Raw genomic sequence first — 57,671 nt, forward strand, 5'->3', positions numbered from 1 at the left:
CCATCCGTGTAGTCGATCTGCGCAGCCGCCGGACGCTGTTAAGCCACGCCATTCCAACCGACGAATGGCCGGAAGTCATTTTCTCGCCGGACGGGCGACTTCTGCTGGTGAGCTATCGGAAGACCCGACGCTCGGAACTGTTTGATGTCGATCGAGCAGTGAAGCTCGCGGAGCTGCCAGGCACGTTCAAATATGTGGGGTTCATCGGCAAATATGTCGTGACCGTGGTCGAATCTCCGTCAATCGACGAAAGCGACGTCTTGACCGTTTCTGACATGACCGGGCGTGTTCTTGCGCAGCAGCAGGTCGCTACATTGTTGTCGGTTGGGGCAATGCCGGGAGCGGAAGACCGCTTGTTGATCAATAATTACCGCTCGCTACGTGAATACGACGTCACAAATCGTCGATGGGTCCGCAGCTTCCTCCCCAGCGCAGAAGGCAGCTTTTCCATCGTGCGCCTGACCGACAGCAGCGTAGCGACGTACAAGGGCTCCAACTGGCACCACTGGGATCCGCAGAACGGGCGACGGATTGGCCCTGCCAAGAGCACCCCCGATGGGGCAACGATCGACAAGATCTGGGCTGGGCCGGACGGGATGCTGCTGCTGTGGCTCAGAGGGCCCGATCGCTTGCTGCTGGTGAACCCTGCCAACGGTCAGATACGCATTTTGGCGGACTCGATCGGTAGTTCAAATGGGCGCGTGCTCGCTGTGTCGGCCGATGGCCGCAAGGTGGCGATCACTGTTCACTATGCGGTGCACATTCTTTCGATCCAGCCCGATCGCGTCGACAAGCGGTGTTTCGATCCGCCAGGAGAAACCGAGCGGTGCGTGATCGCCGAGAAATTTGTCGACTATGCACGTTCCGACAGTCCTGACGCGGCGCGTACACGCGGCCTGATCGCGGTGCTCCAGCGCCAGGATACGCGTCGCTGGGAGGTCGAGTATGCTGACGGTTACTATTATCTGCAGGCTGCTCGCCGGCTCGCCGAGCTTGGTCTGGAGGATGAGGCCGCCGATGCTTATCGGTGGATCCTCGGAGCTCCAGGCAAGGGAATGATACCGGGAGCAATTCTGGCCTTTAGCGATCTGCTGATCGCTGGAAAGCGCTTCCAAGAAGCACGTACCCTGCTTGAGCCCCTCGTCGTCGAGGTGAGTACGCGTCCGCGATCGAGCCGGCTAACGGACTCGTTTCACAGCAAAGTGATGTCAGCGCTCAGCGAAGCCTATTTTGCTCTCGGAGAAACTGAAAAGGCAGTCGCAGCGGCCAAGAAGGCCTATTCGCTTTTTGGCAAGACAGCCAGCTTCTCAGGAAAATATGTGGGTCGTGCGATGCTCATCGAAGCGAAGGGACTCGCCCTGCTCGGGCGCGACGCCGAAGCGCGAGCAATCCGGGCGGACCTGCTCAAGCAGCTGATCAAGCGCGACGATGCCGACTTGCTCGCCGTTGAGACCCGCGTTGCCCTAGCCGAAGACTATGCAAAGCAGGACGACATAGATCAGGCCGAAGCGTTGCTGAGTGAAGCCCTTGCCATCGCAGGGCGAACTCTTGAAGCGGGCAATCCGACAATGATCGACCTTCGCACACGATTGGGCGACTTGCGGATCAAGGCCAAGCGCCCACTCGCCGCGCTTGCCACGATGCGTCCAGCGGCGGCCGAATTGCGTAAGGGTCAGACTACATATATCCACCGCTTCCACACACTTTATCGGCTTCAAGTTACCGCAGCTTGGTCCGCCCTTTTGGACCAGCGGCGAGCGCAGCGTCGCTCGGCAGGACCGACCCGTGCGGCGGCGGTCACGTTGCCGGGGGTCAGTCAGCACGAGAAGCAAGTCACGGCCGCAGCGGTCTCTGAGGATGGCCGATTGGTCGTCACTGGCGGCCTCGACGCGACAATTCGCATCTGGGACGGTTCAAGCGGCGTACAGCGCTTCCTTATCGGCACCATCGGCACGCCGACCCACGTCGAGTTGATTGACGCAACTCATGCGCTGATCGTTGCTGGCCGCGTGATCATCGTCGACCTCGTTCGAGGTGAGATCGTACGCGAGGTGAGCAACAAGAGTTATTCCGGCGACGCCGCGCGAGCCGCAGACGGCACCTGGGCGATAAAATATGAACATGCTGTAGAGGTTATCCGACCCGATGGTACGCGACTGCGACTCACTGACGACCTCGAGCCAATCAAGCAATTCGCGTTATCGCACGATGGGACTCGCGTGGCCGGTGTACTTGCAACGACAGGCCGCACTGTGCTGTGGGACGCAAATACGGGGCGTCAGATCGCGCGGCTGGAGATTAGTGAGAAAGCACCAGCGTTCGCACATTCCAAACTGTTCATCCTGCCGAAAAATGATCCTGAGAAGCTGTTGAGCTTCGACGCGCGAGACGGTTCAAGCGTAAGATCGGTGGCCGTTGGCCAATGTGGAAAATCTACGATCATGGTCGCGTCAGGGCAGTTAGTAACGCGCGGTGGGGCAGTCTGCATATGGGATAACTTGCTGAACTCACTTAGGCTCATTTACGGTGCCTCGCCCGCTGAGCAACTAACCGTAGTAACGCTCAGCCGTGATGGTCAGATTGCAGCGATTGGGCTGAAGGATGGCTGCATCCACCTGGTCGATGTGGCCAAAGGCAAAGTTCGCGCCACGCTGCAAGGGCATAGCGGCAGCGTCACCGCATTGAGTTTCAGCGACAATGCTCGCCTGCTCATTTCCGGGAGCGCGGATAACACTGGTCGTGTCTGGAATACAAAATCCCGTCGGATGGTGAGCATACTCGGCCGCTAGTCCGCCAGGTTCAGCGTGGGCAGTAGAAAGCGTCTGCTGCAATGGCCGCACCTTCATCACCTCCAGGCTCACCTAGCGCGAAGGGCAACGGCGTCGGATTTCCAAGCTGTATCACTTGGGCAATGGAGCCGAACCTGCATCGCCATCGCATCTGAGCGCCCAGCTGCACCCGATCGACCAATGACCGCTTTCGGGTCTACATTGAACTGGGTCGGGCGTCTGTACTTGGGGCGCGAAGCCGTCGCCATCTGCGCTGAACGCTAGATTTTCAAACTCTGGCGGTTCCCGTAGTCCGTCCTGCTGCGCTAGTGTCGGGATCGCCTGATAATCGCTTGCCAACTCCCGCCCCTACCGATTACGGCACGTTATACCATTACATAAGTCGTCGGTGGGGGATTTGATGTTTTCGAAGTCACTGCGCGCGGGCGTCGCGTTGGGTTTGCCATTCCTGGCTGTCCCCGCTCAAGCGGACGACCAAGCCGACGATCGTCGCCAGCGCGAGATCGTCATCATCGGCATTTCCGAAGATGACGGCTATGCACCCCAGCAGGCTGCTGTAGCTGGCAAAAGCGCCGCGCCGCTCCTCGAAATTCCGCAATCGGTCAGCGTCGTTACGCGCGAGCAGATCGAAGATCGCAACCTCTTCACGATCGGCGAAGCGATGCAGACCGTCGCTGGCGTCACGGTGATGCCTTTCGACGGCACCAACCCCGATTATCGTGCGCGCGGGTTCGTGCTCGACTATGCCTATGATGGCGTTCCCTCGACCTTCTCCTCGGGCGTCCCTGAGTTCGATCTGGTGATCTATGAGCGGGTCGAAGTGCAGCGCGGTCCGACCGGCCTGTTCCGCGGATCGGGTTCGCCTGGCGGCACGATCAACCTGATTCGCAAGCGTGGCCAGGATCGATTCACCGTGTCGGGCGCGCTGTCGACAGGGTCATGGAAAAATTTTCGTGGCGAGTTCGACATTGGCGGTCCGGTCGATGCCGAAGGTCGGCTGCGCGTCCGCGCGGTCGCCGCGCTGCACGATCGCGACTTCTTTCAGTCTAAGTCGCATACGCGCAAGCTGACCTCCTATGTCGCGGCGGATTTCGACCTCACCCCCACGACGACAATCGGCGCGTCGGTCAGCTATCAGGATACCAAGGCCGACACGCCGATGAACGGCCAGCCGGCCTTCACCAATCAGCAATTCCTGAACTTCCCGCGCGACTTCCAGCACCTCCCCAACTGGAACCAGTTCACCGAGACCACGACCGAATATGCCGGGGAGGTCAAGCAACAGGTCGGCGACTGGTCGCTGGTGGTACGCGGCCTGTACCGCGACATTCCGCGCGCTTGGGAAGACGCGTTCATCCGCCCCGGCACCGGGGTCGATCCGGCCACGCTGACTGCCGAATATGTGAACCGGCGCAGCCGGGGCGTGAACGGCAAAACCGCGGTCGATACCTATGCCACCGGTCCGTTCAGCCTGTTCGGGCGCGAACATGAACTCGCGGTCGGCTACAGCTTCGACAAGCGGACGACGTCGTTCCTCAACCGCACCCAGACATCGGTAGGCCGCTATTCAATCTACAGTGCCGATGCGATCCCGCTGCCCTCTGGCGCATTCACCAGCGGCAGCGAGACCGACCTGCGCCAGAGCGGCTTCCACGCCCAGGCCCGCCTGCGCCCGTTCGACGGGTTTACGGTCGTCGCCGGCGGTCGCCTCAGCGACTACACCAACCGCACCCGCAACGTCGCCCCGTCGACGCCAACCAATTGGGTCACCAACCAGAATTCCCGCATTCGCGGCAAGTTCACACCCAGCGTCGGTGCGGTGCTGAACCTGGCGCGCGCTATCACGCTCTACGGCAGCTATTCGGACATCTTCAACCCGCAGACCCAAGTGCGCAGCGACGGGACCCCGCTCGATCCGCGTGTCGGCGAGCAATATGAGGTCGGAGTCAAGGGCAGGTTCCTCGGCGGCAAGCTGAACGCCAGCGCCGCCGCATTTCGCAGCAAGGACAAGAACCGCGCGCTGTCCGACACCGTCAACCCCGGCTTCTTCGTTCAGGCGGGTGTCGTGAAGATCGAAGGGTTCGAGTTCGAGGTAAGCGGCACGCCGCTCCCCGGGCTCGATCTCACCGCCAGCTACACCAATGTGAAGACCGAATATGAAGTCGGCACCGCCGCACAGACCGGCGCGATCTTCGACATCTTCACCCCGCGCCACCAGTATAAAGTCTATGCCCGCTACGAGCCGGCTGCGCTCGGCGGTGCGTTCGCCTCGGTCAGCGTCAACGGCCAGAGCGGCGTGGTCGGCGGCGGCGTCGAAGGGATCCGCGAGCAAGATGCGTTCGCGATCGTCGGGGCGCAGCTCGGCTGGCGGTTCAACGACAATCTGCGCGCGTTCGTGTCGGTCAACAACCTGCTCGACAAGACCTATTACCAGCGCGTCGGCTCGATCAACACGTACAACTTCTACGGCGAGCCGCGTAACTTCCCTGCTGACGCTGCGCGCGAGCTACTGAGGTGGCGCGCGCGCTCGCCCCGGTCATCGCGCGCCAGCAATGGCGGCGGCTGGTGCGCGACCGGCGGCTCGGCGTCCTCGCGCTGGCGATGCTGCTGGTGCTCTGCACGGCAGCGCTCGCCGGGGCGGCGCTGCATCAGGTGCAGGAGCGCGAACGCGCCGCCGCGCAGATCGAGGAAGCACGCGTCTGGGCGATGCAGGGGCCAGCCAATCCGCATGGCGCCGCGCATTTCGGACGCTATCTGTTCAAACCGGTGTCGCCGCTCGCGGTGATCGATCCGGGCCTGCTCCCACAACTCGGCACGTCGCTGAAGCTGGAGGCGCATTCGAACAACCCGGCGCGCAACCGGGGAATCGACGGCGGCACCACGCTCGACCGCTTCGGCGGGCTGAGCCCGGCGGCGCTGTTGCAGGTGCTGGCACCCTTGCTCATCATCCTGTCGGGCTTCGCCGCCTTTTCGGGTGAGCGGGCACGCGGGCTGTTGCGACAGGAGCTGGCGGCGGGAGCGTCGCCGCGGACGCTAATGGCGGGACGACTTGCCGGTCTCGGTCTGATCGTCCTGCTCATGCTGACGGTCGCGCTCGTGGCAAGCGCGGTCGCACTGTGGCTGGCGGGCGGGACTGCGGCGCATCTTGTGCCCCTGCTCGGGATGACCGCCGGTTATGCTTTGTATCTATTCGCCTTTGCCGCACTGACGCTGGCAGCATCGGCAGCCTTTGCCTCGGCGCGCACCGCACTCGTCATCCTGCTCGCTTTCTGGGCCATGGCGACATTGTTCGTGCCCCGCCTCGCGCCGACGATTGCTGAAGCCGCCGCGCCGACGCTGTCGAGTCCGGCATTTGAGGCGGCGGTGACGAAGGAAGTGATGGAAGGGCCGAGCGGCCACGACCCACGAGATGCCCGGCTCGAGCGCCTGCGCCAGGACACGATGCGGCGCTATGGCGTGTCGAAGATCGAGGATCTGCCGATCGACTTCAACGGCGTCGCTTTCTTTCATGGCGAGGCACTGTCGACCGCCATCTATCGCCGCCATTTCGCCGCGCTGTATGATGGCTATGACCGGCAGTCGGGCATTCAGCGCGCGCTGGCCCTTGTCTCGCCCGTTCAGGCGATCCGCCCCTGGTCGGCGGCGATGGCGCAGAGCGATCAGCACGCGCACCGGCGCTTCCTCGAACAGGCCGACGGGTTCCGCTACGATCTGGTGCAGCGACTGAACCGCGCGATTATCCACCGGCCCAAGGGTGGCGACGGGCCGTACATGACCGATGTCGCCGCGATCACGCGCGACGCCAAATTCGTCGCAACACCCACACCGCTGCGCGAGGCGCTGTCGCGTCACTGGATCGATCTGGCGATCCTCGCCGGTTGGGCGGCGCTCGCCTTGTTGCTCGCCCTTGCCGCGACACGAAGTCTAGGGAAAGCAAGCGCATGACGGCCCGTTCCGAAGTGACGCGGCTGGAGGCCGTGCGCGCCTGGCGCGATCCGGTGATGCGCGTGATGCTCGTCCTGTTCGCGATTGCGGCCGGTTATGCGGCCCTAACCGGTGGGCACTGGGCGCAAGCGCGGCAGGAAGCGGTCAACATCGCGGTGGCCGAGGCAGACACGATCATGGCGGATCGACGCAAAGCCTTTGTCGAAACGCTCGCCAAGGGTGAGAAACCCAATTTCGGCCTGATCTACGCGACCGCGCTCCCGTTCCGCGCGGGCCTGCCCAACGCCCCGCTCGCCGCGCTGTCGACGGGGCAGGCCGAGGGCTATCCGGCGGCGGCGAGCATCGCCCCCTTTGTCGATCCCTGGACGATCTTCGACGCGCATGCGACCGGCCTCGAAAGCCCGGCGGTGCTAGCCGCCGGACGTTTCGACCTGGCGTTCGTCATCGTGGTGCTGTTGCCACTGCTGCTGATCGCGGCAACGTATGACTTCTGGTCGCGCGACGTCGAGAATGGCAGCGCGCGGTTCCAGCTGGCCCAGCCGGTGCGCCCGGCCCACCTGATCCTGACCCGGGCGGCGGTGCGGGGCGGCGGTCTGCTTGTCGCGGCTATTGTAATTGCGATCGGCTGGCTGGTTGCGGCAGGGGCTCGCGACATCGGCAGTCTCGCACTGGCCGCTTTGGTCATGCTCGCCTATGGCGGGGTCTGGATCGCGCTCAGCATTGTCATCAACCTGCTGGTTCGCGCATCGACCACCGCCGCGCTGGCGGGCAGGACGGCATGGCTTGCGCTCGTCGTCCTGATCCCGGCAGCTTGTGCCGCGCTCGCCGATCTCGCAGCGCCGCCGCCATCGGCGATGGCCTATACCAACGCCATCCGCACCGCTGGGCTGGACGTGCGCGCCGCGAACCGCGATGCGGCCCGCGCCGCTGCCACGGCGGACTCGGGGCGCGCCTACCCCGCCTCGCTCTGGCACAGCCGCAACGAGATCCAGCAGCGCGACGCGCGGCTCGGCCCGATCCATCGCGCTTATGCCGATGGCTGGGCGCGTCACCGCGCGCTTGAAGGCACGCTATCGCTCCTATCCCCCGCAGTGATCGCGCAGGGCGCGCTCGACCGGATCGCCGGGACCGGCTCGGATCGCGCGCTGGCCTTTCAGCACCAAGCCCGCGCCTTTGCCGGCGACGTTCGCCGACTTGCCTTTGGCTGGATGGACGAGGAGCGGCTGATGACACTTGCCGATTATGATCGCCCATTGCCGCGCTTCGCCTTTGTCGAGCCGGGACCTGCGGGGCCGCTGACCCGCGATATCCTGATCCTGCTCGGATTTGCTTCGCTGTTGCTGGCGCTGGCCGCCCTTCGCCTGCGCCGCGGCGCCGCCCAATTGCTCTAAGGACTTCCGCCATGCTCGAAGCCATCGGCCTCACCAAGGATTTCGGCACGCACCGTGCGCTCGACACCCTCGACCTCCGCGTCAATCAAGGCGAAATCGTCTGCCTCCTGGGCGCCAACGGCGCAGGCAAGACGACGACGATCAACCTGTTTCTGGGCTTTCTCGAACCGAGCGCAGGCGAAGCCCGGGTCGACGGCGTCGATGTGCAAGCCGATCCAGTCGGCACCAAGCGCAAGCTGCTCTACGTCCCCGAACAGATCGCGCTGTTCGGTGAGCTGACGGGCGTCGAGAACCTCGCCTATTTCGCCGCGCTGTCGGGTATCCAGGAGCGGACGACGACGTTCCTGCGGCAATGTCTTGCCCAGGCGGGCCTCCCCGAAGCGGCACTGGAGCGGCGCGCTTCGGGCTATTCGAAAGGCATGCGGCAAAAAGTCGGCCTGGCGCTCGCCATCGCCAAGCAAGCGCGCGCTCTGCTGCTGGATGAGCCAACGTCGGGCCTCGACCCGCAGGCGTCCGCCGAGTTCCACGCGCTGATCGTGCGCCAGCGCGATGCTGGCGCGGCGGTGCTGATGGTCACGCACGACCTGTTCCGCGCGCGCGAGGTCGGCAACCGCATCGGCTTAATGCGCGAGGGCAAATTGCGGCGGATGATCGACGCGGCGGATATTACCGCGTCCGATCTTGAACGACTATATCTCGAAGAGATGGGTCGGGCACTGGCCTGATCAGTTCTGTGACTGATGCACCTTCCGGTTGCGACGTGGAAATGGGCCTCACGGCTCCAAGCGACATCTGAACGAAAGACTGCTTTCGGGGGCGATCGTTTTGGGGCTGAACGGCGGTAATTGGGGCGCTTAGCTGCCATCCCCCTTGCAATGTTGGACCTGATATGTTCTCATCCCCCGGTCGCATTCCGACCGCTCTTTGACCCCGTCGATCGCACCGCCGCAGGCCTGCGCGTACCCGCCGCGCAAAGCTGACAGCTTGCCTTACACACAGCACATTTTTGTCAGTTTCGTCTGCGGACTGTCGCCCCGGAGCCGTCCGAAGCTGACAGGATGAGGCGCGTTGCGCGGAACTTCGTCAGTTTCGCGACCACCATATTGGACTGGACGACCTTCGCGGCCGTTGCCCGGGCTCGTCCCGTCAACCTTGACTTGTGTCAGCCCCACTGCCATATCGCGCCGCAGCGAGGCGTTATGCAGCGTGATCGGGCCATAAGGGGGTACCCCAACGGCTCCGGCTCCGCCTCGGTTGATTGCTCGGCTTCCCATATCACGCGGGTCGTCATTTTTTGACCCCGCCTCCGCGCGTGCATTCGGCATGCGCGATGGCCGTTTATGCAAAGAGTTTCCATGACCAAGTTCAATACCCTCGGCCTGTCCGAGATCACCCTCGCTGCGCTCGCGGCAAAGGGCTATACCGACGCGACGCCGATCCAGGCGCAGTCGATCCCGGCGCTCCTCCAGGGCCGCGACCTGCTCGGCATCGCCCAGACCGGCACCGGCAAGACCGCCGCATTCATGCTCCCCTCGATCGAGCGCCTCGTCGCGTCGAACAAGCGGGCGCAGCCGCGCGGTTGCCGCATGCTCGTCCTCGCGCCGACCCGCGAACTGGCCAGCCAGATCGCGCAGAGCGCGCGCGACTATAGCAAGGGCACCAAGCTCAGCGTCGCCACCGTGTTCGGCGGCACCTCGATCCACAAGAACAAGACCGATCTGGCGCGCGGCGTCGACATCGTCGTTGCGACCCCGGGCCGCCTCGTCGACCTGATCGAACAGAGCTATGCGATCCTGCTCGGCATCGAAATCCTGGTGCTGGACGAGGCCGACCAGATGATGGACCTCGGCTTCATCCATGCGCTCAAGCGCATCGTCCGCGAGCTGCCCAGCAAGCGCCAGACCCTGTTCTTCTCGGCCACCATGCCCAAGTCGATCCGCGACCTCGCGACCCAGTTCATCAAGGACCCGGTCGAGGTGAAGGTGACCCCCGTCGCCACCACCGCCGAGCGCGTCGAGCAGTTCGTGACCCACGTCAACCAGACCGAGAAGCAATCGCTGCTGACCATCGCGCTGCGCGACGAGACGATCGACCGCGCGCTGGTCTTCACCCGCACCAAGCATGGCGCCGACCGCGTCGTGAAGCTGCTGGCGGCCAGCGGCATCGCGTCGAACGCGATCCACGGCAACAAGAGCCAGCCGCAGCGCGAGCGCGCGCTGGGCGAGTTCAAGTCGGGCAAGGTCAAGATCCTGGTCGCGACCGACATCGCCGCACGCGGCATCGACGTGTCGGGGGTCAGCCATGTGTTCAACTTCGAACTGCCCAACGTCCCGGACCAGTATGTCCACCGCATCGGCCGCACCGCGCGTGCCGGCGCGACCGGCATCGCCATCAGCTTCTGCGCCGATGACGAGCGGCCGTACCTGCGCGATATCGAGAAGCTGATCCGCCAGAAGGTGACGATCCAGCCGCTTCCCGAGGACTTCATGGCGCAGTCGGCCAAGATCAAGTCGAGCCGCGGCCCGATCCCGATCAGCCGCGACGAGATGAACGGCCGCAACGGGCGGACGATGCAGGATCGCAACGCCCATCACCGCGCCGCCCAGCGCGACCGCGGCCCGCGCGGCAACCCCGCCGGTGACCGTCCGCAGGGCGAGCGTGGCGAGGGCCAGCGCAGCACGCTCGGCGCCAGCTACGCCCCTCGCGCCGCTGAAGGCGCGGGCGAAAAGCCGCGCTTCTACGGCCCGCGCAAGAAGAAGTTCGCCCCGCGCCCCGCTGGTGCCACCAGCGGCCAGCGCAGCGGCGGCAATGGCGGCGGCCAGCGCCGGGGCTAACCTGCTCTCCCCTCCCTGCGTGCAGGGAGGGGAAGTCGGCCTACCTCCGTCCCGGCCCGCGTCCGCGCCGCCGCGCGGCCTCGTCGTCACGCCCCGCGATCAAGCGCTCGGCGCGCTCCGCCCCAGCCGTCGCCTCATTCCCCCGCGCCCGATCAGCGGCGCGGCGCGACGATACAGCGCCAGCGCCTTGTCATACTCCCCCGCCGACTCGGCACAGAGGCCCAGGTCGAAGGTGATCGACGGATGATTCGGTGCCTGCTGATCCATCGCCGCCCAGGCCGCGCATGCGCCCCGCAGGTCGCGCTGGGTCTGCCGCACGACATCCTTGAACGGGCGCACTTGGTCCTTGGGCAGTCCCTTGGTGCTTTCCCGGAAGCGGATCGAATAGTCCTCTACCGACGGCACGATGTCGCGCCGCACATTTTCGGCGATGTCGATGATCATCCCGCGGATCGCCTCCTCGGTGGTGCGCGGCGGGTTCTGGCCCCGGCACCAGCTGGTTTCGTCGCGGCGCGGGCGTGACACACTATAAAGGACTCGCCCGTCCGGCCCGGCGAGGCGCAAATCAGCGTTCACGTTGATGACGCGGCGGGTGCAGTCCTTCTCGACCTCCTCTTCCCGCAGGCACTTGCCGTCGCGCTTGCCGCCCTCGCGCTCGACGCATTCCTTTTCCTTGCGCTTGAAGCGGCTCTCCTGAACCCCGGTGACGACATTGCCGTTGAGCAATCCGTCGGCATCGCCGCCGCGCCCGCCGACCAGATCGAAATGCGTTCGCCCCTCGATATCCGGTCGGCCAAGCGCGCGTTCGATCGCCATCCCCAATTGCATCCCGTCCTCGCCTCCGATTCGCCCGATGCGCAGCAGAATCGAGCATCGCGGCGTCGCGATAGGGAGCGGCAAAGCGACCGGTCATCCGCGCGCTTTCGGCATGGGCAGCAGGAGCGAGCGCGATGGCTGCGGCGAACAGCATCGCTGTACGGGTGGGCGTCGAGATCATGGCATTCCCCCAAATGCGTCAACGGGGCATTGTTTCGCACTCGTGCCCATTTCGGGCAACCCAGTTCACGTTCCAGCCGTCATCACCTGGTCACACAGGTTGCATCCGCGCCCCCCCTTTGCTAGGCGCGCGCCAACCCATCGGGGGTGCCGGTTCGGCATGCCCCCGAATCCCAATGGGGCCATTTCTAGAGTCCAAGAGGAAACACGCGTCCGTGGATAATTCCGGCGGTATCCAAGCCAGCTTAAGCGGTCGCTATGCCACCGCGCTGTTCGATCTGGCCCGCGAGGGTGATTCGATCGCAACGGTCGGATCGAGCCTTGCGACGGTCAGCCGGGCGCTGACCGACTCGGCCGATTTCGCCGCGCTGACCAAGAGCCCGCTGATCGGTCGCGATGCGTCGGCACGCGGCGTGGCGGCGGCGGCGGGTGCGATGAAGCTCGACTCGCTCACCACGCGCTTCCTGGGCGTGCTGGCACAGAATGGCCGCCTGTCGGCGCTGCCGGGCATCATTCGCGATTTCGCGACGCTGGCCGCCCGCCATCGCGGCGAAGTGACCGCCGCAGTCACCTCCGCCCACCCGCTCGACGCGAAGCAGGTGGCAGAACTCAAGACGCAGCTGCGCACACGTGTCGGCCGCGACGTCAATGTCGACCTGTCGGTCGATCCCTCGCTCCTTGGCGGGCTGGTCGTGAAGATCGGCTCCCAGATGATCGACAGCTCGATCAAGACCCGTTTGAACTCACTCGCCCACGCGATGAAAGGCTGAAGGCTAAGACAATGGATATCCGCGCCGCAGAAATCTCGAAGGTCATCAAGGACCAGATCGCCAATTTCGGTACCGAGGCAGAGGTCAGCGAGACCGGCCAGGTACTGAGCGTCGGTGACGGCATCGCGCGCGTCCACGGCCTCGACAACGTCCAGGCGGGCGAAATGGTCGAGTTCGCCAATGGCGTGCAGGGCATGGCGCTCAACCTCGAAGCCGATAACGTCGGTATCGTGATCTTCGGCTCGGACTCGGAGATCAAGGAAGGCGACACCGTCAAGCGCACCGGCACCATCGTCGACGTTCCGGTCGGCAAGGGCCTGCTCGGTCGCGTCGTCGACGGTCTCGGCAACCCGATCGACGGCAAGGGCCCGATCGTCTCCGACCAGCGTTCGCGCGTCGAAGTGAAGGCACCCGGCATCATCCCGCGCAAGTCGGTGCATGAGCCGGTGCAGACCGGCCTCAAGGCGATCGACGCGCTCGTCCCCGTCGGCCGTGGCCAGCGCGAGCTGATCATCGGCGACCGTCAGACCGGCAAGTCGGCTGTCGCGATCGACACCTTCATCAACCAGAAGACCGTCAACGCCGGCACCGACGAGAGCAAGAAGCTCTATTGCGTGTACGTCGCCGTCGGCCAGAAGCGCTCGACCGTCGCACAGCTCGTCCGCACGCTCGAAGAGAATGGCGCGATGGAATACTCCATCGTGGTCGCCGCGACCGCATCGGACCCCGCCCCGCTCCAGTTCCTTGCGCCCTACACCGGCTGCGCGATGGGCGAGTATTTCCGCGACAACGGCATGCACGCCGTGATCGTCTATGACGACCTGTCGAAGCAGGCGGTCGCCTATCGCCAGATGTCGCTGCTGCTGCGCCGCCCGCCGGGCCGCGAAGCCTATCCGGGTGACGTCTTCTATCTGCACAGCCGCCTGCTGGAGCGCGCGGCGAAGCTGAACGAGGGCAATGGCTCGGGCTCGCTCACCGCGCTGCCGATCATCGAAACGCAGGCAGGCGACGTGTCGGCGTACATCCCGACCAACGTGATCTCGATCACCGACGGTCAGATCTTCCTTGAAACCGACCTGTTCTTCGCGGGCATCCGCCCGGCGATCAACGTCGGCCTGTCGGTGTCGCGCGTCGGTTCGTCGGCACAGACCAAGGCGATGAAGAAGGTGTCGGGCTCGATCAAGCTCGAGCTCGCCCAGTATCGCGAAATGGCCGCGTTCGCGCAGTTCGGTTCGGACCTCGACGCCTCGACCCAGAAGCTGCTGAACCGTGGCGCACGCCTGACCGAACTGCTCAAGCAGCCGCAGTTCTCGCCGCTGCCGTTCGAAGAGCAGACCGTGTCGATCTTCGCCGGCACCAACGGCTATCTCGACAGCGTCGCGGTGCAGGACGTCGTCCGTTACGAAGCCGCGATGCTCGCCGAAATGCGCAGCAAGCACGCCGACATCCTGACCGCGATCCGCGACAGCAAGGATCTGAGCGACGACACCAAGTCGAAGCTCAAGGACGCGCTCGCCGCGTTTGGCAAGACGTTCGCGTAATTAGCCCTCTCCCCGCTTGCGGGGAGAGGGTTGGGAGAGGGGCATGAAGGCTCCGCTTCCGACTCCCCCTCTCCCCGGCCCTCTCCCCTGAAGGGGAGAGGGAGAAGGAAAGAAGAATGGCCTCTCTCAAGGCACTCAAAGTCCGGATCAACTCGGTCAAGTCGACCCAGAAGATCACCAAGGCGATGAAGATGGTCGCCGCCGCCAAGCTGCGCCGCGCGCAGGAAGCGGCGGAGGCCGGGCGTCCCTATGCGCAGCGGCTCGAAAGCGTCGTCGCCAGCCTCGCGTCGAAGGTCGCGGGCGGCCCCGGCGTGTCCCCGCTGCTCGCCGGCACCGGCAAGGATCAGGTCCATCTGTTCGTCGTCGCGACGAGCGACAAGGGCCTGGCCGGCGCGTTCAACACCAACATCGCCCGCCTGGCGCGCCGCCGCGCGCAGGAGCTGATCGCCGAAGGCAAGACGGTCAAGTTCTACACCATCGGCCGCAAGGGCCGCGCGGTGCTGAACCGGCTGTTCCCGAACAGCTTCGTCCACGGCATCGAGCCGGGCGACCTCGGCAAGCTCGGCTTTGCCGACGCGCGCGGCTATGCCGACGACCTGATCGCGCGCTTCGAGGCCGGCGAATATGACGTCGCCCATCTGTTCTATTCGAACTTCAAGTCGGTCCTGACCCAGGAGCCGACCGAGCAGCAGCTGATCCCGGTCAAGATTCCGGAAGTCGCTGTGGTCGAGGAAGGCGCTGCCGTCACCGAGTACGAGCCCGACGAGGAATCGATCCTCGCCGACTTGCTGCCGCGCAACGTCGCGATCCAGCTCTACCGCGCAATCCGTGAGAACGCCGCGTCGGAGCAGGGCAGCAAGATGACCGCGATGGACAATGCCACGCGCAACGCTGGCGATCTCATCAAGCGGCTGTCGATCCAGTATAACCGCGCGCGCCAGGCCGCGATCACGACCGAACTGGTCGAGATCATCTCGGGCGCCGAGGCACTGTAAGATGCGTGCGTTGTTCCTCCTCGCTGCGACCGTCGCGCTCGCGGGCTGCAACCAGCAGCCTGCCGAGCAGCCGACGCTTGCGCAGAACGAGGCGGCGGCGCGCGAGGCGGCGGCGGATCTCAAGGGCTGGGACCGCGTATTCGGCTACCCGACCGAGACGATCGGCCGCCTCAACCAATATGGCTATCGCATCGGTGCCTATGCTGCCGCGGGCACCGGCTTCGCGGCCAAGGGCACGGACATCACGCTGTCGCAGTCGGGCGCAAAGACGCCGAACAAAGGCAATGTGTCCGTCACCGGTCCCGACGCTGCGGCGATCGATAGCATCGCCTTCTCGCTCGCGCTTACCGACGACGCCAATGCCGAGACCGCGAAGAAGCGGCTGACCGACATCGTCCGCGCCTTCCTGTTCCAGTACGGCATCGACGACAAGAAGGCGCTCGACGCCATCGCCTCTGAAACCGCCACCGAAGGCAAGATCGGCGACACGCCCTTCGCCATCGCGCTGACCAAGGGCGATGCCGCCCGCACCCTGACCGTGACTTTCCGCCGCCCCTCCGCTACGGCCCCGGCCGAGGCGATGGTCGGCAATTCCCAACAACCCTGATCGCATTCGCCAAGCAAGGACTTGAAGAACATGGCAACCGCAGCCCCCACCGCAGACAAGCCCGCGCGCAAGCCGCGCGCGACCAAGCCCAAGGCGGACAGCGCCGCAACCGCAGCGCCCGTCGCCGCCGCCGGCACGGGCCGCATCGCGCAGGTCATCGGCGCGGTGGTCGACGTCAGCTTCGACGGTGAGCTGCCCGCGATCCTCTCGGCGCTCGAGACGGACAATAACGGCCAGCGCCTCGTGCTCGAAGTCGCGCAGCACCTCGGCCAGAACACCGTCCGTACCATCGCAATGGACGCGACCGAGGGTCTGACCCGCGGCCAGGCAGTCACCGCCACCGGCGCACAGATCCAGGTCCCGGTGGGTCCGGCGACGCTCGGCCGCATCCTCAACGTTGTCGGTGAACCGATCGACGAGCGCGGCCCGGTCGCAACCGACCTGCGCGCGCCGATCCATGCCGAGGCTCCGCTGTTCGTCGACCAGTCGACCGAGAGCGCGATCCTCGTCACCGGCATCAAGGTAATCGACCTGCTCGCGCCCTACGCAAAGGGCGGCAAGATCGGCCTGTTCGGCGGTGCCGGCGTCGGCAAGACCGTTCTCATCCAGGAACTGATCAACAACATCGCCAAGGGCCATGGCGGCACCTCGGTCTTCGCGGGCGTGGGTGAGCGCACCCGCGAGGGTAACGACCTCTACCACGAGTTCCTCGACGCCGGCGTGATCGCCAAGGACGCCGACGGCAACGCGATCAGCGAAGGGTCGAAGGTTGCGCTGGTCTATGGCCAGATGAACGAGCCGCCGGGCGCGCGCGCGCGCGTCGCGCTGTCGGGCCTGACCATCGCCGAATATTTCCGCGACGTCGAAGGTCAGGACGTGCTGTTCTTCGTCGACAACATCTTCCGCTTCACCCAGGCGGGCGCGGAAGTGTCGGCACTGCTCGGCCGCATCCCGTCGGCGGTGGGCTATCAGCCGACCCTGTCGACCGACATGGGCGCGCTCCAGGAGCGCATCACCTCGACCAACAAGGGTTCGATCACCTCGGTTCAGGCCGTGTACGTCCCTGCGGACGACTTGACCGACCCGGCACCTGCAACCTCGTTCGCCCACTTGGACGCGACCACGGTTCTCAACCGTGCGATCTCGGAACTCGGCATCTATCCGGCGGTCGATCCGCTGGACTCGACCAGCCGCGTGCTCGAGCCGCGCGTCGTCGGTCAGGAGCATTACGAGACCGCCCGCGCCGTCCAGTCGATCCTGCAGAAGTACAAGTCGCTGCAGGACATCATCGCGATCCTCGGAATGGACGAGCTGTCGGAAGAAGATAAGCTGACCGTCGCCCGCGCGCGCAAGATCCAGCGCTTCCTCAGCCAGCCGTTCCACGTCGCCGAAGTCTTCACCGGCATCCCGGGCGCGTTCGTCCAGCTGGAAGACACGATCAAGTCGTTCAAGGCGGTCGTGAACGGCGAGTACGATCACCTGCCCGAATCGGCCTTCTACATGGTCGGCGGCATCGACGACGTCGTCGCCAAGGCCGCCAAGATGGCCGCCGAGGCGTAAGCCCTCTTAAGCCCCTCCCCTTCAGGGGAGGGGCTTGAGGTGGGGCAGTAATCACAGGGGCCGGGTGCGCGTTGATACGCCCCACCCCAACCCCTCTCCTGAAGGGGAGGGGCTAGGAAGAAGAACATGCTGCACTTCGAACTCGTGACCCCCCGAAAAGCTGCTCCGCTCGGAGGACGTCCACATGGTGGTGGTCCCCGGCAGCGAGGGCGATTTCGGCGTGCTGGAGGGCCATGCGCCCTTCATGTCGACGATCCGCGACGGCAATATCGAAATCTACAAGACCGCGTCGAACCAGTCGCCGGAGGTCATCCGCGTCGAGGGCGGCTTTGCCGAGGTCAATGAACAGGGTCTGACGGTTCTGGCCGAGAAGGCTGGCTGAGCCCGACGCCCTACCGCGTGCTCCTGGAAAGACAGGAGCGCAGAGTTACGAGGGGCATCGCTCAGTGACCCTAGGCGCCTGCCTTCGCAGGAGTCGGGAAAAGACAAAGGCCGCAGGGACAACCCTGCGGCCTTCTTCGTTCTTCCCCTGCCCCGCAGGGGAGGTGGCATCGCGAAGCGATGACGGAGGGGCGCCCTCGCAGAGGGCGGAACTTTGCCGAGAGGTCACGGCTGCCTTCGTAGCCGCCCCTCCACCACCCGCTGCGCGGGCGGTCCCCCCTCCCCCAGCAAGCTGGGGGAGGAATAGAAGCTCACCCGCGCTGATATTCCATCGCGCTCACCCACCCCTTCGCGCTCCCGCGTTCGACCTTCAGGGCATCGCCGGTGCGGGTGAAGCGCAGCCGCGCGGTCCCTGCCTTGGTCGGCATTTCGAACGTCACGCTCTGCGCATCGCGGGCGACCTCGGTGAACCGGCTCGGCGGGATTGAGGGCAGTGCCAGCTCCAGCACCGCCCTGTCGCCCAGCGTATCGAACGTCAGTTCCGCCTTCGCGCCCTGCATCGCCGCGCTCGTCCCCTCTTCGCTGCACATGACGCCCTGCTTGGTGGGGCCACATTTCATCTCCAGCCCGCCACCCCGCCAGATGCCGCCCAGCCAGTCGAGCTGCCGACTCGCCGCAACGGGCGCAATCGGCGCGGGAGCAGTCGCGAGCCCGGTAGGCGCGGCGAACATCGTGAACAGCGAAACGAGGAAGGTGAACATGCAATAACCCCCTGTGATCAAAAGTCACAGCCGCACTCGCATTCTCACCCGCCACGGGCCATGGTCAGGATCGGTCAAGGGACGCGGGTGTAAGCCCAGCGCATCGGCCTGCTGCCGTCGGCCAGCGCGATCTCCGCGTTCAGCATCTCGCCCTCGCGCCAGTAACGGATGCGCTGCGGATAATCATGGCCGGGATTGCCGAAGGTGATGCCCTGCGCCTCGCGCTTGCTCTCGCGGAATGCCACGGCGGGAGAACCGCGCGGCGATCCGTAGAACACGACCGCCTCGGCGCTCAGCTCGATCCGCATATACTCGAAATCGCGCGTCTTGCCGTCGCGCACCGTCTGGCTGGTCCCCAGCATCATGCCGCCACGCGCCGGTCCCCACAGTTCACAGGTCTGGCGGCCATTGACGGCCACAGTACACCATTCGCCTTCCAGCCAGGCCAGATCAGGCGGCGAATCAGCGACTGGCGTCACCAGCATCAGCATTAGTCTCAGCATCCGCCCCTCCGAGCCGCCAAGCTGTTGATGGTTAGGAACTTGTCAAACCTTGGCGGCTATTCCGTTGACCGTAACCTATAGCGGGGAGTTGGTGTGAGCGCATTCGGACGTCGCAGCGGACCTGGGGGAGGCCCGGGACGGCCAGCCTTCGGCGTTGCACGCCCGATGCAGGGCGGCGGTTCCGCTCGCCCGGTCGAGCCGGCGGGCGGCGAGCAATTTCCGCCGCTCCATGACGTGCCCCTGCCAGGTGCCTCCCAGACCCAGCCCGAACCCGCCTCAGGCGGCACGACGGGCAACCAGTCGACCACCGAAGCGATGCAGCGCCTGGCCGATCGCCAGGCCGCGACCGGCGAGCCGAGCAGTTCCCGAACCGAAGGCTTCGAGGCGTCGATCCACCGGATCAAGGAACAGGTGCTCCCGCGCCTGCTCGAGCGAGTCGATCCCGAAGCCGCAGCGACGCTGAGCAAGGACGAGCTGGCCGAGGAATTCCGACCGATCATCGGCGAAGTGCTCGCCGAGCTGAAGCTGACGCTCAACCGTCGCGAACAGTTCGCGCTCGAAAAAGTGCTGGTCGACGAGTTGCTCGGCCTCGGTCCGCTTGAGGAGCTGCTCTCCGACAGCTCGATCAGCGACATCATGGTCAATGGCCCCGATCAGACCTTTGTCGAGCGCAAGGGCAAGCTCGAGCTGGCCAACATCCAGTTCCGCGACGAGGAGCATCTGTTCCAGATCGCCCAGCGCATCTGCAACTCGGTCGGCCGGCGCGTCGACCAGACCACCCCGCTCGCCGACGCGCGCCTCAAGGATGGCAGCCGCGTCAACGTGATCGTGCCGCCGCTGTCGTTGCGCGGCACCGCGATCTCGATTCGCAAATTCTCAGACAAGCCGATCACGCTCGACATGATGGCGGGCTTTGGATCGATGTCGTCGAAGATGGCGACGATGTTGAAGATCGCGGGTGCCTGCCGCTTCAACGTCGTCATCTCGGGCGGTACCGGCTCGGGCAAGACGACGATGCTCAATGCATTGTCGAAGATGATCGACCCGGGCGAGCGCGTGCTGACGATCGAGGACGCGGCGGAGCTTCGTCTGCAACAGCCGCACTGGCTTCCGCTCGAAACCCGCCCGCCGAATCTTGAAGGTCAGGGCGAAATCACGATTCGCGACCTGGTCAAGAACGCCCTTCGTATGCGCCCGGATCGCATCATCCTCGGCGAAATTCGCGGGCCTGAATGCTTCGATCTCCTGTCCGCGATGAACACCGGCCATGACGGATCGATGTGCACCCTCCACTCCAATTCCCCACGCGAATGCCTCGGCCGCATGGAGAACATGGTGCTGATGGGCGACATCAAGATCCCGAAGGAAGCGATCAGCCGCCAGATCGCCGATTCGGTCGACCTGATCGTTCAGGTAAAGCGCCTGCGCGACGGCAGCCGCCGCGTCACCAACATCACCGAGGTGATCGGGATGGAAGGTCCGGTGATCGTGACGCAGGAATTGTTCAAGTTCGAATATCTCGACGAGAGCGCCGACGGGAAGATCATCGGCGAGTATCGCTCGATGGGCCTGCGCCCCTATACGCTTGAAAAGGCGCGCTCATTCGGCTTCGACCAGGCGCTGCTGGAAGCGTGCCTGTAAACACCGCGGGCAGCCTACTCCCTCAACGGGACATTAACCACGACCGCAACCGCTGGCGCTCCCCTGCCCCACGCTTAGCATGGCGCACATGGAGTTCCGCGCGATCGTGATGCTGCTGACCGCCCTGATCGGCCTGGCCGTGCCCGCTGATCGCGTTGCTGCGGCGCCCGCGGTGATGCACCTCGCCGCCGATACCGAAGCGCGCTGGGTGAGCTTCGAGCTCACCGCAGGCAACCAGATCCGCTTTCGTACCCTGCTCAATGGCCGTTGGGTCGATGCGCTGCTGGACACCGGCGTCACCGATTCCGCCGTCTCGACCCGGTTTGCCCACACCGCAGGACTGAAGCCGCTGGTCGCGGGCCGCGCCGATGCGATCGGGGGCAGCGTTGCGCTTTCCTGGACCGGGATCGACCGGGTCGAGGTCGGCGGGTTGGTCCGCACCGGCGGTCGGGTCGCGATCATCGACGCCGATCCGCGCGTCACCGGCAACGCGCCGGTCGACCTGTTCGTCGGGTCCGACCTGCTTGCCGGCCATGCGCTCGAGATCGACTATGACACACAGCGCTTTCGCCTGCTGCCGAGCGGACGCATGCCATTTCGGGGCGTGACGCTACCGCTGCGCCTCGCCGAGCGCTCTGGCCTTTATCTCAGCGAGCTGGATCTGGGCGGACGCAACGTGCGGCCGGTCATCGTGGATACCGGCGATGGCGGCATGGTCAGCCTGACGCGCAGCTTCTGGCAGGCCAGCGCATCCGCCGCTGTGCCGACCACCACCGCGATCTCCTGGGGACTAGGCGGCGTGGTCGAGAGCGAGGTCGCCATTCTCCCCGCCCTGCGCATCGGCGGACTCGCCGCGGAGGTCGAGCTGCGCGTCGAACCGGACACCGGCTTTTCCGGTCGCAAGGGCGCGGCGGGGCGGATCGGCGGCGGTCTGCTGCGGCGGCACCGCGTATTGCTCGACCCCCGTGCGGGCCGCATGGTCCTCGCGACCGGCGCGCGCGCCGACTGGCCAGTGACGCGATCGACCAGTGGCCTGATGGTGACGCAGGAGCGCGATCAGCTGCGCGTCCTCCACGTCATGCGCGGCAGTCCCGCCGCCGCAATGGGATGGCGTGCAGGCACGCTGATCTGCGCCGTCGATGGGATGCCCGCGGCCGACGCCGCACGCGACTGGGCAACCGGTGTTCCAGGCCGCCGCGTCAGACTGACCCTGTGCGAAGGGGGCGAACGCTCCCTCACCCTCGCCCGGTTCTACTGACACGCGAGTCCAGCTTGCGGGGGAAGATGGTGGGCTACGCTACCCGCCCTTCAGCGCCAGCGCCGCGCCGGCGATCGCAAGCACCAGCGCCATTACCTGAATGAAGGTCCAGGGTACCCAGCCGACCTTGTCCAGGTCGTGGCGCTTGCTCCGTCGCCATTCGGCGACACCGCTCACCCCGACCAGTGCGACCATCGCGCCCACTCCGATCCACAACGGCCCTTGCATCGCCCTTCGCACCACTCCAAACCACGCGCCAGAACAGAGAGGAGCCTTTCATGCGCTACACCCTGCCCGCCATCGCGCTATCCGCGGTCGCCCTGACCGCAGCCGCCGCCATCGGCGCGCCCCAGATGGGCAAGCCGAGTGCCGAATTGAAGGCCGCAGTCGCTGCCTCCACCCGCACGCCCGCCAATGTCGCCCGCGACAAATACCGCAACCCCGTCGAAACGCTCGCCTTTTTCGGCGTGAAGCCGACGCACACCGTGGTCGAGCTCTGGCCGGGCGGCGGCTGGTATTCGGAGATCCTCGTTCCCTATCTGAAAAAGGGCGGCGGCACCTATTATGCCGCGTCGCTCGCGTCGCTGTCGGGCGGGACCAATCGGCTGATGGCCGCCAATCCCGACCTCTATGGCGGGATCAAGACGGCGATCTTCCCTGTCTTCGCCCCGGACGAAACCAAGGTGCCGGACGGCAGCGCCGACGTCGTCCTCACCTTCCGCAACGTCCATAACTGGAAGATGGGCTATCAGCGTCCCGACAAGGCCGACTATTCAGCAGAGGCGTTCAAGCAGATCTTCGCGATGCTCAAGCCCGGCGGCGTGCTCGGCGTCGTCGACCACCGCCTGCCCGAAAGCGCCGATGCCGAGCGCGAGCGGACGAGCGGCTACATCAAGACCTCGACGATCAAGAAGCTCGCCGCCGATGCCGGATTCAAGCTGGTGGCGGAAAGCAACATCAACGCCAACCCGAAGGATACCGCCGACTGGAAGGACGGCGTGTGGACCCTGCCGCCCAGCTATCGCCTGAAGGATGTCGATCGCGCCAAATACGAGGCGATCGGCGAGAGCGACCGTATGACGCTCAAATTCCGCAAGCCCAATCCAAGCAAGCGGGGCGGCTGAACCGGTCGGGGGGCGGTCCGCGCCGCCCCCGCCATCTCATTGCTTGTGCACCACCCCGGCACGCATCACGAAACCGACCGATTTCAGCAGCCGCACATCCTTCAGCGGATCTCCGCTCACCGCGATGATGTCCGCGCTCTTGCCCGGTTCGATGCTGCCCACTTCCTTGGACAGGCCCAAGAGGTCGGCGGCATTCACCGTCGCAGCGACGATGGCCTGCATCGGCGTCATGCCGTGCTTGACCATCAGTTCGAACTCGTCGCCGTTGCGGCCATGCTTGGACACGCCCGCATCGGTGCCGAACGCGATCTTCACCCCTGCCGGAACCGCCTTTTCCAGCGCCTTGCCGGTGATCGAAATGCGCCAGTCGATCTTCGCACGCACCGCAGGCGGATAGGCGTTCGGGTCCTTGGCAATGCGCTCCAGATAGCCGTTCACCGTCGATAGCGTCGGGACATAATAGGCGCCCGTCTTCTTGAAGAGCGCAATCGCCTCGTCGTCCATCAGCGTGCCGTGCTCGACCGAATCCGCGCCCATCTTCAGCGCCAGCGTGATGCCGTCCGCGCCATGGGCGTGCACCGCGACCTTCTTGCCATAGAGGCGCGCGGTCTCGACGATCGCCTTTGCCTCATCGTCGAACATCTGCTTGCCCAGCCCTGCACCGATCCGGCTGTTGACCCCGCCGGTAGTCGCGATCTTGATGACGTCCGCCCCGCGCGCGACTTGGTTGCGCACCGCCTTGCGGCATGCATCGGCCCCGTCGCACAGATTTTCGATGTTCATCGCCGGGTGGAGATCCTCGACCACGCCCAGCCGCCGGTCCATATGCCCGGAGGTGGTAGAGATGGACCGCCCCGCATCGACGATGCGCGGCCCGTCGGTCCAGCCGCGTGCGATCGCCTCACGCAGCGCAAGCGTCGCGCCGTCATCGCCCAGATTGCGGACGGTGGTGAACCCCGCCATCAGCGTCTTGCGCGCGTTCCACTGCGCCTCGAACGCGCCCAGCTCCTTGCTCTCGGTAAAGCCGGCCAGCAGCCCCTCCTGCCCGGCGCGGTCGGAACTCAAATGCACATGGCTGTCGATCAGCCCCGGCAGCACCATCCTGTCCCTGAGGTCGATGACCGGCGCGTCGCCCAGCGGCATGACATGGCCGTCATAGACGCCCACGATCACCCCGCCACGCACCGCGATCGTGCTTGCCCCGCGCGGTGCCTGTGCCGGCCGGTCGAGCAGCGCGCCGGCATGGATATAGCGGTCGGGCCGCTCGGTCGCCTGCGGCTGCGCGAGCGCGGTCCCGGCGAGCAGGCCCGCAGCGACGACGACGATCCAGGACTTCATGGCATTCCCCCTTCAGATACGCGAAGGGCGGAAGGCTATTGCGCTCAGCCGAGCTTGTCGACCTGATCCTTGAGCGCGGACAGCTGTGCCTTGAGCGCGGCGATCTCGTCGTCCTTGCTCTTCTCCGGGGCGGCTGCGGCCGGCGGGGCGGGTGCGGCGGAGCCGGGGCTCGCGCCGGGCTTGAACGCCTCTGCCGCGGCTTCGAACATCTGCAGGTTGCGCTTGGCGATCTCAGCAAAGGGCGAGTTGGCGAACGCGCCCTCGACCGCCGACTTGAACTGTTCCTGATTGCGACGGAAGCTGTCCATCGACGCCTCCAGATACCCCGGGACCATCGCTTGCATCAGAATCGCCATAGAGCGCGATCAGCTGGCGCAGGAAGTTGACCGGCAACAGCGTCTGGCCACGCGCTTCCTCTTCCATGATGATCTGCGTCAAAACGTTATGCGTAATATCTTCATCGGTCTTCGCATCGACGACCTTGAAATCGCGCCCCTCGCGCGTCATCGCAGCGAGATGGTCGAGCGTGATGTAGGACGAGCTTTCGGTATTGTAGAGTCGCCGGTTCGCGTACTTCTTGATGATGACCGGGCCGTCCGTCTGCGCTGTCTTTTTCATGCTCGCCCCCAAGGGTATTTGACATGGCCCTAACATCTTTCATTGCCGCATCGCAACACGGGCCACGCCCCCTTCCGCTGTTTCTCGATCTGCTGCGCAACGAAACCGCAGCATCGCCCGATCGGCGTGCGGCGGCACTGGCGGGGCTGGCGGCCTATCAGTCGGCGCGCCGCCCACGCGCGCGACGCCCGTTGCCGGCGGTGGCGCAAGCGGGGCGAGCGACGCTACGCGATTATGGCGGAACGGGGATTCCGACCGTGTTCGTGCCCTCGCTGATCAATCCGCCGATGATCCTCGACATGCGCTACCGCCGATCGCTACTGCGCTGGCTGTCGCGGCAGGGGGTGCGCCCGCTCTTGGTCGATTGGGGCAGCCCTACGCCGCACGACCGCGATTGCGACGTGACGCAGCATGTCGAGGAGATGCTGATCCCGCTGCTACGCAGCATCGGCGAACCGGTGGCACTCGCCGGATATTGCATCGGGGGCACGATCGCGGCAGCAGCAGCGCAGGCAGTGCCGGTGCGCGGCCTCGCTATGATTGCTGCGCCCTGGCGGTTCGAGCGATTCGGGACGGAGTCTCTGGAACGGATCGATTCGATCTGGCAGGCGGCGCACGACACCTGCGACGCGCTCGGCCTTGTCCCGATGGAGGTGTTGCAGGCCGGATTCTGGCAACTCGACCCGGCGCGCACGATCGCCAAGTTCGAAAAATTCGCACGGCTAGATCCCGCAAGCGCGGCGGCGAAGAACTTCGTCGTGCTGGAGGATTGGGCAAATGCCGGCGCGCCACTAACCTTTTCCGCCGGGCGACAGATGTTCGACGATTTCTTCACCGCAGATTTGCCCGGAGATGGCCGCTGGCGGGTGGCAGGACAGATCGTTGATCCGCTGGCCCTGACCTGCCCCACGGTCGAGTTCGTTTCGCTCACCGACCGCATCGTCCCCGCCACCAGTGCGGTAGGCTTTGCCGACCAGCGCAAGCTCCGCCTCGGCCATGTCGGCATGGTGGTCGGCTCGTCCGCGCGACAGTTTCTGTGGCAACCTCTTGCCGACTGGCTAACCGCCCTCCCCGCGACTAGATAGCGCGGAAAGTTCCTCGCAGGAGTCGTTACCCATGACCGAAGTCGTGATCACCGCCGCCAAGCGCACCCCCGTCGGCAGCTTCCTCGGAGCCTTCGCCGCCACCCCCGCGCACGAACTGGGCCGCATCGCGATCGAGGCGGCGCTGGAACAGGCCGGCGTCAAGGGCGAGGAGGTGTCCGAAGTGATCCTGGGTCAGGTGCTCACCGCCGCGCAGGGCCAGAACCCGGCGCGTCAGGCGTCGATGGCGGCGGGTGTTCCCAAGGAAGTCCCGGCATGGGGCCTCAACCAGGTCTGCGGATCGGGTCTGCGCGCGGTCGCGCTCGCCGCACAGGCGGTACAGACCGGCGACGCCACCATCGTCGTCGCGGGCGGGCAGGAATCGATGTCGCTCGCAGCGCACGCCCAGACGCTGCGCGCAGGCGCGAAGATGGGCGATGTCGCGCTGGTCGATACGATGATCAAGGACGGCCTGACCGATGTGTTCAATGGCTACCACATGGGCATCACGGCGGAAAATCTGGCCCAACAATATCAGGTCAGCCGCGGCGAGCAGGACGAGTTCGCCGTCCGCTCGCAAAATCTTGCCGAAGCAGCGCGTGCAGAGGGCCGCTTCAAGGACGAGATCGCCCCGGTGACGATCAAGGGCCGCAAGGGCGACACCGTCGTCGATCAGGACGAATATATCCGTGCCGGTGCGACGCTGGACGGCATTTCGGGCCTGCGCCCGGCATTCAAGAAGGACGGCACGGTCACAGCGGGCAATGCATCGGGCCTCAACGATGGCGCTGCAGCTCTGGTGGTGATGAGCCGGGACGAGGCCGAGAAGCGCGGCGCGCCGATCCTTGCCACGATCAAGAGCTGGGCAACCGCCGGCGTCGACCCGTCGATCATGGGCATCGGCCCGGTCCCGGCGTCGAAAAAGGCGCTGGAAAAGGCCGGCTGGACCGTCGCCGACCTCGACCTGATCGAGGCGAATGAGGCGTTCGCCGCACAGGCTTTATGCGTCGGCAAGGAGCTCGGTTTCGATCCGGCCAAGGTCAACGTCAATGGCGGCGCGATCGCAATCGGGCATCCGATCGGCGCGAGCGGCGCGCGCGTGCTGACCACGCTGATCTACGAAATGGCGCGCCGCGACGCAAAAAAGGGACTCGCGACTCTGTGCATTGGCGGGGGCATGGGAATCGCGATGTGCATCGAACGGAAGAGCTGATTTCCCTTACGAACGAATCGAACAACCATGCGATAGTGCCGTGATATTTTATATCTCAGCATTCTTGCTGCACTGCAAAATTGTGGCAATGTTGCAACAGCAAGACGCTCAATTTGCTCCCGCGCGGTCGCTTTTGCTTGCTCTAAGGTGAACAACACGGTTTCCTCTGAAACGAACCGGCATTCAGCCGGTGAAGGGGAATCATATGAACATCAGTCGTCTTCTGACGGCGACCGCGCTTGCGAGTGCGAGCTTCGTCGTCCCGCAGGCCGCATTGGCGCAAGATGCGCCAGTCTGCCCCGTCGGCGAAGAGTGCCCAGAAGCTACTACCGGCGGCGACGTCGTCGTGGTGACCGGTTCGCGTATCGCGCGCCCGGGCGTCGACACCGTCGTTCCGGTGACCAGCGTCAACGTCGAAGACCTGCTCGACACCGGCAACCTGTCGCTGGGTGACGCGCTCAACCAGCTGCCGACGCTGCGTTCGACCTTCAGCCAGGCGAACTCGACGCGCTTCATCGGCACCGCCGGCCTCAACCTGCTCGACCTTCGCGGTCTCGGCACCGCGCGCACGCTGGTGGTGGTCAACGGCCGTCGTCACGTGACCTCGACCCCGGGCAGCTACGCGGTCGACGTCAACACGATCCCAACCGCGCTGCTCGAGCGCGTCGACGTCGTGACCGGCGGCAACTCGGCAATCTACGGCTCGGACGCCGTCGCCGGTGTGGTCAACTTTGTCCTCAAGCAGGATTTTGACGGCCTCGACATCAGCGGCCAGGGCGGCGTTTCGGACCGCGGCGATCGCGGTGCCCAGCGTCTGTCGGTCGTGTACGGCAAGAATTTCGCTGAAGGTCGCGGCAATATCGCGGTCGCGGCGGAATATGCACGTTCGGAAATGCTGCTCTTCACCGACCGCGACGAGATGACTGGTGCCTATAGCGGCCTCCCGGGCTATTTCGTGTCGGAGTTCAACGCCGACGAAACCGGCATGGGCGATGGCATTCCCGATCAGACCTTCTTCGGGATCAACGCTCCGGGCAACCGCTTCGGCATCATCTCGCTCGGCGGCATGGTCCAGACGACCTGCCCGGGTGTGAGCTCGGCCGATCCGGTCGTTGCGGCTCGCATCGCCGCGAACTGCACGGGTGAGCGCGGCGCCACCGTTTCTGGTCCCGGCACCGGCGGCCTGCTGTCGGACGGCTATGTGTTCCTGCCCAATGGCCAGCTCGTCCGCGACGATCCGACGCTCGATCTGCGTCGCATCGGCGGCGGTCGCTTCGGCGGCCTGAGCGCCACCGGCGTCGAAGGCGCGATGCTGCTGCCGGGCCTTGAGCGTTATGCAGCCAACATCCTCGCCCGCTACGAGTTCTCGCCGGCGCTGACCGCGTTCCTCGAGGCGAAGTACGTCAAGATCACCAACAACCAGACGTCGACACAGCCGACCTTCATCAACTCGACGCTGTCGCCGACCTTCTTCCTCGACAACCCCTATCTGACCGAACAGGCGCGTAACCAGATCCGCACGATCCAGGGTTATGCAGTCGGCACGGCCAACTACAACACCGGTGCGTTCACCTTCTTCCGCTTCAACAACGACATCGGCACCCGCGCCGAGGATCATGAGCGTGAGACGTTCCGCATCGTCGGTGGTTTCCGTGGCGACCTGTCGGACACCGGCAATCTGCGTTACGAAGTCGCCGGCAACTTCGGTCGTACCGACACCTATTATGAAACCGGCGGCAACGTGAACGTCGCCAACTTCAACCGTGCAGCCAACGCCGTTCGCAACAGCGCCGGCCAGATCGTCTGCCGCGTCAACGCCGACGCCATCACGACCAACGACGATCCGGCGTGCCGTCCGATCAACCTGTTCGGTGAAGGCGCGCCGCAGACCACGCCGGAAGGTCTGGCCTATGTCCTCCACACCTCGTGGCGCAAGCAATGGGCGGAACAGCTCAACTTCGTCGGCTATATCTCCGGCGACACGAGCGGCCTGTTCGAACTGCCGGGCGGCCCGATCGGTGCGGTCCTTGGTGCCGAATATCGTCGCGAAGACGCCTATTCGGACTATGACGATGTCACGCAGAACAGCCTGACCTTCCTGAACGGCTTCGCGACGTTCGATCCGCCCGCGATCACCGTCAAGGAAGCGTTCGCCGAGCTTCGTATTCCGATCCTCGCCGACATGCCGTTCTTCCATGAACTGACCATCGAAGGTTCGGGCCGCGTGTCGGACTACAGCAACTCGGCTGATCCGGTCTGGGCCTACAATGTCGGTGCCGTCTGGGCTCCGGTTCGCGACCTGCGCTTCCGCGTCGGCTATGCGAAGTCGGTTCGTGCGCCTGACCTTAGCGACGTTTACGCCACTGCCGGTACGACGTTCGCGAACAACCTGGTCGATCCCTGCTCGCAGGGCGCACCGATCAACGCGAACCCCAACCGCGCTCGCAACTGCGCCGCGGCCGGCATTCCGACCACGATCACCCTGCCGGACGGGTCGACCCGTCCGTGGACCAACGCACCGTCGTCGGGCATCCAGGGTACGACCTCGGGTAACATCAACCTCCAGCCCGAAATCGGCTACAGCTTCACCGTTGGTGCCGTGTTCCAGCCGACGTTCCTGCGTGGTTTCACGCTGACCGTCGACTATTACGACATCGAGGTGCAGCAGGCGATCAACAGCCTTGCTGGTCAGGCGATCATCAACCGCTGCTATGATGACCCCGTCGGTCTGGACAACCCGTTCTGCGCGGTTGTCAACCGTCGCACCTCGGCGGATCCGATCGTCAACGGGACGTTCACCGGCCAGTCCGGCCGCCGTTTCGACGGTTTCCCCGACTTCAACCTGACCGGCGCACCGTACAACCAGCCGATTACTGCCGGCTTTACTGCGGCGCCCTTCAACTTCGCGAAGCTCGCCACCTCGGGCATCGACATTGACGCAAGCTACACGACCCGCATTGGTGAGGGCTCGCTCCGCACCCGTGCAATCGTGAGCTGGCTGAAGGAGCGTGAGCAGTTCACCTACATCACTGACCCGGCCCGTTCGGACCGGATCAACGGTGTGCTGGGCGATCCGGAATGGCAGGGCCAGTTCAGCGCTAACCTGACCTTCCCCAAGTGGGACTTCGGCTATGACCTGCGCTATGTCGGCAAGCAGACCGTGTTCGGCTGGGAAACCCAGTTCTCGCATCAGGGCCGTGCACCGACCAATGGCGACGTGATTGCGGATCCGTGGTACCCGGCGATCTGGTATCATGACATCCAGGTCGGCCTGAAGGTGGGTGAGAAGTATCGCTTCTACATGGGCATCGACAACCTCACCGACGAACTGCCGCCGCTGGGTGCCACCGGCACCGGCGCTGGCAGCGGCATCTGGCCGGTCACTGGCCGTTACTTCTACGCCGGTTTCCGCATCCGGATGTAGTCCGGGACAGGACCGAAAAAATTGGGGGCCGCTCCTTCGGGAGCGGCCCCTTCTTTTGCGCGGAATCTGTCTCAGCTGCGCTGAAACGGTTGCGGCACCGGCCCGCTACACGACAAAAAAGGGCCGGCGAGAAACCCGCCGACCCGCTATCCTACCACTCCGAACAGGTTCAGCGCGCGTCCTTGACCCTGGTGTAGGGCACGAAATCGCCCAGCACGACAAACCCGCTCCACATGCGCGACGTGCGATCGACAAGGTCGATCTTGTCGATGTTGCACAGCTGGCTACCATAGATTTTGGTCACCAGGATCTCGTCGTCGCTCAACTGGTCGGCCCCGCCACGCGGGCGGTTGACGTAGAGCTTCGATCCGCTGCGATAGACGATCGCGGTCTTGTCGATCACCGTGCTCTGGTCGAGCCGCGAGCTCGGCAGGCAGCGTACCGGCTTCCCGGCAACACGCCCTTCGAGCATCTTGGCGAGTTGCGCTTCGCCCTTCGGATACGGTTTTTCATCGGCCGTTGCGACACCCGGCAGGACCAGGGCGGCAAGGGCGGCGGCGGCAAATGCACTACGCATGGCGGTCCACTCCTCTGTTACCCAACATGGTACCGGATCGCGCCTTTCGCAACGCTGAACCGAAGCTGGACCTATTCCCAGATCCGGTCGTACCGCGCGCCCAACCCGGTCAGCAGCTCATATTGCGACAGGCCCGACAGGGCGGACGTCGCGGGCAGATCATAGCCAAAGGCCAGCCAGTCACCCTCGCCCAAATCCGGCGCGGCGCTCACATCGACTGCGGTCAGGTCCATCGACACCCGCCCGATCACCCGCATTTCGATCCCGCCGGCGATCGCCACACCCTTATTGGAGAAGCAGCGCAGATAGCCGTCGGCATAGCCAAGATTGACGATCGCCACCTCGGTATCCACAGCTGCGATCCAACCGAGGTTATAGCCCACGCCCTCCCCCGCCGACACCAGCCGTCGCTGCAGAATCTGGGCCTCGGGCGTCACCACCTGCCGCATCCGCCCGGCCAACGCGGGAACCGGCACCGCACCGTACAGAGCGACCCCCGGTCGGGTGAGGTCAAATGCATAGTCGCGCCCCAGCGTGATCCCCGCCGAATTGGCCAGGCTCATCCGCCGCGCCCCCGTCTGGCCGCGCAGCGCGGCAAAGCTGTCGCGCTGGCTGACGTTGAGCGGCACATCCTCGTCCGCGCTGGCAAGGTGACTCATCAGCGTCTCGACTTGCAAACCGTCGAGCAGCCCCGCCGCAACATCCTCGGGCCGGATGCCGAGCCGGTTCATGCCGGTATCGACCATCACGTCGCATGCGCCCCCGCCCGCCTCACGCCAGCGGCGTACCTGCTGCACGCTGTTGAGCACAGGCCGCGCATGGCTCGCCGCCCGCGCGACCGCCATGTCGGCGTCGCGCACACCGTGCAGCACCGACACCGCCACGCCCGCCTCCGCCAGCGCCAGCGCCTCGCTCCATGTCGCGACAAAGAAATCGCGGCATCCCGCCTCTCCCAGATGCCGCACCACCTCCCGCGCACCCAGCCCATAGCCGTTCGCCTTCACCGCCGCGCCGCAAGCAGCGCCCCCGCTCATCGCGGCAAGCGTTTGCCAGTTGGCGACGAGCGCGGCGCGGTCGAGGCGCAGGCGAAGCGGGGAAGCGATCATGTCGCCCGGTTAGGCACAGCGCGTGCTCACCGCAATCACTGCTGAACCAGATCGCGTTCCTTGAGGAAGAAGACGGTCACCACCAGTGCCATCGCGACCACGATCCAGGTGTACCACAGGCCCGTGTATGGATCGCCGCTCTTGGCGACCATATACTGGCTGATCAGCGGCAGAAATCCGCCGAAGTAGCCGGTGCCGATATGATAGGGGATCGACATCGAACTGTAGCGGATGCGCGGCGGGAACAGCTCGGTCAGCAGCGCCGCGACCGGGCCGTAAGTCGCCCCGGACAGCGCCGCCAGCGCGACGATGGCGATCAGGATCAGGATCAGATCGACCGTCCCCGGGGTCACCCTGTCGAGCGAGTAGCCTGCATCAGCCAGCGCGGCGTCGATATCGGTCGCGGTGTTCGACACGACCGGGACGCTGCCGATCGCCACCGATGCCGACGGGGTCACTGCCTGCGTATAGGGAATCCCCTTCTTGGTCAGGTAATCCATCAGCTGCCCGCAGGTCGTCGATTGCTGGCCGGCAAAGGGATCATAGGAGCAGTCGGGCCCGGACACGACCACCGGCGATCGCTTCGCCGCCTCGGCCAGCCCCGGATTGGCGGCATGGCCCATCGCCCAGAACAGCGGGAACAGCAGCAACAGCGTAAAGCCATAGCCGATGATGATCGGCTTTTTCCGCCCGATCTTGTCGGAGAGCTTGCCGAACAGGATGAACCAGAACAGCCCCGCCGCCGCGCCCCCGGCGGCGAGCAGTTGCGCAACCACCGGCTCGACCCGCATCGGCCCTTGCAGGAAGGACAGGACCGAGAAGGTCGCGGTGTACCAGATCACGGTCAAACCTGCCGCGATCCCGAACAGCGCGACCATCAGCCGCCGCCAGTTGCCGGGATAGGTGAAGCTCTCTTTCAGCGGATTGCGCGCAATCTCGCCCGACGCCTTCATCGCCTTGAACACCGGGCTTTCGTTCAGCTTGACCCGCATCCACAGCGAGATCGCGAGCAGCGCGATCGAAAAGATGAAGGGCAGGCGCCAGCCCCAGTCATCGAAGGTTCCGGCCGGCATCGCGAACCGCGTCGCCAGCACGACCGCCAGGCTCAGGATGAATCCCGCCGACACGCTCGCCTGGATGAAGCTGGTGTGATAGCCGGCCTGCCCCGGCGGCGAATGCTCCGCGACATAGATCGCCGCCCCGCCATACTCGCCGCCCAGCGCGAGGCCCTGAAGGATGCGAAGGCCAATGACGATCATCGGCGCGGCGACCCCGATGCTGGCATAGGATGGCACCAGCCCCACGCCTGCGGTCGCCACACCCATCAGCGTGATGGTCACGAGGAAAGTGTATTTGCGTCCGAGCTTGTCACCCAGATATCCGAACAATACCGCACCGAGCGGGCGGAAGCCGAAGCCTACGGCGAACCCCGCCCAGGCATAAAGCGCCTCAAGCACCGGGTTGCCGGTCGCGAAGAAGGTGCGCCCGATGATCCCCGACGCGGCGAGCGTGCCGTAGATGAAGAAGTCATACCATTCGAACACGGTGCCCAGCGACGACGCGGTCACCACCTGCCGCATCTCCGCCTTGCTCGGTTCGCGCTGTGCCAACGCCTCGTCCGCGGTGGTCGCCATGTCCAGAATCCCCCAATCCCTTTGACGCAAGGGTTTAACGGGAATGAAGGGGGCGGCAAGCCTGTTCACCCTCACGCTTCCCACGCGCTGCGCGCGGCGGGCCTTCCCTCTCCCATCGGGAGAGGGAGGGAGGCGCGAAGCGCCGGAAGGGTGAGGGTGACCACGTACAATCGCATGTTTGGAAACCCGATGATTCCCTCCCTAAAGCCACCCCATGCTCCGTCTGTCCGGCCTGAACCTTCCGCTGAACCATGCGCCCGAGGCGGTTCCCGCCGCGATCTGCGACCGCCTCGGCATCGCGCGCGCGGAACTGCGCGGCTGGACACTGTTCAAACGCGGCAATGACGCGCGCCGCCGCAATGCTATCCAGCTGGTATACACCTTCGATCTGGACCTGACCGACGAAGCTGCGGTCCTCGCGCGCTTCCCGAATGACAAGGACGTTCGCCCCACCCCCGACATGGTCTACCGCCCGCCGGTCACCGCGCCCGCCGGCTGGTCGGGCAAACGCCCTGTCGTCATCGGCGCGGGTCCGTGCGGCATCTTCGCCGGCCTGATCCTCGCGCAGATGGGGTTCCGCCCGATCATCCTCGATCGCGGCAAGGTGGTGCGGCAACGGACCAAGGACACCTGGGGCCTGTGGCGGCGCAGCGAACTCAACCCAGACAGCAATGTCCAGTTCGGCGAAGGCGGCGCGGGCACCTTCTCCGACGGCAAGCTCTATTGCCGGGTCAAGGACCCCCGCTTTCTCGGCCGCAAGGTGCTGGAGGAATTCGTCAAGGCCGGAGCGCCCGACGACATATTGTGGGAAGCGCATCCGCATATCGGCACCTTCCGCCTCGTCACCATGGTCGAAAGCCTGCGCGCGACGATCGAGGAACTGGGCGGCGAATATCGCTGGAACACCCGCGTCGACGATATCGAACTCGATGCGAGCCGCAATCTGCGCGGGCTGCACCTCCACGACGGCGGCTTCATCGAAACCGACATGGTCGTGCTCGCGGTCGGCCATAGCGCGCGGCCGACCTTCGAGATGCTCCACCGGCGCGGCGTGCATGTCGAGGCCAAGCCGTTCGCGATCGGCGTGCGCATAGAACATCCCCAGGCATGGATCGACACCGCCCGCTTCGGCAATTGCGCCAAACACCCCGATCTCGGCCCCGCCGCCTATTCGGTGGTGCATCACGCCTCGAACGGGCGCAGCGTCTACAGCTTCTGCATGTGCCCCGGCGGCCGCGTCGTCGCCGCGACCAGCGAAGAGGGCCGGGTCGTCACCAACGGCATGAGCCAATATTCGCGCGCCGAGTTCAACGCCAATTCCGGCCTGGTCGTCGCGATCGATCCGGCGCGCGACTATCCCGACGGTCCGCTCGCGGGCATCGCGCTCCAACGCCAGTTCGAGGATCTGGCGTACATCGCCGGCGGTTCCAACTACAACGCCCCGGTCCAGCGCGTCGGCGACCTCCTCGCGGGCCGCGCCTCGACCGCGATCGGCGAGGTGGTGCCGAGCTACAAGCCCGGCGTCACCCCCACCGACCTGTCCGCCTGCCTGCCGACGTTCGTGATCGAGGCTTTTCGCGAGGCGCTGCCCGTGTTCGGCCGCCGCATCGCCAACTACGCCCATCCCGACGCGATCATGACCGGGGTCGAAACGCGCACCTCCAGCCCGGTCCGCATCACCCGGGGCACCGACCTGCAAAGCCTCAACACCCCCGGCCTGTTTCCGGCGGGCGAAGGCGCGGGCTATGCCGGCGGCATCCTCTCCGCCGCGATCGACGGGATCAAGGTGGCGGAGGCGGTGGCCGCGCGGCTGGTAGAACAGCCGGAACAGCTTTATTGCAATTCATTCGCAAATGCAAAGATTTCTTGACACCGGGCGATTCACTGGTTGCCCCTCCTCTATAAAGAGCCTAAGGCCCGCCGCGTCCCTGCGGCCAATTGTGTAGGACAGGCCGCCCAACGCATGTTCAGGGAGGCTCATTTGGCCCGCAAGAAGATCGCCCTTATCGGCGCCGGCAATATCGGCGGCACGCTTGCCCATCTCGCTGCACTCAAGGGACTGGGCGACATCGTCCTGTTCGACGTGGTCGAGGGCGTTCCGCAAGGCAAGGCGCTGGACCTGTCGCAGTGCGGCCCGGTCGAAGGCTTTGACGCGACGATCACCGGCAGCAACGATTATGCCGACATTGCGGGCGCGGACGTCATCATCGTCACCGCCGGCGTCGCGCGCAAGCCGGGCATGAGCCGCGACGACCTGCTCGGCATCAATTTGAAGGTCATGAAGGCCGTCGGCGAAGGAATCGCCGCCAACGCCCCCGATGCCTTCGTCATCTGCATCACCAACCCGCTCGACGCGATGGTGTGGGCGCTGCGCGAATTCTCCGGCCTGCCGCACAGCAAGGTCGTCGGCATGGCCGGCGTGCTCGACAGCGCGCGCTTCAGCCACTTCCTCGCCGATGAGTTCAAGGTGTCGGTCAAGGAAGTGAACAGCTTCGTGCTCGGCGGTCACGGCGACACGATGGTGCCGGTGGTCGAATATTCGACCGTCGCGGGCATCCCGATCCCCGACCTCATCAAGATGGGCCGCTCGACCAAGGAGCGCATCGACGCGATCGTTCAGCGCACCCGTTCGGGCGGCGGCGAGATCGTCGGCCTGCTCAAGACCGGCTCGGCCTTCTACGCCCCCGCCACCAGCGGCATCGCGATGGCCGAGGCGTATCTGTACGACCAGAAGCGCCTGCTGCCCTGCGCCGCGCACCTGACCGGCCAGTACGGCGTCGATGACCTCTATGTCGGCGTTCCGGTGATCATCGGCGCCGGCGGCGTCGAGCAGATCGTCGAGATCGAGCTGGACGATGAGGCCAAGGCCAACCTCCAGGTCTCGGTCGACGCGGTCAAGGAACTGCTGGTGGCCTGCAAGGGCATCGACAGCTCGCTCGGCTGATGTCGGCAGCCGCCCTCATCGCAGCATTCGGCATGGCGCAGGCGGCACCCGCCCCTGCGCCATCGCCGCTGTTTGCTGCGTTCAAGGCGGCGTGTTTCAACCTCAAGAGCGCGGACGGAGAGTCCGCGTTCGACAAGGTTGGCCCCGCGGCGAAGGCTGCGGGCTGGACCGAGGTCACGGAGGCCGATGCCGATCCGCGCATCGCCGGAATCATCGCCAAGGGCCGCACCGCGATGCAGCAGGAGGAACCGGAGGCCAAGGTCGCCGGGCAACTCTTCCGCCACAGCTTCGACGGGCGCACCGTCTGGCTCGTCACCAGCCGTTTCGTGTCGAAGGAAGGCTATTGGGGCGATGGCTGCCGCGCCTATGACCTCGACCTGCCCGCCGCCCCGCCGCGCGAAGTGATCGACGGCTGGGTCGGCAAGGCACCCACCGGGGTTCAGGCCAATGGCACCGCCACCAAGCGCCTCTGGGAGCCATGGCAGACTGGCGTCAGCCTCGAAATTACCTATGTCCCGCGCGATCACCCGCTGGGCACATCTTACGGCATCCAGGGCCTGGTCCTGGTTTCGCAATCTATCGGAGGGTTCTGAATGTCCATTCTCATCGACCGGAATACCAAGGTCATCACACAGGGTATGACCGGCGAGACCGGCACCTTCCACACCCAGCAGGCGCTGGCCTATGGCACGCAGATGGTCGGCGGCGTCACCCCCGGGCAAGGGCGGCACCGAGCATATCGGCCTGCCGGTGTTCGACACCGTCGCCGAAGCCAAGAGCAAGACCGGTGCCGACGCATCGGTCATCTACGTTCCGCCGCCCTTCGCCGCGGACTCGATCCTCGAGGCGATCGACGCCGAAATTCCGCTGATCGTCTGCATCACCGAGGGCATTCCGGTGCTCGACATGGTCAAGGTGAAGCGCGCGCTGAGCGGCAGCAAGTCGCGCCTGATCGGACCGAACTGCCCCGGCCTGTTGACCCCGAACCAGTGCAAGATCGGCATCATGCCGGGCAACATCTTCTCCGAAGGTTCGGTCGGCGTCGTGTCGCGTTCGGGCACGCTGACCTATGAAGCCGTGTTCCAGACCACCAATGCGGGCCTGGGCCAGACCACCGCGGTCGGCATCGGCGGCGATCCGGTCAACGGCACCAACTTCATCGACGTGCTCGAACTGTTCCTGGCCGACGAAGCGACCAAGTCGATCATCATGATCGGCGAAATCGGCGGCGACGCCGAGGAGCAGGCCGCGCAGTTCCTGATCGACGAGGCCAAGCGCGGCCGCAAGAAGCCGATGGCCGGCTTCATCGCGGGCCGCACCGCCCCTCCGGGCCGTCGCATGGGCCATGCCGGCGCGATCGTGTCGGGCGGCAAGGGCGATGCTGAGAGCAAGATCGCGGCGATGGAAGAAGCGGGCATCCGCGTCAGCCAGTCGCCCAGCCTGCTCGGCGAGACGCTGCTTGAGGCGCTGAAGGGCTGAAGCACATGCCGTCGCCCCAGCGAATGCTGGGGCCTCGTGCTGCAAGAGACCCCAGCTTTCGCTGGGGTGACGAAGGAACGTTAAAATGGGCGTTGATGGGCTGGATTTCGCGGATATCGCCGGTGGCGTGAGCCCCGCGTTCGTCGAGACGATGTATGCGAAGTTCAAGGCGGACCCCGCCTCGGTCGAGGCCGGCTGGCGCGAGTGGTTCGCGGGGCTGGAAAGCACCGCGACGGGTCCCAGCTGGGCCAATCCGCGCTGGCCGCTCAAGGACACCGATGCGCTGACCGCCGCGCTCGACCCGACCCAGATGGAGCCGGCGCCCAAGCCCGCACGCGGCGGCGCACCTGCCCCGGCGGCGGCCCCCGCCCCGGCCGCGTCGGCTGCGGACATCGCCCGCGCCGCAAACGATTCTATCCGCGCGATGCTGCTGATCCGTACCTATCGCGTGCGCGGGCACCTTGCCGCCAATCTCGACCCGCTCGGCCTGTCGAAGCAGGAGCTGCCCGCCGACCTGACGCCCGAATATCACGGCTTCACCGAGGCGGACATGGACCGCCCGATCTTTCTCGGCGGCAATCTCGGCCTCGAAAAAGGCAGCATCCGCGAGATCGTGGCGATCCTGCGCCGCAATTACTGCGGGAATGTCGGCCTTGAGTATATGCACATCGCCGATGTCGAGGAGCGCCGCTTCCTGCAGGAGCGGATCGAGGGCCAGGACAAGGCGATCGAATTCAGCCCCAACGGCAAGAAGGCGATCCTGTCCAAGGTGATCGAGGCCGAGCAGTGGGAGAAATTCCTCGGCAAGAAATATGTCGGGACCAAGCGCTTCGGCCTCGACGGCGGCGAATCGATGATCCCCGCGATGGAATCGATCATCAAATATGGCGGCGCGATGGGCGTGCGCGAGATCGTGTACGGCATGGCGCATCGCGGTCGCCTCAACATGCTCGCCAACGTGATGGCCAAGCCGTACCGCGTGATCTTCCACGAATTCGCCGGCGGCTCGGCCAACCCGGACGATATCGGCGGCTCGGGCGACGTGAAGTACCACCTCGGCACCAGCACCGACCGCGAGTTCGACGGGATCAGCGTCCATATGTCGCTCGTCGCCAACCCCTCGCATCTCGAGGCGGTCGACCCGGTCGTGCTCGGCAAGGTCCGCGCGCAGCAGACCAACCGCAACGATCTGGAAAACCATGAGCAGGTCCTCCCCGTGCTGTTGCACGGCGACGCCGCCTTCGCGGGTCAGGGGATCGTGTGGGAATGCCTCGGCTTCTCGGGCATCCGCGGCTATAACACCGGCGGCTGCATCCACTTCATCATCAACAACCAGATCGGCTTCACCACCAGCCCGCAATTCGCGCGCTCCTCGCCCTATCCATCGGACGTGGCGAAGGGCGTTCAGGCACCGATCTTCCACGTCAATGGCGACGATCCCGAGGCGGTGACCTTCGCGTGCAAGATGGCGATCGAGTATCGCCAGAAGTTCAAGCGCGACGTCGTCATCGACATGTGGTGCTATCGCCGCTTCGGCCATAACGAGGGCGACGAGCCGAGCTTCACGCAGCCGCTGATGTACGCCAAGATCAAGAGCCATCCTGGCGTCGCCGACCTCTATGCCAAGCGGCTTGAGGCGGAGGGCGTGATCGATGGCGGCTTCGCGACCCAGCACATCGCCGACTTCACCGCGCACCTTGAGGAAGAGTTCAGCGCGGGGGCGACCTACAAGGCGAACAAGGCCGACTGGTTCGGCGGTCGCTGGTCGGGGCTGTCCGCCCCGGTGGACGCAGAAAACGCCCGCCGCAATGTCGAGACCGGCATCGACAAGAAGCTGTTCGACAGCCTCGGCCGCACGCTGACCACCGTTCCTGAAGGGCTGACTCCGCACAAGACGCTGCTGCGCGTGCTGGATGCCAAGGCGAACATGTTCAAGACCGGCGAGAATTTCGACTGGGCGACCGGCGAGGCTTTGGCCTTCGGATCGCTGCTGTCGGAAGGCTATGGCGTGCGCCTGTCGGGCCAGGATTCGGGTCGCGGCACGTTCAGCCAGCGTCACGCCGTCTGGGTCGACCAGAAGGACGAGCGCAAATACGTGCCGCTCAACGAAATCCCGCACGGTCGGTTCGAGGTGCTCGACAGCCCCTTGAGCGAATATGGCGTGCTCGGCTTCGAATATGGCTACGCGCTCGCCGACCCCAAGAGCCTGGTGCTGTGGGAGGCGCAGTTCGGCGACTTCGTCAACGGCGCGCAGATCATGATCGACCAGTTCATCTCGTCGGGTGAGTCCAAATGGCTGCGCGCCAACGGCCTCGTGATGCTGTTACCGCATGGCTATGAAGGCCAGGGTCCGGAACACAGTTCCGCGCGTCCCGAGCGTTTCCTGCAATCGTGCGCGCAGGACAACATGCAGGTCGCCAACGTCACCACTCCGGCTAACTATTTCCACCTGCTGCGCCGCCAGATGCACCGCAATTTCCGCAAGCCGCTGGTGGTGATGACGCCCAAGTCGCTGCTCCGCCACAAGCTCGCGGTATCGACCGCCGACCAGTTCCAGGGCGACACGCATTTCATGCGGATCCTGTCGGACCCCTCGGCTCCGGCGGACAAGGATGTGAAGCGCCTCGTGCTGTGCACCGGCAAGGTCGCCTATGATCTGATCGAGGCGCGCGACGCGGCGGGCGACAAGAACACCGCGATCATTCGATCGAACAGCTCTACCCCTTCCCCGGCGAGCCTCTGGTCAAGCGCCTGTCGCGCATGACCAATGTCGAGGAAGTGGTCTGGGCGCAGGAAGAGCCGCGCAACAACGGCTACTGGTTCTTCGTCGAACCCTATATCGAGGCGTGCATGGTCGAAGCGGGCATCAAGCCGCAGCGTCCGCGCTATGCCGGCCGCGCTCCGGCGGCATCGCCCGCCACCGGCCTGATGAAGCGCCACCAGGCCGAACAGGGCGCGCTCGTCGCCGACGCGCTCGGCCATAATGTGCGCGAGGAGATCCGCCGCGCACGCCACAGCGAAGACCCCAAGACTGCCGGCAAGGCCGGCGCCTAAGAATTCCCCCAGGAAGGACACAGCGAGATGGCCACCGAAATCCTCGTCCCCGTGCTGGGCGAATCGATCACCGAAGCGACCGTGGGCGAGTGGCTCAAGCAGCCCGGCGACGCGGTCGCGGCGGACGAACCCATTGCGAGCCTTGAGACCGACAAGGTCTCGGTCGAAGTCCCCGCCCCCGTCGCGGGCGTGATGGGCGCGCACGCCGCCAAGGTCGGCGACACCGTCAATGTCGGCGCGCTGCTCGGCACGATCGAGGCTGGCGCTGGCACCGCTGCGGCGCCCGCCGCCGCCGCGACCCCGGCACCGGCTCCTGCCCCGGCCCCTGCAGCCGAGCCTGCTGGCGATGTCGCCGCCGCCCTCTCCCCCGCCGTGCGTCGCGCGGTGCTGGAGCATGGCGTCGATCCCGCGACGATCACCGGCACCGGCAAGGACGGCCGCATCACCAAGGAAGACGTGGTCGCCGCCGCCTCGGCCAAGCCCGCCGCTGCTCCGGCCGCGACCCCGGCTCCCGCGCCCGCAGCAGCTCCGGCATCGACCGGCGACCGCAAGGAAGAGCGCGTGCGGATGACCCGCCTGCGCCAGACCGTCGCCCGCCGCCTCAAGGACGCGCAGAACACCGCGGCGCTGCTCACCACCTTCAACGACGTCGACATGACCGCCGTCATCGAAGCGCGCGCCAAGTACAAGGATCTGTTCGAGAAGAAGCACGGCGTCCGCCTCGGCTTCATGGGATTCTTCGTGAAGGCCGCGTGCATGGCGCTCAAGGACATCCCCGCCGTCAACGCCCAGATCGACGGCGATGAGATCGTCTATCACGACTATGCCGACATCTCGGTCGCGGTCAGCGCGCCGCAGGGCCTGGTCGTCCCCGTCATCCGCGACGCCGACCAGATGAGCGTCGCGCAGGTCGAAAAGACCATCGGCGACTTCGGCAAGCGCGCCAAGGACGGCACGCTCAAGATGGAAGAGATGAAGGGCGGCACCTTCACCATCTCCAACGGCGGCGTGTTCGGATCGCTGATGTCGACCCCGATCATCAACCCGCCGCAGAGCGCCGTGCTCGGCCTCCACCGCATCGAGGACCGCCCCGTGGTCCGCGACGGCCAGATCGTCATTCGCCCGATGATGTATCTTGCGCTCAGCTACGACCACCGCCTGATCGACGGGCGTGAGGCCGTGACCTTCCTCGTCGCGCTCAAGAACGCGATCGAGGACCCGACCCGCCTGCTGATCGACCTCTGAGGTCCGCGTGACCGAGCCGACCGAACCGATCTTCTCCTATGGAACGCTGCAGGATGCGGCGGTCCAGCAGGAGCAGTTCGGGCGGCTCCTCACCGGATCGGCGGACAGCGTGACGGGGTGGCGCGTCGGCCTCATCCGGATCAGCGATCCTGAGGTGGTGCGGCAGAGCGGCCTCACCCACCACAAGGCGCTGGTCGCGGACGAGAGCGCGCCGGCGATCGATGGAATGCTATATTGGCTGACGGCGGATGAACTGGCCGCGGCAGACGACTATGAATCCGGCGAATATGAGCGCCGCCGGGTGACGCTGGGATCGGGCCAATCGGCCTGGCTCTATGTTGCGGCACCCGGGCTGGACCTGGAGCATGACAATGGCTGAATACGACTTCGACGTCCTCGTGATCGGTGCCGGACCCGGCGGCTATGTCGCCGCAATCCGCGCGGCGCAGCTGGGGCTCAAGACCGCGTGCGCCGAGGGGCGCGAGACGCTGGGCGGCACCTGCCTCAATGTCGGCTGCATCCCGTCCAAGGCGCTGTTGCATGCGTCGGAACTGTTCGAGGAAGCCGCGGGCGGCCATCTCGCCAAGCTCGGCGTCAAGCTCGGCTCGGTCGAGCTCGACCTCGACGCGATGCACGGCCAGCGCAAGGACGCGGTCAAGGGCCTGACCGGCGGCATCGAATTCCTGTTCAAGAAGAACAAGGTCGAATGGCTCAAGGGCTATGCCGCCTTCACCGGCAAGGACAGCGTCAAGGTCGGCGACCGTGAGGTCCGCGCCAAGAACATCGTCATCGCCACCGGCTCCAGCGTCACCCCGCTTCCCGGCGTCGAGATTGACCAGCAGGTCGTCGTCGACTCGACCGGCGCGCTCGAACTCGCCAAGGTCCCCGAGCATCTCGTCGTCATCGGGGGCGGCGTGATCGGCCTTGAGTTGGGCAGCGTGTGGCGCCGCGTCGGTGCGAAGGTGACCGTGGTCGAGTATCTCGACCAGATCCTTCCCGGCTTCGACGGCGATGTGCGCAAGGAAGCGCAGAAGCTGTTCAAAAAGCAGGGCATCGAGTTCAAGACCGGGACCAAGGTCACCGGCGTCGCGGTCAGCGGCGGCAAGGCGACGATCACCGTCGAACCCGCCAAGGGTGGCGCAGCCGAGACGATCGAGGCCGACAATGTCCTCGTCGCGATCGGCCGTCGTCCCAACACCGACGGCCTCAACCTCGAAGCCGCTGGCCTCACCGTCAACGCACGCGGCCAAATCGAGGTCGGGCATGAATTCGAGACCGCCGTTGACGGCATCTGGGCGATCGGCGACGTCGTCCCCGGCCCGATGCTGGCGCACAAGGCCGAGGATGAGGGCATCGCGGTCGCCGAGAATATCGCGGGCCTCACCGGCATCGTAAACCACGACCTGATCCCCAGCGTCGTCTACACCATGCCCGAAATCGCCGGCGTCGGCCTCACCGAGGAAGCCGCGAAGGAAAAGGGCGAGGTCAAGGTCGGCAAGTTCCCGATGGCCGGCAACAGCCGCGCCAAGACCAACCACAATACCGACGGCTTCGTGAAGGTGATCGCCGACGCCAAGACCGATCGCGTGCTCGGCGTGTGGATCATCACCAGCGTCGCGGGCACGATGATCGCCCAGGCGACCCAGGCGATGGAATTCGGCGCGACCAGCGAAGACATCGCTTACACCTGCCACGCCCATCCGACGCACAGCGAAGCGATCAAGGAAGCGGCGATGGCGGTGACGGGCAAACCGATCCACGTCTGATACGCGGACGCTATCCAACCGGTGCGAATGCCACCTATACTCTCTCCTTAAGTCCAAATTTAGAACGCATCTTCTATATAGGGGGTGAAGGAGAGGCGGGTGGGGCGCTGGCTGGGCAATATGTCGATCACGACGCGGACGGCGATCATGCTGTCCGCGCTCGTCGGGGCGATCTTCGTCATCGCCGGGCTGTTCTCATTCTTCGACGCCGACCGCCGAGCGCTCGCCACTGGCCTCTCGACACTCGACCATTATGCGCAACAGGTCGCGCGCCAGCAGGAGGAGCGGTTCGGGCGCATCCGCGAAACCCATGCGCGCGCGACCGAACTGCTCCGCGCCGAACTCGCGACCAATTCGCGACTTGAAAACCCCGCTGCGTTCGACGCGATGTTCGCGGTCGATCCGCGCGGTGGACGCCGCAGTGCTCCGGCGCTCTACGACGGCGGCACGACGCCGCTGGGTTACATGCGCGGCGTCGGTGCATTTATCCCGCAGGAGCCGGACGCAGAGAAGCGCAAGCTGCTGATGGCGGCGGCGGGCGTGGTCCATGGGCTTGGCGAGGGCGTTCGCCCGGCGATGGAAAGCCTCTATCTCTTCACTCCCCAGAACGAACTCGTCATGTTTGCGGCGGACCGCAAGGATCGGCTCGCCTTCTATCGCAAAACCGCGCCCAGCACGCTGGACTTCCAGAAAGAGGAGTTCGCGACCATCTCGGCGCCCGCGAACAACCCGGGCCGCGCCATGCGCTGCACCTCGCTGCGCCACATCATCTACGACCGCAGTGGCGGCACCTGGACCACCGGCTGCATGACCCCGGTCGACATCGGCGGGCGACATATCGGAACCTGGGGCACCAGCGTGCTGCTTGACCAGCTGTTGCTGCAAAGCGACTTCGCCGACGTTCCCGGTGCCGATGTCATCCTGATCTCACGCGAAGGGCGGCTGATCCACCACCCGGCCTATACGCAACAGCGCCGCATGGCTCCCGAATCGATGTTCGATCTGACCACGACCGCAGACCCGAACCTTCAGGCGCTGTGGCGCTTCGTGCAGGCCGAGGGTGACCGCCCCTTTCTGGGCAAGGCAGATACGATCCACGCCTTTGTCGCGATGCGCCGGATCGATGCGAATGGATGGTACGTCCTTGTCGCCCAGGACCCTGCGGTAATGCACGCCGCGTCGACCCGCACCGTGGTGCGTGTCGCGGTCACCGCAGCGATCTGTCTGATCCTTCAGGCGCTTGCGATCTTCCTGCTGATGGGCCGACAGGTCGGACAGCCGCTGCGCCGCCTGATCGACCGCACCCGTGCGCTCACCCGCCGCGCGCCACCCGCGCGCTATGTCGGCGACGACCGCGCGACCAGCCGCGACGAGGTGGTCCAGCTGACCCATGATTTCGACGCGATGGCCGAACGGTTGCTCAGCGCCCAGACCGAACTCGAACGCAAGGTCGCCGAACGCACCGCCGCGCTCAACCGGGCAAACCAGGAGTTGAAGCTCGCGGTGACGCTCGACCCGCTGACCGGCATTCCCAATCGCCGCCATCTGGTCAAAGAAGTCGATGCCAGGCTGCGCGACTGCAGACCGGAGTACCAGTATCTGCTGGTGCTCGACATCGACCATTTCAAGCGGATCAACGATGTACACGGCCACCCGGTCGGCGACCGCGCGCTGATTCAGGCCGCGAACGGAATCGCTTCGCTGCTGCGCGAGCATGATTTGTGCGGGCGGATCGGCGGCGAAGAGTTCGTCGCGCTCGTCGAAGCCGAGACCCGGGCGGAGGCGATGAACATCGCCGAGCGGGTCCGTTGCGGCATTGCCAGTCTCGAAACCCCCGGTCGCTACGGCGAGCCGGTGCGGATGACGATCAGCATCGGCGTGGCCGGAGCGCGCGACGGCGACGGGTTCGATGCGCTGTTCGCCCGCGCCGACGCCGCGCTCTATGAAGCCAAGCGTCGCGGCCGCGACCGGATCGTGTGGTACCGGGTCGGAACCCCGCCGCGCGAACGCGCAAAACGCGACGCCGCCTGACCCGAATCCCCGCGGCTTGCACAGCCTGCGATAGTGTTATACCAGTATAACACACTGAGGGGTTTCCACATGAATCGCTACGCACTCGGCCTTGCCGCCATCGTCCTTGCAACCACGCCCGCACGCGCGCTCGCGCAGGACCCTGCCCGGATGGATGCAGTGGTCCGTGACGATGCCGAAAAGGGTGAGTTCATGGGCGCGGTGCTGGTCGCACGCGATGGCGAGGTGCTGTTCGACAAGGGCTATGGTTCGGCCAACCTTGAATGGAAGATCCCCAATGACGGCGACACCAAGTTCCGCCTGGGCTCTGTCACCAAGCAGTTCACCGGGGTCGCGATACTGCTGCTTCAGGAACGCGGCAAGCTGACGCTCGACGCGCCGGTCAAGACCTACCTCCCCGACGCCCCTGCCGCCTGGGACAAGGTGACGGTCCGCCATTTGCTCAATCACACATCGGGCATCCCCAATTTCACCAGCTTCCCTGACTATGGCGGGACCAAGACGCTGCCCGCGACACATGCCAGCCTGGTCGCCCGCTTCCGCGACAAGCCGCTGGAGTTCCAGCCGGGCGAAAAGTGGAGCTACTCCAACTCCGGCTATGTCCTGCTGAGCGCGATCATCGAGAAACTGAGCGGCCAAAGCTATGCCGAGTTCGTCGCGGCGAACCTGTTCAAACCGCTCGGCATGGCAGACACCGGCTATGACAGCCACGCTGCGATCCTCCCGCGCCGCGCATCGGGCTATACCCCGTCAAAGGACGGGCCGATCAACGCCGATTACATCAGCATGACCATCCCGCAGGGCGCGGGCGCGCTCTATTCCACCACCCGCGACCTGCTGAAATGGCAGCGCGGCGTTTATGGTGGCAAGCTGCTCAGCCCAGCGTCGCTCGCCGCGTTCCGCACGCCGCAAAAGGACGGCTACGCACTCGGCATCGTCGTTCACAAGGCGGACGGCGTCACGACGCTGCAGCATGGTGGCGGGATCGAAGGCTTCAACACATTTCTCGCCTACGATCCCGATCGCAAGCTGACCGTCGTCGTGCTGGGCAATCTCAACGGACCGTCGCCGGACAAGCTAGCCAAGTCGCTGATGACCCTCGCCCGCGGCGGCGCGGTGGTGCTGCCGGGCGAGCGCAAAGCCACGACCGTCGCCCCCGACCAGCTTGCACAATATGAGGGCGTGTACGAGCTGGCCCCGACCTTTGCGATCACCATGCGGGTCAAGGACGGCAAGCTGATGACCCAAGCGACCGGGCAGCAGGAATTCGAGCTGTTCCCCGAGAGCAAGGACCGCTTTTTCCTCAAGGTCGTCGATGCGCAGGTCGAGTTCACGCGCGACACCAGCGGCAAGGTCACCGGGATGATCCTCCATCAGGGCGGGCGTTCGACGCCCGCTCCGCGGAAGTGATTTCCCTCTCCCATTGGGAGCGGGAGGGAGGCGCGAAGCCGGAAGGGTGAGGGCGACGCGACCACACATATGCCACTAGTTGACTAGGAAACATTCTTCGGATAGTTTCCTAGTCAACATGATCAGCGCCCCTCTTGATTCCCACACCGGCTACTGGCTCCGTGCCGTGTCCAACCACGTCTCCGCCGCTTTCGCGCGCAAGGTCGAGGCACGGGGCGTCACCGTCGCTGAATGGGTCGTCCTCCGCGCGCTGGCCGACGACCCCGCCACGCGCCCCGCGCGCCTCGCAGAGCGGCTGGCGCTGACCCCCGGCGCGGTCAGCAAGCTTGGCGACCGGCTTGAGGCGAAAAAGCTTGTCGTTCGCACCCCCCTTCCCGACGACCGCCGCGCCCATCACCTCGCGCTGACCGACGCGGGAGCCGCGCTCGTTCCCGAACTCGCCAGCCTCGCCGACGCCAACGAATCCGAATGGTTCGGCGAACTCACCCCCGACGATCGCGCCGCACTCGACCGCATCCTGCGCCAGCTCGCCGAACAGCACGGCCTGCGCGCCGCCCCGCTCGACTGAAGGACCCACGATGACCGAAGATCAGCAAAGCATCGCCCGCGACTGTCTTTCCGGTGCGGAGGCCAATCGTCTCAGCTTCCCCGAGATCGTCGGCGCGCTGATCGACGCCGGATTCGACTCGTATCTCGTCGATTATCGCCGCAACACTGCAACCTATTACCGCCCCGACGGAACGGCGTTCGACCTGCCGACGCATATCGGCACCAGGCCTGTCGCGGCCGCTTTCGATGCTTCAGCCGTCCGCGCCGCCATAGCCGAGGCACAGGCGAACGCCCCCGGCTACACCTATCTCGGCTTTGGTGAGAAGGTCCGCGCGGCCGGGTGCGCCGGCTATCTCGTCAGCTTCCCCGGTCGCCGCGTCCTATACTTCGGCCGCGACGGGGACACACATGTCGAACATTTCCCCAGTTGAGCGCGGTCAAAGCCGCTCCCCCGGTTTCGCCGCGAACCGGTCGATCGCCGCCAGTTCCTCGGCGCTGAAGTCCAGCGTCTTCACCGCATCCAGCGAATTGTCGAGCTGCTCCACAGTCCGCGCTCCGATCAGCGCGGAGGTGACGCGAGAATCTCGCAGCACCCAGGCGATCGCCATTTGCGCCAGGCTCTGCCCGCGCGCTGTGGCGATGTCGTTGAGCCCGCGCAACCGCGCCACCAGCGCATCGGTCAGCCGCTCACGCCGCAGCGAAAAATCCTTCGCTGCGCGCGCGTCCTCGGGCACGCCGTTGAGGTAGCGTCCGCCGAGAAGGCCCTGCGCCAGCGGCGAAAAGGCGATGCACCCCGCCCCTGCCTCTTCCAGCGCATCGAGCAACCCATCTTCGATCCAGCGGCTCAGCATCGAATAATCGGGCTGGTGGATCAGCAGCGGCACGCCCTCGGCACGCAGGATCTCCGCCGCGCGCCGCGTCGCCTCGGGCGTGTAGCTGGAGATTCCGACATAGAGCGCCTTGCCCTGGCGGTGGATCTGCACCAGCGCGCCGATCGTCTCCGCGATCGGCGTGTCGGGGTCCATGCGGTGCGAGTAGAAGATGTCGACATAGTCGAGCCCCATGCGGCGCAGCGACTGGTCGAGGCTGGCGATCAGATACTTGCGGCTGCCGCCATCGCCATAGGGACCGGGCCACATGTCCCACCCCGCCTTGGTCGAGACGATCAGCTCGTCGCGATGGGGCTTGAGGTCGCTCGCCAGCACCCGCCCGAACGTCTCCTCCGCCGATCCGTAGGGCGGGCCGTAATTGTTCGCGAGGTCGAAATGCGTGACCCCGCGGTCGAACGCGCGCCGCAGCATCGCGCGCCCGGTCTCGTACACATCGACCCCACCGAAATTCTGCCACAGCCCCAGCGACACCGCAGGCAGCACGATCCCCGCTGCGCCCGCACCGGCGATAGGGCATGGCGCCGGCATAGCGCTCGGCGGCGGGGACATAGCTCATCTGGGCGCTCCTCAGGTTCGGCGCGGTGATGGCCGCACCCGCCGCGAACGGCAAGGGCGTACGTTTTCTGACAGCCTATCGCCCGCTGCCGTTGCGAGGCGTAGGATCAGGAGCGAAAGGAAACGCCGATGTTCTGCGCCTTTGCCCTCGCTTTGTGCATGACCCCGCCGCCGATGCAACATGCCCGCCCCGACCCGATTATCGATATCGCCAAGGGCAAACCCGAAATGGCGGCCGCGATCCGAACCGCCCGCGAAGGTCTTCCCGATTTCTTCAAGCGCTATGCGGCACCAGGCCGGGGCGAGAGCTATTTCCTGGTCAAATACGACCTTGTGCCCGGAAAGGTCGACGAGTTCATCTGGGCGCGGGTCGTCGCGCGCGGCGATGGCGTCACCACCGCAATCCTCGTCAACAACCCGCGTGCGCCGGGGTATCGCCGGGGTCAGAGCGTGACGATCCCCGATGCGGCCGTGATCGACTGGAGCTATGTGCGCGACGGCAAGCGGGTCGAAGGCGCCTTCACCACCCGCGCGCTGCTGTCGATGGTCAGCCCGGCCGAAGCGGCCGCGCTGCGCAAATCTCACGGCTGGGACTGACCGCGCGTCAGCCCCGCCGCGACCAATGTCAGCCCGCCTGCGGCAATCGCCGCGATCCACAGCGCCGCGTCCGCCGCGCTCACCGCCGTCCGCGCGCCCAGCACCACGCCGACCGCAAACCCCAGCCACAGCATCAGATGCGGCACGAACGCCCAGCGGTCGGCATCGCCCATCAGCGCCCCCGCCAGCCGCTGCGCCATCCGCACCAGAGATCCGGTCATATACGACACGCCGATCGCCACCTCGCCATCGCGCGCGAACACGCCGTTCTCCATCCCCATCGCAGCCGCGACCAGCAGCAGCGGGAGCGGCCCCGGCAGCACCATCCACAGCGTCGCCGCCAGCGCCAGCGTGAGCGTCACCGCGCCCAGCACCGCGACCTTGCGCCGCTCGGCAAAGCGCCGCGCAATGATCGTCGCGATCATCACCCCCGCGACGAACGCCAGGATCAGCGCCGCCGCCAGCAATGCCGTCCCGTCCGCCAGCCCGATCCCGACGCCCAGCCGGGTGGAATTGCCGCTCATGAACGACACGAAATAGCCGCCCAGCCGAGTGAACGCGATCGCATCGACGAACCCGGCTAGCGCCGCCAGCGCGACGGCGAGCGCGATGAAGCGGGGGGCATAGTCCTTCATCCGCCGCATTCTCCACAGCAGTCCCGCCGCGCCAAGCCGAAAAGCGCATCGCCGATTGAACCGAATGCCGCTTCGGGCGCACCTAGTCCGCATGAACGGGGAAGCACATCGGGCGGACCGCGCCACCGACAGCTGGCTGGTCGTCGCGGCACAGGCGGGGGATCGGCGCGCGCTCGACCGGCTGGTCGCACGCTGGCACCGTCGGCTGGTCGCGCATGGCTGGCGCCTGACCGGCGACCGCGCGATGGCCGAGGAGGCAGTGCAGGCGGCGTGGATCGACATCTTGCGCGGCATCCGCAGCCTGCGCGACGAACGCGCCTTCCCCGCCTGGGCCTATCGCATCGTAACCCGCAAGACTGCCGGAGCCATCGGCGCGCGGGTCGCCGAGCGCGCCCTCGCGACCGAATTTGCGGATGCACCTGCCGCCGCAGCGCCCGATCCCGACGCCTCAGTCGAGGGCAGCGAACTGCGCCGCGAAGTCGCCGCGCTCCCGCCCGGCCACCGCGCCGCCGTCGCGCTCCATTATTTCGAGGGGCTGAGCATCGCCGAAACCGCGGTCGCGCTCGGCATCCCCGCCGGAACCGTCAAGACCCGCCTGATGCACGCCCGCGCCAGGCTGAAAACCCGATTGGAAGGAGAACCCCATGCGTGACCATGACATCGACGCCGCGATTGCGGCCGAAGAACGCGAATTGCTGCGCCAGATCGGCGAGGAGCCGGGCTATCTGACCCAGGTCGGCTCGCTGTTCGGCGGCAGCCTCGGCTGGACCAGCGCGGTGGTGCTCGTCGCCCAAACTCTGATGTTCTTCGCCGGAGTCTATGCCGCCTGGCAATTCTTCGCCGCGACCGAGACGCTGGAGGCGCTGCGCTGGGGTTTCCCCGCGATGACGCTGATCATCGTCGCGACGATCTTCAAGGCGGCGATGCTCCCCGTGCTGCACATCCAGCGCGTGCTGCGCACCCTCGCCCGGCTTGGGGTCGGCGCGGCGCGTTGACCCACGGGGCGCGGGGTGAGACAGGATAACCATGTCCCCCACCCCCCTCCCGCTCGGCACCGTCCTGCCCTGGCTCGACCTGTTCGGCATCGCGGTGTTCGCCGCGACCGGCGCGCTCGCCGCAACGGGCCGGGGGCAGACCTTCGTCACTGCCGCCTTTTTCGCGCTGGTCACCGGAGTCGGCGGCGGCACGATCCGCGACCTGTTGATTGGGGCACCCGTCTGGTGGGTTCACCACCCCTTCGTCGCCGCCCTGTGCCTTGGCGTCGCCGCGCTGATCTGGATCACCCCGCAGCGCTGGTGGCAGGGACAGGGTTTCGACTGGCTCGATGCCGCTGGGCTCGCCGCTTATGCGGTATTCGGCGCAGCCAAGGCATTGAGCTTCGGCATCCCGCCGGTCCCCGCGATGCTGATGGGGGTGCTCACCGCCTGCGCCGGGGGATCATCCGCGACGTGCTGGCGGGCGAGCCGTCGATCCTGATGCGCCCCGAACTGTACGTCACCGCCGCTGCGCTCGCCTCGGGGCTCCACGTCGCACTGACGCTCGCGGGGCTGCCGCTCTACGCCGCCGGGTTGCTTGCGGCGAGCGCGGGCTTTGCGCTGCGTGCGGCGGCGATCCGGTGGAAGCTGGCGCTCCCCGCCTATCGCGGCGGTCGCTGAGACTTGCGCACGGCGCGATGGTTTGAGACCATCGCGCCATGATCGAGGCGAGTCGCGGATACCAGTTCCTCGACCAGGGCGAGGATCGACGTCGGGAGGGCAATCCCGACGCCGCACGCCGCTGCTTCGCTGAGGCCATCGCCGCCTTCCACGCCGATTGCGATCTCTCCGGTGAGGCACGCGCGCTGACCCGTCAGGCCCAGATCGCGCGCGACGCGGGCGATCTCGACTGGGCGCAGCACGATCAGCAGGCGGCGATCGCCCTGCTCCGCCAGGCCGGCGACGGCCACGCCCTCGCCCATGCGCTGCGCCATGCCGGGGACATCTTCCTTGAAGCGGGCGATCAGGATCACGCCGCCGCCGCGCTCGCCGAAAGCTTCGTCCTCTACGAAGCCTCGCCCGACGTATCGCCGCTTGAGATCGCCAATGCGGTGCGCAGCGTCGCTCTGCTCGCCGAGGCGCTGGACGAACCCGAACAGGCCCTGATGATGTGGCAGGACGCGCGCGAACGCTATGCCGAGGCACTCGGGCCGGAGGGCAATCCGGGGGTGGCTGAGGCCGACGCGCATATCGCCGACCTCGCCTGATCGCCGCACCGGCTTTACGCGGGTCGAGCGGTCAGGGCGCGACCAGCCAGGCGACCGCTGACTCGCGCGTATCGAACATCGCGATATCGGGGCGAAGCTTTTGCAGCCGTGTCACCTGCATCCGCGCGGTTGCGGTGGTCACGACGAAGGCGATCTTGCGTGCCCAGATCTTGCGTACCGCCGGGTGATCCAGTGTCGCCAGCGTCCGGTCGATCGTCGCGGTCGGCATGCCGGGCACCGCGCTCATGTCATAGAGCGTCGCATGCTTGCCGATATCCGGCCCGAAAGTCTGGATGCCGGCCCGAAGCTCCTCGCCGGCCCAGGACGAATCTTCGGGGCCGAGCATCGAGAAGACGGTCAGGATGACCAGCTTGCGCTCGCGATCGACCTCCAGCCGGTAGGTATCCTCTCCCTGCATGAAGGCATTTTAGGAAAAGATGGCGGCCAAGTCATTTACTGCGGCGAAAATTATTAGCCCCGTACCACCCCGACTTCACTGAACGGCTTCGGCTCGACCGGGGGCATCGCACTGTCGTTCAACGCGCATTGCCAGATGCCAATGTCGATCCAGCGGCCCTGCTTGAAACCGATCTCGCGCAGCTGGCCGGCACGGCGAAAACCGACCTGCTCGTGCGTCTTGATCGAATTGTCGTTGGGCAGCGAGATCACCCCGATCGCCTGGGTAAAGCCTTGCGCGCGCAGCGTGTCGATCAGCGCCTCATAGAGCAGTCTACCCACGCCCTGCCCCTGCACCGCACCCGCGACATAGACCGATGTCTCGACAACATAGCGATAGGCGGCGCGCTCACGGAATTTGGTGGCATAAGCATAGCCCAGCACCCCGCGCCCCTCGCTGTTGGTCGCGACGATCCACGGATACAGCCCGTCCGACGCCTCCATCCGCCCGCGCATTGCGCGCGCATCAGGCGGGTCGAACTCGAAGCTCACCGTTCCGGTCAACACATAGGGCGCATAGATTGCGGCGATCGCCGCGGCGTCCCCCGGCTCTGCGGCGCGAAGCTGGATCTGTATCAAGTTACTCGCTTTCTCACAGGCCCAGCTTTGCGATCACCAGGTCAATCAGCCGCAGGTCCGCCCGTGCCGTACCGCTCGATGCGGGGCCATAGGCTCCGCACTCAAGGCACCGCGCCTGCATCGACGACGCGCCCGCCAGCCTTTTTGCGTCGCCCAGCGCCTGGGCCAGCACCGCGCGGCGATCCCCGGCGATCCGGGCATAGAGGTCGCCGCCGCTCTCGGGCGTCGCCTCGTCCTCCTCGTCGCTGTCGCCGCCCGACAAGAAGCCGGCGACTAACTGGCCGAACCAGTCGGGTTTCTTTTCCAGGAACACCGCATGGGTCTTGGCGGGATCGAGCTTGGCGCGCTTCGCCGCTTCGGCAATCGCCGCGTCGAGATTTCCGAACCGGTCGACCAGCCCAAGCTGGCGCGCGGTGCCGCCGTCCCACACGCGACCCTGGCCGATCTCATCGACCCGCGCGGTGGTCATTCTGCGCGACCCGGCGACGAGGCCGATGAAGCGGCGATACCCCTCCTCGATCCCCGATTGCAGCACGCGGTCAACCTCGGCGTTGGTGCCGGCGTAGAAGTCGGGCTGGCCGGTCAGCGGGGTGGTCTTCACCCCGTCTGACGTCACCCCGATCTTGGCCAGCGTATTCTCGAACGTCGGCAGGACGCCGAAAATGCCAATCGAACCCGTAATCGTGTTCGGTTCGGCAAAGATGACATCGGCCGGGGTCGAGACCCAGTAACCGCCACTCGCCGCCAGGCTGCCCATCGACACCACGATCGGCAGGCCCTGTGCCTTGGCCTGAAGGATCGCCTGACGAATCCGTTCGGAGGCCAGCACAGACCCACCCGGCGAATCGACGCGCACGACCAGCGCCTTCAGCTTTTTCTCGGCCAGTCCCTTCAACAGCAAATTGGCGATGGTGTCGCCCGCCGCGATGCCCGGCCCCGCCTTGCCATCGACAATCTCGCCGGCGACGGTGATGACGCCGATCGCGTCACCGGTCTTGGGTGCGGGATTGGTCTCCAGCCAGTTGGCGAGCTTGATCGTCTTGTAGCTGCCTGCGGGCTTGCCTGCATCGACGCCGGCAATCTCGGCAACGCGCTTGCCGAACGCCAGCCGGTCACCCAGCTTGTCGACCATACCCAATTGCTGGTTCATCTTGGCAAAATCGCCCTGCGCCGCCGCAACCGCTTCGGCCGGCGCGGTCAACAGCGGCGCGATCCGCGCCTTGGGCCGCGCCTTCTTCACCGCTTCCTGCCACTGCCCAAAGATAGCGCCGTACAGCGCCTCATTGGCCTCGCGCGCCTCGGGCGACTGCTGGGTCAGGATATAGGGCTCGACCGCCGACTTGAACTTGCCGACCTTGTAGACGTGCGTGGTGACGCCCAGCTTGTCGATCAGCCCCTTGTAATAGAGGCGCGATCCGCCGGGCCCACTGAACAGCGTGCCGCCCAGCGGATTGACCCAGATCTCGCTGGCGTTCGCGGCGAGTAGATAGCTCGAGTCGCTGTAGGCGGTGGCATAGGCCAGCACCGGCTTCTTCGCATCGCGCACCCGCCGGATCGCGTCGCCCACTTCCTCGATCGCGGCGGGATAGCCACCGCCGAACCGGTCGAGGTCGAGCACCACGACCTTGACCCGCGCATCGTCCTTGGCCGCGTCGAGCGCACGGACTAGGTCGCGCATGCGATGTTCGCGCGGAGCTTCGCCGCCGCCGATCCCGCCGAACGGGTCGGCCTCGGCCGGCTGTTCGACGATCGTGCCGTCGATCGCCAGCAGCAGCGCGCCGTCCTTGACCGCGCCCGGATTGGGCCGCGCGGACAACAGCATGAACAGCGCCGCGAAGAAGAACAGCATGAACAACAGGACCAGTGCGTCCTTGATGCCGACGAGCAGCTTCCATGCGCCGCGTACCAGTTTCACGTCTGAAAATCTCCGAAATGCCCCGCACCGATTGACGCACAGGTAAAGCTATGGGGCAAGGAATAATGGCACTGTGTTAACAGCGCAATACAGATGGCGAATATCTCGCAAAGCACCGGTCACCGACAAATTGAGTTAATGGGGCACCGACCCCGTTGACGACCGGTATGGCTGCGCCCATATCGCCGCTGCTGGCACTCGCTTCAGGTGAGTGCCAGCAACTTCAACCAACGTTCAGGAGAGCTCCATGAACTTTCGTCCGCTGCACGACCGCGTGCTCGTCCGCCGCGTCGAGGCAGAAGCCAAGACCGCCGGTGGCATCATCATCCCCGACACCGCCCAGGAAAAGCCGCAGGAAGGCGAAGTCGTCGCCGCCGGTTCGGGTGCGAAGAACGAAAAGGGTGAAGTCACCCCGCTCGACGTCAAGGCCGGCGACCGCATCCTGTTCGGCAAATGGTCGGGCACCGAGGTCAAGGTCAATGGCGAAGACCTGCTGATCATGAAGGAAAGCGACATCCTCGGGATCGTCGGCTGAACCTTCGCCAGTTCACGTTAGTCATCTTCCAGATTTTGAAAGGGTTTCCATCATGGCAGCCAAGGACGTAAAATTCAGCCGCGACGCGCGTGAGCGCATCCTGCGCGGCGTCGACATCCTCGCCGACGCGGTGAAGGTCACGCTGGGGCCGAAGGGCCGCAACGTCGTGATCGACAAGAGCTTCGGCGCCCCGCGCATCACCAAGGACGGCGTCAGCGTCGCCAAGGAAATCGAACTCAAGGACAAGTTCGAGAATATGGGCGCGCAGATGGTCCGCGAGGTCGCCTCGAAGACCAACGACGTCGCCGGCGACGGCACCACCACCGCCACCGTGCTCGCCCAGGCGATCGTGCGTGAGGGCATGAAGTCGGTCGCGGCCGGCATGAACCCGATGGACCTGAAGCGCGGCATCGACCTTGCCGTGACCAAGGTTGTCGCGGACCTGCAGTCGCGTTCGAAGCCGGTTTCCGGCTCGAGCGAGATCGCCCAGGTCGGCATCATCTCGGCCAATGGCGACCGTGAAGTCGGCGAGAAGATCGCCGAGGCCATGGAAAAGGTCGGCAAGGAAGGCGTGATCACGGTCGAAGAGGCCAAGGGTCTCGAATTCGAGCTGGACGTCGTCGAAGGCATGCAGTTCGACCGCGGCTACCTCTCGCCCTACTTCATCACCAACCCGGAGAAGATGGCGGTCGAGCTCAACG

44 protein-coding genes and 7 pseudogenes (2 of these 51 running past the window's edge) are annotated in these 57,671 nt (G+C 65.6%); 37 read left to right on the forward strand and 14 right to left on the reverse strand.

The window, feature by feature from the left end:
* The 6 genes and pseudogenes from LRS12_RS02550 to LRS12_RS02575 form a co-directional block, all read left to right on the forward strand.
* Window positions 1-2,789 carry the 3' portion of a hypothetical protein gene (locus LRS12_RS02550; protein ID WP_257843170.1) on the forward strand. It extends 277 nt beyond the left edge of the window, so only the last 2,789 of its 3,066 coding nucleotides appear in the window; the start codon falls outside the window, past its left edge; it ends in the stop codon at window positions 2,787-2,789.
* Between the two features lie 400 nt (window positions 2,790-3,189).
* Window positions 3,190-5,268 (forward strand): annotated as a pseudogene (locus tag LRS12_RS02555) (TonB-dependent siderophore receptor); the annotation flags it as partial.
* A gap of 86 nt (window positions 5,269-5,354) precedes the next feature.
* A complete protein-coding gene (locus LRS12_RS02560; RefSeq protein WP_257843171.1) occupies window positions 5,355-6,734 on the forward strand; it encodes a DUF3526 domain-containing protein in 1,380 nt (459 codons plus the stop codon).
* A complete protein-coding gene (locus LRS12_RS02565; protein ID WP_257843172.1) occupies window positions 6,731-8,125 on the forward strand; it encodes a DUF3526 domain-containing protein in 1,395 nt (464 codons plus the stop codon). Before LRS12_RS02560 ends, LRS12_RS02565 begins: the two co-directional genes overlap by 4 nt.
* A gap of 11 nt (window positions 8,126-8,136) precedes the next feature.
* Window positions 8,137-8,850 (forward strand): ABC transporter ATP-binding protein, encoded by a 714-nt coding sequence (locus tag LRS12_RS02570; RefSeq protein ID WP_257843173.1) that lies wholly within the window; start codon window positions 8,137-8,139, stop codon window positions 8,848-8,850.
* A 630-nt stretch (window positions 8,851-9,480) separates the two neighbouring features.
* Window positions 9,481-10,959 (forward strand): DEAD/DEAH box helicase, encoded by a 1,479-nt coding sequence (locus LRS12_RS02575; protein WP_257843174.1) that lies wholly within the window; start codon window positions 9,481-9,483, stop codon window positions 10,957-10,959.
* A 99-nt stretch (window positions 10,960-11,058) separates the two neighbouring features.
* On the opposite strand, the gene LRS12_RS02580 is transcribed toward LRS12_RS02575, so the two are convergent.
* Window positions 11,059-11,775 (reverse strand): tetratricopeptide repeat protein, encoded by a 717-nt coding sequence (locus LRS12_RS02580; protein ID WP_257843175.1) that lies wholly within the window; start codon window positions 11,773-11,775, stop codon window positions 11,059-11,061.
* Window positions 11,776-12,170: 395 nt separating this feature from the next.
* Here LRS12_RS02580 and LRS12_RS02585 point away from each other — a divergent pair, with 395 nt between their 5' ends.
* The 6 genes and pseudogenes from LRS12_RS02585 to LRS12_RS02610 all read left to right on the forward strand — a co-directional run bounded on the left by LRS12_RS02585 (window position 12,171) and on the right by LRS12_RS02610 (window position 17,810).
* Window positions 12,171-12,725, forward strand: coding sequence for a F0F1 ATP synthase subunit delta (locus tag LRS12_RS02585; protein WP_257843176.1), 555 nt, complete (start codon window positions 12,171-12,173; stop codon window positions 12,723-12,725).
* Between the two features lie 11 nt (window positions 12,726-12,736).
* Window positions 12,737-14,266 (forward strand): F0F1 ATP synthase subunit alpha, encoded by a 1,530-nt coding sequence (gene atpA, locus LRS12_RS02590; protein ID WP_257843177.1) that lies wholly within the window; start codon window positions 12,737-12,739, stop codon window positions 14,264-14,266.
* A 116-nt stretch (window positions 14,267-14,382) separates the two neighbouring features.
* The gene (locus LRS12_RS02595) at window positions 14,383-15,261 is read left to right on the forward strand and encodes a F0F1 ATP synthase subunit gamma (RefSeq protein WP_257843178.1); all 879 of its coding nucleotides are present in this window, start codon (window positions 14,383-14,385) and stop codon (window positions 15,259-15,261) included.
* A 1-nt stretch (window position 15,262) separates the two neighbouring features.
* On the forward strand, window positions 15,263-15,868 hold the full coding sequence (locus LRS12_RS02600) for a hypothetical protein (RefSeq protein ID WP_257843179.1): 606 nt from the start codon (window positions 15,263-15,265) through the stop codon (window positions 15,866-15,868).
* Window positions 15,869-15,898: 30 nt separating this feature from the next.
* Window positions 15,899-17,428 (forward strand): F0F1 ATP synthase subunit beta, encoded by a 1,530-nt coding sequence (gene atpD / locus LRS12_RS02605; RefSeq protein ID WP_257843180.1) that lies wholly within the window; start codon window positions 15,899-15,901, stop codon window positions 17,426-17,428.
* A gap of 126 nt (window positions 17,429-17,554) precedes the next feature.
* Window positions 17,555-17,810: pseudogene (locus tag LRS12_RS02610) on the forward strand (ATP synthase F1 subunit epsilon).
* 310 nt (window positions 17,811-18,120) lie between these two features.
* Here the strand turns inward: LRS12_RS02610 and LRS12_RS02615 are convergent.
* Complete coding sequence (locus tag LRS12_RS02615) at window positions 18,121-18,570, reverse strand: hypothetical protein (protein ID WP_257843181.1); 450 nt, start codon at window positions 18,568-18,570, stop codon at window positions 18,121-18,123.
* A 74-nt stretch (window positions 18,571-18,644) separates the two neighbouring features.
* The gene (locus LRS12_RS02620) at window positions 18,645-19,073 is read right to left on the reverse strand and encodes a DUF6265 family protein (RefSeq protein WP_257843182.1); all 429 of its coding nucleotides are present in this window, start codon (window positions 19,071-19,073) and stop codon (window positions 18,645-18,647) included.
* Between the two features lie 93 nt (window positions 19,074-19,166).
* Between LRS12_RS02620 and LRS12_RS02625 the strand changes: the two genes are divergently transcribed.
* Together LRS12_RS02625 and LRS12_RS02630 are read left to right on the forward strand one after the other, a co-directional pair.
* Complete coding sequence (locus tag LRS12_RS02625) at window positions 19,167-20,714, forward strand: CpaF family protein (protein ID WP_257843183.1); 1,548 nt, start codon at window positions 19,167-19,169, stop codon at window positions 20,712-20,714.
* An 88-nt stretch (window positions 20,715-20,802) separates the two neighbouring features.
* On the forward strand, window positions 20,803-21,972 hold the full coding sequence (locus LRS12_RS02630; protein ID WP_257843184.1) for an aspartyl protease family protein: 1,170 nt from the start codon (window positions 20,803-20,805) through the stop codon (window positions 21,970-21,972).
* 39 nt (window positions 21,973-22,011) lie between these two features.
* On the opposite strand, the gene LRS12_RS02635 is transcribed toward LRS12_RS02630, so the two are convergent.
* A complete protein-coding gene (locus LRS12_RS02635) occupies window positions 22,012-22,167 on the reverse strand; it encodes a hypothetical protein (protein ID WP_257843185.1) in 156 nt (51 codons plus the stop codon).
* Window positions 22,168-22,250: 83 nt separating this feature from the next.
* Here LRS12_RS02635 and LRS12_RS02640 point away from each other — a divergent pair, with 83 nt between their 5' ends.
* Window positions 22,251-23,096: a class I SAM-dependent methyltransferase gene (locus tag LRS12_RS02640; protein ID WP_257843186.1), complete on the forward strand. Its 846-nt coding sequence runs from the start codon at window positions 22,251-22,253 to the stop codon at window positions 23,094-23,096.
* Window positions 23,097-23,132: 36 nt separating this feature from the next.
* On the opposite strand, the gene LRS12_RS02645 is transcribed toward LRS12_RS02640, so the two are convergent.
* Both LRS12_RS02645 and phaR read right to left on the reverse strand, forming a co-directional pair.
* Complete coding sequence (locus tag LRS12_RS02645; RefSeq protein WP_257843187.1) at window positions 23,133-24,434, reverse strand: amidohydrolase family protein; 1,302 nt, start codon at window positions 24,432-24,434, stop codon at window positions 23,133-23,135.
* 44 nt (window positions 24,435-24,478) lie between these two features.
* Window positions 24,479-25,052 (reverse strand): annotated as a pseudogene (gene phaR / locus LRS12_RS02655) (polyhydroxyalkanoate synthesis repressor PhaR).
* Window positions 25,053-25,075: 23 nt separating this feature from the next.
* Between phaR and LRS12_RS02660 the strand changes: the two are divergent.
* From LRS12_RS02660 to LRS12_RS02670, 3 genes are all read left to right on the forward strand, one after another.
* Entirely contained in the window at window positions 25,076-26,137 is a 1,062-nt protein-coding gene (locus LRS12_RS02660; protein ID WP_257843189.1) for an alpha/beta fold hydrolase, read from the forward strand.
* A gap of 31 nt (window positions 26,138-26,168) precedes the next feature.
* Window positions 26,169-27,347, forward strand: a complete 1,179-nt coding sequence (locus LRS12_RS02665) for an acetyl-CoA C-acetyltransferase (protein ID WP_257843190.1) — start codon at window positions 26,169-26,171, stop codon at window positions 27,345-27,347.
* A 205-nt stretch (window positions 27,348-27,552) separates the two neighbouring features.
* A complete protein-coding gene (locus LRS12_RS02670; protein ID WP_257843191.1) occupies window positions 27,553-30,771 on the forward strand; it encodes a TonB-dependent receptor domain-containing protein in 3,219 nt (1,072 codons plus the stop codon).
* Between the two features lie 169 nt (window positions 30,772-30,940).
* Here LRS12_RS02670 and LRS12_RS02675 read toward each other — a convergent pair whose 3' ends face one another.
* The 3 genes from LRS12_RS02675 to LRS12_RS02685 form a co-directional block, all read right to left on the reverse strand.
* Entirely contained in the window at window positions 30,941-31,348 is a 408-nt protein-coding gene (locus LRS12_RS02675; RefSeq protein ID WP_257843192.1) for a hypothetical protein, read from the reverse strand.
* Between the two features lie 71 nt (window positions 31,349-31,419).
* Entirely contained in the window at window positions 31,420-32,454 is a 1,035-nt protein-coding gene (gene alr / locus LRS12_RS02680) for an alanine racemase (RefSeq protein WP_257843193.1), read from the reverse strand.
* 35 nt (window positions 32,455-32,489) lie between these two features.
* Complete coding sequence (locus LRS12_RS02685; protein WP_257843194.1) at window positions 32,490-34,088, reverse strand: MFS transporter; 1,599 nt, start codon at window positions 34,086-34,088, stop codon at window positions 32,490-32,492.
* A gap of 214 nt (window positions 34,089-34,302) precedes the next feature.
* On the opposite strand from LRS12_RS02685, the gene LRS12_RS02690 reads away from it, so the two are divergent.
* The 12 genes and pseudogenes from LRS12_RS02690 (at window position 34,303) to LRS12_RS02745 (ending at window position 48,997) form a co-directional block, all read left to right on the forward strand.
* Window positions 34,303-35,958, forward strand: coding sequence for an NAD(P)/FAD-dependent oxidoreductase (locus tag LRS12_RS02690; RefSeq protein ID WP_257843195.1), 1,656 nt, complete (start codon window positions 34,303-34,305; stop codon window positions 35,956-35,958).
* A 111-nt stretch (window positions 35,959-36,069) separates the two neighbouring features.
* Complete coding sequence (mdh, locus tag LRS12_RS02695) at window positions 36,070-37,032, forward strand: malate dehydrogenase (protein WP_257843197.1); 963 nt, start codon at window positions 36,070-36,072, stop codon at window positions 37,030-37,032.
* Window positions 37,032-37,625 carry a hypothetical protein gene (locus LRS12_RS02700; RefSeq protein ID WP_257843198.1) on the forward strand — a complete coding sequence of 198 codons (594 nt, stop codon included), beginning with the start codon at window positions 37,032-37,034 and terminating at the stop codon, window positions 37,623-37,625. Before mdh ends, LRS12_RS02700 begins: the two co-directional genes overlap by 1 nt.
* A pseudogene (gene sucD / locus LRS12_RS02705) lies at window positions 37,626-38,511 on the forward strand (succinate--CoA ligase subunit alpha).
* A gap of 85 nt (window positions 38,512-38,596) precedes the next feature.
* Window positions 38,597-41,565 (forward strand): annotated as a pseudogene (locus LRS12_RS02710) (2-oxoglutarate dehydrogenase E1 component).
* A 27-nt stretch (window positions 41,566-41,592) separates the two neighbouring features.
* Window positions 41,593-42,810, forward strand: coding sequence for a 2-oxoglutarate dehydrogenase complex dihydrolipoyllysine-residue succinyltransferase (gene odhB / locus LRS12_RS02715; RefSeq protein WP_257843199.1), 1,218 nt, complete (start codon window positions 41,593-41,595; stop codon window positions 42,808-42,810).
* A gap of 7 nt (window positions 42,811-42,817) precedes the next feature.
* Window positions 42,818-43,189, forward strand: coding sequence for a gamma-glutamylcyclotransferase family protein (locus LRS12_RS02720; protein WP_257843200.1), 372 nt, complete (start codon window positions 42,818-42,820; stop codon window positions 43,187-43,189).
* Window positions 43,182-44,576 carry a dihydrolipoyl dehydrogenase gene (gene lpdA, locus LRS12_RS02725; protein WP_257843201.1) on the forward strand — a complete coding sequence of 465 codons (1,395 nt, stop codon included), beginning with the start codon at window positions 43,182-43,184 and terminating at the stop codon, window positions 44,574-44,576. The genes LRS12_RS02720 and lpdA overlap by 8 nt, the downstream gene beginning before the upstream one ends.
* 99 nt (window positions 44,577-44,675) lie before the next feature.
* On the forward strand, window positions 44,676-46,607 hold the full coding sequence (locus LRS12_RS02730) for a GGDEF domain-containing protein (protein WP_257843202.1): 1,932 nt from the start codon (window positions 44,676-44,678) through the stop codon (window positions 46,605-46,607).
* A gap of 69 nt (window positions 46,608-46,676) precedes the next feature.
* Complete coding sequence (locus LRS12_RS02735) at window positions 46,677-48,017, forward strand: serine hydrolase (RefSeq protein ID WP_257843203.1); 1,341 nt, start codon at window positions 46,677-46,679, stop codon at window positions 48,015-48,017.
* A gap of 166 nt (window positions 48,018-48,183) precedes the next feature.
* Window positions 48,184-48,585 (forward strand): MarR family winged helix-turn-helix transcriptional regulator, encoded by a 402-nt coding sequence (locus tag LRS12_RS02740; protein WP_257843204.1) that lies wholly within the window; start codon window positions 48,184-48,186, stop codon window positions 48,583-48,585.
* Between the two features lie 10 nt (window positions 48,586-48,595).
* Window positions 48,596-48,997, forward strand: a complete 402-nt coding sequence (locus LRS12_RS02745; protein ID WP_257843205.1) for a hypothetical protein — start codon at window positions 48,596-48,598, stop codon at window positions 48,995-48,997.
* A 6-nt stretch (window positions 48,998-49,003) separates the two neighbouring features.
* On the opposite strand, the pseudogene mgrA reads toward LRS12_RS02745, so the two are convergent.
* A pseudogene (gene mgrA / locus LRS12_RS02750) lies at window positions 49,004-50,012 on the reverse strand (L-glyceraldehyde 3-phosphate reductase).
* A 128-nt stretch (window positions 50,013-50,140) separates the two neighbouring features.
* Here mgrA and LRS12_RS02755 point away from each other — a divergent pair.
* Window positions 50,141-50,608, forward strand: coding sequence for a DUF2314 domain-containing protein (locus LRS12_RS02755; RefSeq protein WP_257843206.1), 468 nt, complete (start codon window positions 50,141-50,143; stop codon window positions 50,606-50,608).
* On the opposite strand, the gene LRS12_RS02760 is transcribed toward LRS12_RS02755, so the two are convergent.
* Window positions 50,593-51,243 (reverse strand): YoaK family protein, encoded by a 651-nt coding sequence (locus tag LRS12_RS02760; protein ID WP_257843208.1) that lies wholly within the window; start codon window positions 51,241-51,243, stop codon window positions 50,593-50,595. The genes LRS12_RS02755 and LRS12_RS02760 overlap by 16 nt on opposite strands.
* Before the next feature lie 91 nt (window positions 51,244-51,334).
* Here LRS12_RS02760 and LRS12_RS02765 point away from each other — a divergent pair, with 91 nt between their 5' ends.
* The 4 genes and pseudogenes from LRS12_RS02765 to LRS12_RS02780 all read left to right on the forward strand — a co-directional run bounded on the left by LRS12_RS02765 (window position 51,335) and on the right by LRS12_RS02780 (window position 53,485).
* The gene (locus tag LRS12_RS02765; protein WP_257843209.1) at window positions 51,335-51,895 is read left to right on the forward strand and encodes an RNA polymerase sigma factor; all 561 of its coding nucleotides are present in this window, start codon (window positions 51,335-51,337) and stop codon (window positions 51,893-51,895) included.
* Entirely contained in the window at window positions 51,888-52,238 is a 351-nt protein-coding gene (locus tag LRS12_RS02770) for a DUF6768 family protein (RefSeq protein ID WP_257843210.1), read from the forward strand. The genes LRS12_RS02765 and LRS12_RS02770 overlap by 8 nt, the downstream gene beginning before the upstream one ends.
* Before the next feature lie 31 nt (window positions 52,239-52,269).
* Window positions 52,270-52,898, forward strand: a pseudogene (locus LRS12_RS02775) (trimeric intracellular cation channel family protein).
* 38 nt (window positions 52,899-52,936) lie between these two features.
* A complete protein-coding gene (locus LRS12_RS02780) occupies window positions 52,937-53,485 on the forward strand; it encodes a hypothetical protein (RefSeq protein WP_257843212.1) in 549 nt (182 codons plus the stop codon).
* 31 nt (window positions 53,486-53,516) lie between these two features.
* Here LRS12_RS02780 and LRS12_RS02785 read toward each other — a convergent pair whose 3' ends face one another.
* From LRS12_RS02785 to sppA, 3 genes are read right to left on the reverse strand one after another with little or no spacing between them, the layout of a single operon-like run.
* Window positions 53,517-53,903: a hypothetical protein gene (locus LRS12_RS02785; protein ID WP_257843214.1), complete on the reverse strand. Its 387-nt coding sequence runs from the start codon at window positions 53,901-53,903 to the stop codon at window positions 53,517-53,519.
* Between the two features lie 53 nt (window positions 53,904-53,956).
* Entirely contained in the window at window positions 53,957-54,520 is a 564-nt protein-coding gene (locus LRS12_RS02790; RefSeq protein WP_257843215.1) for a GNAT family N-acetyltransferase, read from the reverse strand.
* Window positions 54,521-54,533: 13 nt separating this feature from the next.
* Window positions 54,534-56,435, reverse strand: a complete 1,902-nt coding sequence (gene sppA, locus LRS12_RS02795; protein ID WP_257843216.1) for a signal peptide peptidase SppA — start codon at window positions 56,433-56,435, stop codon at window positions 54,534-54,536.
* A 247-nt stretch (window positions 56,436-56,682) separates the two neighbouring features.
* Between sppA and groES the strand changes: the two genes are divergently transcribed.
* Both groES and groL read left to right on the forward strand, forming a co-directional pair.
* A complete protein-coding gene (gene groES / locus LRS12_RS02800; protein WP_066660780.1) occupies window positions 56,683-56,970 on the forward strand; it encodes a co-chaperone GroES in 288 nt (95 codons plus the stop codon).
* 52 nt (window positions 56,971-57,022) lie between these two features.
* On the forward strand, window positions 57,023-57,671 hold the 5' end (the start) of the coding sequence (gene groL / locus LRS12_RS02805) for a chaperonin GroEL (RefSeq protein WP_257843217.1). It continues 995 nt past the right edge of the window; the window shows 649 of its 1,644 coding nt (coding positions 1-649); its start codon is at window positions 57,023-57,025; its stop codon lies beyond the right edge, outside the window.

The organism is Sphingomonas sp. J344, assembly GCF_024700005.1.
Taxonomy (GTDB): domain Bacteria; phylum Pseudomonadota; class Alphaproteobacteria; order Sphingomonadales; family Sphingomonadaceae; genus Sphingomonas.

Excerpts from the sequence above, each read along its gene's own strand:
- LRS12_RS02635 (WP_257843185.1), bottom strand. The coding sequence starts at position 22,167 with ATGGTCGCACTGGTCGGGGTGAGCGGTGTCGCCGAATGGCGACGGAGC.
- alr (WP_257843193.1), bottom strand. The coding sequence starts at position 32,454 with ATGATCGCTTCCCCGCTTCGCCTGCGCCTCGACCGCGCCGCGCTCGTC.
- LRS12_RS02565 (WP_257843172.1), top strand. The coding sequence starts at position 6,731 with ATGACGGCCCGTTCCGAAGTGACGCGGCTGGAGGCCGTGCGCGCCTGG.
- LRS12_RS02685 (WP_257843194.1), bottom strand. The coding sequence starts at position 34,088 with ATGGCGACCACCGCGGACGAGGCGTTGGCACAGCGCGAACCGAGCAAG.
- LRS12_RS02615 (WP_257843181.1), bottom strand. The coding sequence starts at position 18,570 with ATGTTCACCTTCCTCGTTTCGCTGTTCACGATGTTCGCCGCGCCTACC.
- atpA (WP_257843177.1), top strand. The coding sequence starts at position 12,737 with ATGGATATCCGCGCCGCAGAAATCTCGAAGGTCATCAAGGACCAGATC.
- LRS12_RS02620 (WP_257843182.1), bottom strand. The coding sequence starts at position 19,073 with ATGCTGAGACTAATGCTGATGCTGGTGACGCCAGTCGCTGATTCGCCG.
- LRS12_RS02580 (WP_257843175.1), bottom strand. The coding sequence starts at position 11,775 with ATGGCGATCGAACGCGCGCTTGGCCGACCGGATATCGAGGGGCGAACG.
- lpdA (WP_257843201.1), top strand. The coding sequence starts at position 43,182 with ATGGCTGAATACGACTTCGACGTCCTCGTGATCGGTGCCGGACCCGGC.
- LRS12_RS02690 (WP_257843195.1), top strand. The coding sequence starts at position 34,303 with ATGCTCCGTCTGTCCGGCCTGAACCTTCCGCTGAACCATGCGCCCGAG.
- LRS12_RS02785 (WP_257843214.1), bottom strand. The coding sequence starts at position 53,903 with ATGCAGGGAGAGGATACCTACCGGCTGGAGGTCGATCGCGAGCGCAAG.
- LRS12_RS02735 (WP_257843203.1), top strand. The coding sequence starts at position 46,677 with ATGAATCGCTACGCACTCGGCCTTGCCGCCATCGTCCTTGCAACCACG.
- LRS12_RS02700 (WP_257843198.1), top strand. The coding sequence starts at position 37,032 with ATGTCGGCAGCCGCCCTCATCGCAGCATTCGGCATGGCGCAGGCGGCA.
- LRS12_RS02745 (WP_257843205.1), top strand. The coding sequence starts at position 48,596 with ATGACCGAAGATCAGCAAAGCATCGCCCGCGACTGTCTTTCCGGTGCG.
- LRS12_RS02595 (WP_257843178.1), top strand. The coding sequence starts at position 14,383 with ATGGCCTCTCTCAAGGCACTCAAAGTCCGGATCAACTCGGTCAAGTCG.
- groES (WP_066660780.1), top strand. The coding sequence starts at position 56,683 with ATGAACTTTCGTCCGCTGCACGACCGCGTGCTCGTCCGCCGCGTCGAG.
- LRS12_RS02755 (WP_257843206.1), top strand. The coding sequence starts at position 50,141 with ATGTTCTGCGCCTTTGCCCTCGCTTTGTGCATGACCCCGCCGCCGATG.
- LRS12_RS02670 (WP_257843191.1), top strand. The coding sequence starts at position 27,553 with ATGAACATCAGTCGTCTTCTGACGGCGACCGCGCTTGCGAGTGCGAGC.
- odhB (WP_257843199.1), top strand. The coding sequence starts at position 41,593 with ATGGCCACCGAAATCCTCGTCCCCGTGCTGGGCGAATCGATCACCGAA.
- LRS12_RS02570 (WP_257843173.1), top strand. The coding sequence starts at position 8,137 with ATGCTCGAAGCCATCGGCCTCACCAAGGATTTCGGCACGCACCGTGCG.
- LRS12_RS02600 (WP_257843179.1), top strand. The coding sequence starts at position 15,263 with ATGCGTGCGTTGTTCCTCCTCGCTGCGACCGTCGCGCTCGCGGGCTGC.
- atpD (WP_257843180.1), top strand. The coding sequence starts at position 15,899 with ATGGCAACCGCAGCCCCCACCGCAGACAAGCCCGCGCGCAAGCCGCGC.
- LRS12_RS02765 (WP_257843209.1), top strand. The coding sequence starts at position 51,335 with ATGAACGGGGAAGCACATCGGGCGGACCGCGCCACCGACAGCTGGCTG.
- LRS12_RS02575 (WP_257843174.1), top strand. The coding sequence starts at position 9,481 with ATGACCAAGTTCAATACCCTCGGCCTGTCCGAGATCACCCTCGCTGCG.
- LRS12_RS02780 (WP_257843212.1), top strand. The coding sequence starts at position 52,937 with ATGATCGAGGCGAGTCGCGGATACCAGTTCCTCGACCAGGGCGAGGAT.
- LRS12_RS02770 (WP_257843210.1), top strand. The coding sequence starts at position 51,888 with ATGCGTGACCATGACATCGACGCCGCGATTGCGGCCGAAGAACGCGAA.
- LRS12_RS02640 (WP_257843186.1), top strand. The coding sequence starts at position 22,251 with ATGCGCTACACCCTGCCCGCCATCGCGCTATCCGCGGTCGCCCTGACC.
- LRS12_RS02660 (WP_257843189.1), top strand. The coding sequence starts at position 25,076 with ATGGCCCTAACATCTTTCATTGCCGCATCGCAACACGGGCCACGCCCC.
- LRS12_RS02760 (WP_257843208.1), bottom strand. The coding sequence starts at position 51,243 with ATGAAGGACTATGCCCCCCGCTTCATCGCGCTCGCCGTCGCGCTGGCG.
- LRS12_RS02675 (WP_257843192.1), bottom strand. The coding sequence starts at position 31,348 with ATGCGTAGTGCATTTGCCGCCGCCGCCCTTGCCGCCCTGGTCCTGCCG.
- LRS12_RS02665 (WP_257843190.1), top strand. The coding sequence starts at position 26,169 with ATGACCGAAGTCGTGATCACCGCCGCCAAGCGCACCCCCGTCGGCAGC.
- LRS12_RS02645 (WP_257843187.1), bottom strand. The coding sequence starts at position 24,434 with ATGAAGTCCTGGATCGTCGTCGTCGCTGCGGGCCTGCTCGCCGGGACC.
- LRS12_RS02630 (WP_257843184.1), top strand. The coding sequence starts at position 20,803 with ATGGAGTTCCGCGCGATCGTGATGCTGCTGACCGCCCTGATCGGCCTG.